The organism is Blastococcus sp. SYSU DS0669 (assembly GCF_054050895.1).
Map to the genome: position 1 here is coordinate 1 of NZ_JBJHAE010000024.1, position 53,176 is coordinate 53,176.

Here is a 53,176-nt window from a genome sequence, read left to right on the forward strand (position 1 = left end):
GCGGTTGCCATCGACCTCCCAGCCCCGGCCCCCGGCCGGCGGGTCGGCGCGGCCGGGGGGCTCGGGGGGGACCTCCACCCCCGCCCGCCCCACCGCGGCCCCCCGCGGCCGGCCGCGGCGGTCCAGCGGGACGGTGGTCACCGCGCCGGTCGAGTCGATCGCGACGTCGACGGCGCCCGCACCCGGCCAGCGCCGTCCCAGCACCGCCTGCGCGGCCGGCTCCACGGTGATCGGGCAGTCGTCGAGGAGCACGACGTCGTGCGAGCGGTGCCGCCGCAGGCCGGGGGCGCCGGCGCCGTCGACGGCGAATCGCGCGCGGGACCGCCAGCGCAGCGCCCCGCCCGGGAGCTCCTCGACGACCAGGCCCGCGACCACGGGGTCGCCGGCGTCCAGGCCACCGAGCCGCACCAGCTGCTCGCGCACGACCGACGCCTTCAGCCGGTGCTGCTCGGCGGGGTCGACGTGCTGCCAGTCGCACCCGCCGCACTTCCCCGGGCCGCTGTAGGGGCAGGGGCGCTCGACCCGGGCGGGCGCCGCCTCCAGCACCTCGACGGCGTCGGCGCGGCAGAAGCCGGGGTGCCGGTCCTCGGTGACCCGCACGCGCACCCGCTCGCCGGGCAGCGTGTGCCGCACGAACACCACCCGGCCCTCGTGCCGGGCGACGCAGTGCCCCCCGTGCGCCACCGGCCCGACGGCCACCTCGAACTCCCGGCCCACCCACCCGAGACCCTTGTCCGGCGACGTGCCGGAACGTGACGCACTGGAACGGCCCCGGCGCAGGGGCCCGCGCCGAGCCTGCGAGGCGTGGGGGGCGCCGGGGTCCTTACCCATACGGCGTCACGTCCACCTCGTCGTCGGTGAAGCCGCGGCGCAGGTCGCCCGGGGCGGGGCCGCCGCGCCGCCCGTCGTCGTCGTGGCCGACCGAGCTCTCCAGCTGCCACGGCACGGTCGTGATCATCACGCCGGGCTGGAACTGCAGGCGGGCGCGCAGACGCAGCGCGCTCTGGTTGTGGAGCACGTTCTCCCACCAGTGGCCGACGACGTACTGCGGCACGAAGACCACCACCAGCTCGCGCGGGCTGTCCCGCCGGATGCCCTTCACGTAGTCGAGCACCGGGCGGGTGATCTCCCGGTACGGCGACTCCAGGACCGTGAGGGGGACGGGGATGTCGTAGCGCTGCCAGTCCGCCTGCAGCGCACGGGTCTCGCCGTCGTCGACGTTGACCGTGAGCGCGGTCAGCGCGTCCGGGCGGGTGGCGCGGGCGAAGGCCAGCGCCCGGAGCGTCGGCTTGTGCACCTTGGAGACGAGGACGACGGCGTGCACCTTGCTCGGCAGGGTGCGGGCGTCGGTGTCGGGCTCCAGCTGCTCCGACACGTGGCAGTAGTGCCGGTTGATGCCCTTCATCAGCACGACGAGGACCGGCATCGCCAGCAGCACCAGCCAGGCCCCGTGGGTGAACTTGGTGGTCACGATGATCACCAGCACGACGCCGGTGAGGGTGCCGCCGACGGCGTTGATGGCCTGCGAGCGCCGCATCCGGGCCCGCGTCCCCGGGTCGGTGACGCTGCGCAGCTCGCGGTTCCAGTGCCGCACCATGCCCGTCTGCCCCAGCGTGAAGCTCGTGAAGACGCCGACGATGTACAGCTGGATCAGCCGGTTGACGTCGGCGTCGAAGGCGAGGATGAGCAGCCCGGCGAAGCCGGCGAGCAGCAGGATGCCGTTGCTGTAGACGAGCTTGTCGCCCCGGGTGTGCAGCTGCCGCGGCATGAACCGGTCCTGGGCCAGCACGTTGCCCAGCAGCGGGAACCCGTTGAACGCCGTGTTGGCCGCCAGGATCAGGACCAGCGCCGTGGCGGCCTGGACGTAGAAGAAGCCGAACGAGGTGTCGCCGCCGAAGGTGGCCGCGGCCAGCTGGGCGATGACGGTGCGCTGGGGGTCGGTCTCGCAGTCCCCGGGGAACCCGACCAGGTCGCAGGTGTGCTCGACGTACTTCACGTCGGCGAGCAGGGCGAGGGCGGTGACGCCGGCGAACATCGTGGCCGCGATGCCGCCCATCAGGGCGAGGGTGGTCGCCGCGTTGCGGCCCTTGGGCGGGCGGAAGGCCGGGACGCCGTTGGCGATCGCCTCGACGCCGGTGAGCGCGGTGCAGCCGGAGGCGAAGGCGCGCAGCGCGAAGAAGATCAGCGCCAGGCCGGTGACCTCCTCGTAGCCGGGCTCGGGCAGCACGGTCCACGCGGCGCTCTCCGCGACCAGGCCGCCCCCGGTGACGAAGTACTTCAGCAGGCCGGTGACGACCATGATCATGATGCCGGTGATGAAGAGGTAGGTCGGCGCCGCGAAGGTCCGGCCCGATTCGCGGACGCCGCGCAGGTTGACCGCCGCCAGCAGCGCCACGAGTGCCAGGGCGATGGGAACGCGGTACTCGTTCAGCTCGGGGAACGCGGAGATGATGTTGTCGGTCCCGGCCGACACCGACACGGCGACGGTGAGGACGTAGTCGACGAGCAGCGCGCTGGCCACCGTCACGCCGGCCCACTGCCCGTGGTTCTTGACCGCCACCTCGTAGTCGCCGCCACCCGACGGGTACGCGCGCACGACCTGCCGGTAGGAGAGCACCACCGTGGTGAGCAGCACCACGACGCCGATCGCGATCCAGGGGGCGAAGAACAGGAACGCCGTCCCCGCCAGGGTCAGGACGATGAGGATCTCCTGCGTGGCGTAGGCCACCGAGGAGAGCGGGTCGCTGGCGAAGATCGGCAGCGCCAGCCGCTTGGGGAGCAACGACTCCCCCGCCCGGTCGCTGCGTACGGGGCGGCCGAGGACGAGGCGTTTCGGGAGTTGTCCGAGATCGGACAGGTTCGGCACGGCGCGATGGTACGGACGCGCGGGGCCGCCGCGGGCGTGACTCGGGCCACCTGGCCCCGAGGGGGGATACCGGCGTCCTGCCCGCTGCCGGGGGCCCGGCGGGTGTAGCTTCGCGGCCGGTGATGCGCGGGCGGTCGGCGCCGGCGCCACCGGGAAACTCCGGGGAGTGACGCGTGCACGTGGTCGTGATGGGCTGCGGCCGTGTCGGCTCCGCCATCGCCCGGCGCCTGGAGCAGATCGGGCACAGCGTGGCCGTGATCGACCAGGACCCCGAGGCCTTCCGCCGGCTCGGCCCGGAGTTCGCCGGCCGTCAGATCACCGGGCTCGGCTTCGACCGCCAGACCCTGCTGGACGCCGGCATCGACTCCGCCGGCGCCTTCGCCGCGGTGAGCAGCGGCGACAACTCCAACATCATCTCGGCCCGGGTGGCGCGGGAGACCTTCGGCGTCCAGCACGTCGTCGCGCGGATCTACGACTCCAAGCGGGCCGAGGTCTACGAGCGCATGGGCATCCCGAGCGTCGCCACCGTGCCGTGGACGGTGAACCGGCTGCTCCGCGAGCTGCTGTCGGTCAAGGTGAGCGAGCTGTGGCGGGAGCCGACCGGGCAGGTGCTGCTGGTGCGGGTGACCGTCACCGACCGCTGGGTGGGCCGCAAGCTGGCCGCCCTCGAGGCGGCGACCGGCGCCCGGGCGGCCTGGCTCACCCGGTTCGGCGAGGCCCAGCTGCCGACGCCGACCACGGTCCTGCAGGACGGCGACCAGCTGGTCGTCGCGGTCACCGACGAGCTGACCGCGCGGGTGCACGAGGTCGTCGAGCGCGGCCCCCAGGAAGGCGGGCACTGATGCGGGTCGCGATCGTGGGAGCCGGCGCGGTCGGCCGCTCCATCGCCACGGAGCTGCTGGAGAACGGCCACGCCGTCATGCTCATCGAGAAGGACGGCCGCAAGGTCCGCACCCGCTCGGTGCCGGGCGCGGAGTGGGTGCAGGCCGACGCCTGCGAGGTCTCCTCCCTGGAGGAGGCACAGCTGGCCACCTGCGACGTCGTCGTCGCCGCCACGGGCGACGACAAGGCCAACCTGGTCGTCTCGCTGCTCGCCAAGACCGAGTTCGCGGTCGGCCGCGTGGTCGCCCGGGTCAAGGACCCGCGCAACGAGTGGCTCTACACCGAGGCGTGGGGCGTCGACGTCGCGGTCTCCACCCCCCGGGTGCTGGCCGCGCTGGTCGAGGAGGCGGTGACCGTGGGCGACGTCGTCCGCCTCATGAGCTTCCGCAAGGGCGCGGCCAACCTGGTCGAGATCACCCTCGGCGACGACACCGCCTGGGTCGGGCGCCCGCTGCGCGAGGTGCCGCTCCCCCGCGAGACGGTGCTCACGACCATCCTCCGCGGCGACCGGGTGATCACCCCGTCGCCCGACGAGCCGCTGGAGTCCGGCGACGAGCTGCTGTTCGTGTCGCACGGCGACACCGAGGAGGAGCTGCAGTACGTCTTCGCCCCGGAGGGCCCCGGCAGCATCCACGCCTGAACGAAGACCCCTTGCCCCCCACCGCTCGCAGGCTCGCGGCGGGCCCCTGCAAGGGGGGCCATGCACTCAGGCCTCGGGTGGAGCCGGGGGGGTGCGGTGCCGGTGCAGCCGCGCGACGACCCACAGCGTGATCACGAGGACGACGGCGGTCAGCGGCAGGCCGAGCACGACCGACGCGGTGCCGAGCAGCTCCACCTCGTCGGCCCGGTAGAGCACCCACTGCACGCCGGCGCGCAGGAAGAACGAGGCGGCCCAGAGCGCGGTGAGCCAGGAGTAGGCGCGCAACAGCCGGGGGTCGCGGCGCCAGTGCAGCTGCGGCGCGTCCCGCAGGTCGGGGGTCACCGGCGTGGTGGCCTCGGGCTCCGTCCCGCGCGAGCGCCGGTTCCAGGGCAGCGAGTGGCCCGCCATCGAGCCGAGGTGGCTCGGCGCCAGGAACTCGGCGACGACCCCGACGAGGGGCCAGCGGAACGGGATGGACCCCAGGAGGACCACGCCGACGACGAGGCTCCGCACGATCCCGAGCACGAAGAAGTCGCGGGCCTCGCCGGTGTTGGCCGCGATGGCCACCGCGATGCCCACCCCGATCAGCCCGCTGAACGCCTGCTGCACGCTCTGCCGCCGGGCCAGGCGGAGGACGAAGACCCCGACCGCCGCGATCACCGCCGCCCAGATGCCGGTGCGCAGCCCCGCGATGCCGTTGGCCACGATGAACGACACGGTGGGCAGCGAGGCGTCGAGCATGCCGCGCCAGCCGCCCAGCTGGGCCAGCAGCTGCTCCCGGTCGAAGGCCGACGCCGGGGCGTCGGACTCAGGACCGTGCTCGCCGTCGTCCGTCCGGCCCGCTGCGGTCACGCTCGTCCCCTTCGTCCGCTGCCCGTCCCCCGCGTGGCGGCTGCCCGCCGTCGCGCGGCGGTCAGCCGGCGCTCAGCTCGTACCAGGGGTTGTAGATGACCTGCCGGCCGTCGAAGGCGGCGAACCGCCCGCGCGCGGTGAGCGTCCGGCCGGGCTCGATGCCCGCGATGCGCCGGCGGCCCAGCCAGACGAGGGTCACCGAACCGGAACCGTCGAACAGCTCGGCCTCGAGCGTCGGCACCGTCTCGCGCGGGGTGTAGACGACCGACTTGAGCCGGCCGGTGACCGTGACCACCGCACCCTTGCGGCAGGCGCTGACCGGTTCGCAGCCTGCGCTGGCCGATCCCGCCCGCAGCTCCTGGGCGTCGATGGTGTGGTCGTCGGCGGTGAGTCGCTGCACCGCGCGCGACCACCAGCCCGCCGGTCGGGTCTCCGTCACGGCACCAGCGTAGGCCGCCGGTGTGCCCACGTGGACGCGCACGGGTGTTCCCTGCATCGCGTCGTCAGGCGGGGCCGCCGGCCGGCGCCCGGCCCGGGGCCGCCCCCGGCGGCGGCTGCTGCGCCGCCAGCTGCGCCGCGGCCTGCGGCGGCAGGGCGAGCGGGAGCGGCTCGCGCACCGGCATGGGCTCGCTGCCCCGGACGACGACGATGCCGCGGAAGGCCGCCTCCAGCGCGGCCGCCTCCGCCTCGCCGCCCGCGGCCGCGGAGCCGCTCAGCAGACCGCGCAGGAACCAGCGCGGGCCGTCGACGCCGAGGAAGCGGGCCGGCCGCCGGGACGCCGCCGGGGCCGGCTGCCCGGGCTGCGCCGGTGCGACCGCCACGACGGTGCCGACGAGCTCGATGCCGAAGGGGCCCTCCTGCTCGCGCAGGGACGCGCCCTGGCCCGAGGCGGTGCGGGCCAGCTCGGCCCGGACCTCGTCCCAGATGCCGGCCGCGCGCGGGGCGGCGAACGCCGCGACCTGGAGCAGCGAGCTGCCGTGGCGCAGCGTCGCGCCGATCACCTTCTGCTGCGGGCTGAGCTCCACCCGCAGGTCCATCCCGGGCAGCGCGGGCAGCCGGAGGGCGCCCAGGTCGATCCGCGCCAGGCCGTCCTCGGGTGCGTCGGCCTCGTCCCAGGGGCCCGTCGTCTCGTCGACCTCCCGGATCCGCTGCTGCGGCTCCGGGGGCACGCCGCGCTCGCGCAGGCTGCGGTCGATGCGGTTGCGCCGCCGTCCGAACGGCATGTCAGTTCCCCTCGAGTGCTGGTGTGTCGGAGGACCCGGTCGCCGCGGGCCCGTACCCGCCGGTGGAGCCGTGGCCGCCCTCGCCGCGAGAGCTGGCGGGGAGCTCGGGCACCGGCACGAACCGCGCGCGGGCCACCGGCTGCACCACCAGCTGCGCGATGCGGTCGCCGCGGGAGAGCCGCAGCGGCGTCACCGGGTCCAGGTTGATGAGGTTGACCATGATCTCCCCGCGGTAGCCCGCGTCGATGGTCCCGGGTGCGTTCACCATGCTGAGCCCGAGCCGGTGGGCCAGCCCCGAGCGGGGGTGCACGAAACCGGCGTAGCCCTCGGGGATCGCCACCGCCACACCGGTACCCACGAGCCTGCGCTCGAACGGGGCCAGCTCCACGTCCTCGGCCGCGGTGAGGTCCGCCCCGGCGTCACCGGCCAGGGCGTAGGCCGGGACCGCGCCGTCGGGGGCGGTGAGCCGGACGGCCACGTCCAGCTCGGAGGGTTCGGGCACTCGCCGACCCTATAAGGACCCCCCTGCCCCCCACCGCTCGCAGGCTCGCGCCGGGCCCCTGCAGGGAGGCCGGCGACCCGCACCCCGGAGGCCGGGTCGGCTCACGCGGTCGGACCCTCCCGCAGGTCGGAGAGGATGCGGCGGGCGAGGGTCTCGGTCGCCCGGCGGTTACCCCGGCCCGAGAGGGCGGCGCCGACCAGGAAGGGGGCGGCCGCGGGGAGCGCACCGGCCAGCCGGCGGGTCATGCGCCGCCGCAGGGCGCGCAGGCCCGCGGCCCCGAGAACCGTGCCGAGCCCGGCGGGGCCGCCGTCCCGCACGGCGCGCTGCAGCGACCACCCGGCGAGGTAGGCCTGCGCCCGCTCGGCGGCGTCCCCCGGGGCGCGCCGGCCGTGCAGCTCGTGCAGCTCGCCGATCAGGACGACCTCGACGGCGGCGACCAGGACCGTCTCGGCCCCCAGCTCCAGCGGGACCGCCAGCAGGGAGGGCGGCGCGAACCAGTGGGCGGCCGAGAGGCCGCCCGTGGCCGCCCCGATGCCCGACGTGGCGCGGGCGGCCCGCTGGACGAGCGCCTCGGCGATCTCGTCGTCCGACAGCCCGGGGTGGGCGGCGCGCAGGCGGTCCCCGTCACGGATCGGCAGCCGGGGCGCGGCCGCCGCCAGGAGGTCGCCCAGCAGCGCGCCCGGGGCGCGGCCGTCCCCAGCGGCGGCCCGGGTCTCGGCCGGGCCGGGAGGCGGCGCGGGGGTCCCGCTGCCGAACGCGCCGGCCACGGCTCCCGCGACGGCGCCGACGACGTCGCGCAGGCCGCCGCCGGCGGGCCGGTCCGCGCCGCTGCCGGTCAGCCCGGCGACGGCGTCGGCGAGAGCCCGCCCGGCGCGCGCGAGGGGGCTCTCCTCGGGCGTCGCGGGGGTGGCCTGCGGCGCGACCGGGCGCGGCGGCGGCACGTCACGCGGCGCCCCGGTGCGCGGCCCCTCGGTCATCGGTCCCCCTGGTGACGGGATGGAACGGCCCCCGTGCAGGGCCCCGCCGCGAGCCTGCGAGCGGTGGGGGGCACGGGGGTCCTTCGTCAGGCGCAGTCGCGGCAGAACAGCTGGTCGCCGCGAGTGGACGCGAGCCGGCTGCGGTGCTGCACCAGGAAGCAGCGCGAGCAGGTGAACTCGTCCTCCTGCTTGGGCAGCACGCGGACGGTCAGCTCCTCGTTGGACAGGTCCGCGCCGGGGAGCTCGAGGTTCTCGTTGAAGTCCGTCTCGTCGACGTCGACCGACGAGGACTGGGCCTCGGCCCGCCGCGCCTTCAGTTCCTCGAGCGAGTCCTCGCCGAGCTCGTCGGTCTCGTTGCGGCGCGGGGCGTCGTAGTCGGTGGCCATGGGTGTGCCCCTCCTCCGGGGTTCCGCGGGCGTCGTGCCCGCTCGTCTGACGAGGCGCGGGGTGCGCGCCGTCGTCCTGGCCGTTCGCCGGTGGGCGACCGGTGGGTCGGTGTGGGAGCGGCCCGCACGGGGCGCCCGTCCACTGCGTCGGCCTCCCCTCGCGGAGAGGCCGGCAGCCCCCCAACGCCGTTCGGCCCCGATTTGTGCCCGCCTCAGCGGAGGTGACACATCGGACCGGGGAAGGGTCGGGCGGGCGGCGGAGCGCCAGAGGTTACCCTGCGCCGGTGTCGACTCCCCCGGGTGCTGATCCAGCCGTCGTCGGGCCCTACCTGGCCGCTGCTCTCGGGGACGATCGATGGCGATCGGTCACCGTCGAGCTGATCGCCGCGGGCATGTCCAACCTCACCTACGTGGTGACCCCCGAGGGCGGGTCGGCCGAGGACGCGGTGATCCTGCGCCGGCCGCCGACGGGCGCCGTGCTGGCCACCGCGCACGACATGGCCCGCGAGCACCGGGTGATCAGCGCGCTGGGCGGCACCGCCGTCCCCGTGCCCAGGACGCTGCACCTGTGCACCGACACCGGCGTCCTCGGTGCGCCCTTCTACGTGATGGAGCGCGTGGTCGGGGTGCACGTGGTCCGCGAGTTCCCGCCGGGCTACGCCGACCAGCCGGAGCAGCGCCGGGCGGTCGGTGAGCGGCTGGTCGACGTGCTGGCTGACCTGCACTCGGTCGACCACGACGCCGTCGGCCTCTCGGACTTCGGCCGGCCGGAGGGCTTCGCCGCCCGCCAGGTGCGGCGCTGGACCAAGCAGTGGGACGCCACCCGTGACCGGGACCGGCCCGGGCTGGACGCGCTGGCGGCCCGCCTGGCCGAGACGGTGCCCACCACCCAGGGCTCGGGCATCGTGCACGGCGACTACCGGCTCGACAACTGCCTGCTCGACCCGGCCGAGCCGGGCCGCATCAAGGCGGTGCTGGACTGGGAGATGTCGACGGTCGGCGACCCGCTCACCGACCTCGGGATGATGCTCGTCTACTGGCCCGAGGCCGGCGAGCAGCGGCCGTCGTCGCAGAGCCCGGTCACCACCCTGCCCGGCTTCCCGACGCGGCAGCAGGTGGCCGAGCGCTACGCCGGCCGGACGGGCACCGACCTGTCCGAGCTCAACTGGTACGTGGCCTTCGGCTTCTTCAAGTTCGCCGCGATCATCGCCGGCATCGTGGCCCGCTCGGCCGCGGGCGCGATGGCGGGCAAGGACACCACGGGCTACGCGGAGCGGATCGACCCCTGCGTCGAGCTGGGACGCGCCGCTCTGGACGACGGTGCGATCTAGGACGCCCCGCCGCCCCTAAGCTCGCACCGACCGCCGTCCGCACCAGTCGCGGGCGTCGTCCGTCCCGTTCCGGCCGGCCGGCGTCACGCCTGCCGGGTCCCCGCCGAGGAGCTCTCCCGTGACCGAGCGCACCGCCCAGCCCCCGGTGCGCCCGCGCAGTGGCCGTCGCCCGCTCCCCCCGCTGATCTTCCTGCTCGTCCTGGCCCTGGCCGCCGGCGCGGTCTGGTGGTCGGTGGCCCAGCAGGAGCGGGAGCAGCGGGCCGCGGACGCCCGGGCCTGCGCCACCGCCGAGGCGGCGCCCCCGTCCCTCGACCCGGCCACCGTGTCGGTGCGCGTCTTGAACGCCACGAGCCAGGGCGGCCTCGCGCAGACGGTGGCCGACGAGCTCGCCGGCCGGGGCTTCACCGTCAACGAGGTGGCCAACGACCCGACGGACCGGGAGGTCACCGGCGTCGGCGAGGTGCGGTACGGGGCTCCCGGCGCGGACGCCGCGCGGTTCCTGACCGTCTTCGTGCCCGGGTCCACGACCTACCGCGACGTCCGGGCCGACGCCGTCGTCGACCTGGTGCTGGGCCCCGACTTCGCCGGCCTCGCCCCGCCCGAGGAGGTCGAGGCCGCGCTGACCGCCCCGGACAGCGCACCCGCCGACTGCTGAGGCCCTCGCCCTCCGCTCAGCGGTGCAGCTCGGAGACCAGCGCGAGGAAGGGCTCGGCCACCGAGGGCGCCACCGCGACGACCATCGGCTCCCCGACCGGCGCAGCGCCCAGCCCGGTCACGACCGCGCCGGCCTCGGCGGCCACCAGCGCCCCGGCCGCGTGGTCCCAGGGGTTCAGGTCGAGCTCGAAGTAGGCGTCCACCCGGCCGGCGGCGACCGCGCAGAGGTCCAGCGCCGCGCTGCCGAACCGCCGGATGTCGCGCACCCGCGTCACGAGCTCCGCGACGACCGCACCCTGCGCCCGGCGCTGCTCCACCCGGTAGCCGAAGCCGGTCGCGACCATCGTCTGCTCCAGCGACACCGGTGTGCCGACCGCCAGCCGGCGGACCGGCCGGCCGGGCACCTCCAGCCACGCGCCGCCGCCGGCCGACGCCGTGAACAGCTCCCCGGTGGCGACGTTGAGCACCGCGCCCGCGCGCACGACCCCGTCGACCTCGGCGGCGACCGAGACGGCGTAGGCCGGGATGTCGTAGAGGAAGTTCACGGTCCCGTCGATCGGGTCGACGATCCAGCGGACCCCGCTGCTGCCCTCGCGCGCGGCCCCCTCCTCTCCCAGCACCCCGTCGTCCGGGCGGGCCTCCAGCAACCGCCGGACCAGCAGCTCCTCGCTGGCGGCGTCCACCGCGGTGACGACGTCGACGGAGCTGGACTTGGTGGTCACCTGCTCCCCCGCGGACTCCCGGCCGCGGGCCACCAGGACGGCGGCCTCGCGCGCGACCGCGACCGCCAGTGCCAGCAGCCCGGCCGGTGCCGGTGGGTCCGTGAGGGCTGCGCGCGGGGTGCTCATGGGTCGATCCTGCCGCAGCGGCCCCCCTCGCAGCAGGGCCCCATGCGAGTCGCGGGGGGCGAGGGGGGCCTTCTACTAGCCTGTCCGCGTGCAGGGCTTCGGGGTGGACATCGGTGGCAGCGGCATCAAGGGGTGCCTGGTCGACCTGGAGGCGGGTCGGCTGATCGGGGATCGGCTCCGGGTCGAGACCCCGCAGCCCTCCTTGCCCGAGCCCGTCTTCGACGTCGTCACGCGGATCGTCGGCTCGTTCGACTGGTCCGGGCGCGTGGGCGTGACCTTCCCCGGCGTGCTCAAGTCAGGGGTCGCCCACACGGCGGCCAACGTCGACAAGGGCTGGCTGGGCACCGACCTGGCCGCGGGGGTGGCGCAGCGCATCCCCGGCCCGGTGGAGACGCTGAACGACGCCGACGCCGCCGGCCTGGCCGAGATGCGCTACGGCGCCGGCCGCGACCGCCGCGGGGTGGTGCTCATGCTCACGTTCGGCACGGGCATCGGCAGCGCGCTGTTCGTCGACGGCCGGCTGGTGCCCAACACCGAGTTCGGCCACATCCAGGTCGACGGCGAGGACGGCGAGCGCCGCGCCTCGGCGGCCGCCCGGGAGCGGGAGGAGCTCAGCTACCCCGAGTGGGCGCTGCGCGTCGACCGCTACCTCGACGTCCTCGAGGCCAGCGTGTGGCCGGACCTGATCATCGTGGGCGGCGGCGTCAGCAAGAAGGCGCACAAGTGGGTACCGCTGCTCTCCACGCGCACCCCGGTCGTCCCCGCCGAGCTGCAGAACGACGCCGGCATCGTCGGCGCCGCCCTGGCCGCCGTCGAGCGCGCCGAGGCCTGACCGCGCAGGGCGCCGACCGGGCGCTCCGCGTCACCCCACCGGGTCGCTCCGCCCGCCCCCTCGGAGCGAGGGCCCCGGGTGCGAGGCGCTGGTTTCACCCGGCGACGTCGTTACAATGGTGGAGCCCCAGCCCGTCGCTTCCCAGCCGGGAGGGATCCCCCGACCCGATCGCGGCCAAACGCCGCGCCGGTCCCGTGGGTCCTCCTCCCCCGCGGAGCGCCGGCCGGAGCCGCTGCCCGCGGACCACACGGTCCCCCGGGGAACGCACCCAGCACGGGAAGGAACCTGAGTGCCCGCCGATCAGCCAGCACCGGAAGCAGCCGCAGCGAGCACCCCGCGCGCCAGGACGGCCGCAACCGGTACCCGTGCCAGGAAGGCGGCCGCTGACCCGGCCGCCGCACGGAAGAAGGCACCGGCCAAGGCCGCCGGCGCCAAGGGCCGCGCGAAGCCGGCGATCACCCCGTCGCCGGGCACCGGCGAGGGCGCCGTGCTCACCGCGGTGGCCACCGAGGAGGGCGCGGTCGCGGTCGTCGACGCCGGCTCCGAGGGGCTGAAGCTCGACGAGACGGTCGTCACCGGCAAGGACGGCGTCGAGGTCGTCGCCGAGGAGGAGGCCGCCGAGGGCGGCACCGACTTCGAGTGGGACGAGGAGGAGGAGTCCGAGGCGCTGCGGCAGGCCCGCAAGGACGCCGAGCTCACCGCCTCCGCCGACTCCGTCCGCGCCTACCTCAAGCAGATCGGCAAGGTCGCCCTGCTCAACGCCGAGGAGGAGGTCGACCTCGCCAAGCGCATCGAGGCCGGCCTCTACGGCTCCGAGCGGCTCCGCCAGGCCGAGGAGGAGGGCCAGAAGCTCTCCCCGCAGATGCGCCGCGACCTCAACTGGATCGTCCGCGACGGCGAGCGCGCCAAGAACCACCTGCTGGAGGCCAACCTCCGCCTCGTGGTCTCCCTGGCCAAGCGCTACACCGGCCGCGGCATGGCGTTCCTGGACCTGATCCAGGAGGGCAACCTCGGTCTGATCCGCGCGGTCGAGAAGTTCGACTACACCAAGGGCTACAAGTTCTCCACGTACGCCACCTGGTGGATCCGCCAGGCCATCACCCGCGCCATGGCCGACCAGGCCCGCACCATCCGCATCCCGGTGCACATGGTCGAGGTCATCAACAAGCTCGGCCGCATCCAGCGCGAGCTGCTCCAGGACCTGGGCCGCGAGCCCACCCCGGAGGAGCTGGCCAAGGAGATGGACATCACCCCGGACAAGGTGCTGGAGATCCAGCAGTACGCCCGGGAGCCGATCAGCCTCGACCAGACCATCGGTGACGAGGGCGACAGCCAGCTCGGTGACTTCATCGAGGACTCCGAGGCCGTGGTGGCGGTCGACGCGGTGAGCTTCACCCTCATGCAGGACCAGCTGACCAGCGTGCTGCAGACGCTCTCGGAGCGGGAGGCCGGTGTCGTCCGGCTGCGCTTCGGCCTCACCGACGGCCAGCCGCGCACGCTGGACGAGATCGGCCAGGTCTACGGGGTGACCCGTGAGCGGATCCGGCAGATCGAGTCCAAGACGATGTCGAAGCTGCGCCACCCGAGCCGCTCCCAGGTGCTGCGCGACTACCTGGACTGAGCCGGCACCGGACGCGAGTGGCCCAGAACCTCCCTGGTTCTGGGCCACTCGCGTTCAGCCGTCCCGCCGTCACCCGGGAGTGGTCACGGGGAGATCACGACCGTGTACGCCGACAGCTGTCGGGTAGACGGCGTAGCGTGGGCCCGGTCAGAACAGCAGCGGACCCACGGTCGGACCGGTCGACCACCGGCCCGGCAGATGATCACCAGCACGAGCACCACCAGTTCAGTTCCACCCCAGTGACGTCCCCTGCTGAACCCGCTCCACCCACGCCCGGTGTGTTACGGACTCATCTCTTTCGGCGAGTCCGGGATGAACCGGGTCGGAACGGGAATCCGAGGGGCCATCCTGGCGCTGTGCAGGAGGCCGATCCGCAGCCGCGGGTCCGTGCGGTAGAGAGCGAGTGATGACCCAGATGACCCAGACGCTGACGACGACCCCCGCCGCCGACGACCTGGTCGTGCCCTTCCACTGCGACCGCTGCGGCGCACTTGCCAAGGTCCGTGTCGTGCTCGCCAACGGCAGCGACCTCGTGTTCTGCGGACACCACGCCCGCGAGTACGAGGGCAAGCTGCGTGACATCGCCGTCGACATCATCGACACTGAGGGCGAGCAGCGCGTAACTGCGTGAGGGAGGCGCTATCGTCGCGCCCGCGATGACCGCCTCACCCGACGACGCCGCCGCGTCCGACGTCCCGCCTCGTGCGGGCGTCGGGCCGGCGGCTCCGTCGTCTCCGGGGACCCCCGGTCGGCGGCGACCGGAGGAAACCCCCATGTCCCAGCACCACCCTGCACCCGACGAGACGGTGCGCATGCGTCCCGACGTCGGGGACGGGCCCCCGCCCCCGGCGACCGGCCAGACGCCGGCGTACGAGGCAGCCCCGGACGACACCCGTCCGGTCGGCAGGGACTGGCAGCGCGGGGCTCCCGCCGCGCCCCCGGCCACCGCGGAGGAAGCAGCGGCCGGGCAGGACACCGTGACCGAACAGGACCCGGCGACCGCGCAGGACCCGTCCGCCGGGGGTCAGCCGGCCGCCGAGTCGGCCCCGGCGGAGGAGCCCGAGAGCACCCGCCGGCCGGATCGGGACGCCGGCGACCCCACGGCCCAGGACGGCGCGGGCACCGCCGTCGCCACCCCGGTCACGGACGCCGACGCCACGGCCACCGCCCCCGTGGACGCCGCGACCCTCGACACCCTGCGGGCGGCACCTGGAGGCGGGGCGGACGGCCCTCCGCCCGGCGACGACCACGCGCACGGCCCCCGGGGCCCCTGGTGGCGCCGCCCGGCGGCGCTCGTCCCCGCCGGCGTCCTGGCCGCCCTGGCCGTCCTCTACGGCGTCGACCTGGTGGCGTCCTCCGGCGAGGTGCCGCGGAACACGGTGGTGGCCGGGGTGGACGTCGGCGGCCTGTCGCCCGCGTCGGCCGCCCAGCGGCTGGAGGAGCGGCTCGCCCCCCGGGTCGTCGCCGACCACACGGTCACCGCCGCCGACGTCACGGGCACCCTCTCCCCCGCCACGGCCGGCATCACCCTCGACGTCCCGAGCACCGTGGACGCCGCCGAGGAGCAGCCGCTCAACCCGTGGACGCGCCTGGTCACCCTGTTCTCCGACCGCGAGGTCGAGCCGGTCATCACCGGTGAGGAGACCGCCCTGCTGGCCCAGATCGACGGCATCGCCTCTCAGGTCGACCGCGCCCCGCAGGACGCCACCATCGCCATCGAGGGCACCACCCCCTCGGTCGTCGAGCCGGTGGACGGCCGCACGCTGGACCGCGAGGGCTCGGCCGAGGCGATCACCGAGGCGCTGGCCTCCGGTGGCGATCCGAGCACGCCGATCGAGCTCCCCGTGGAGGTGACGCCGGTGAGCGTGGACGCCGCGGAGGCCCAGCGCGTCCTCGACGAGACGGTCACCCCCGCCCTGTCGGCGCCGGTCCAGGTCGTGAGCCAGGACGGCGCCACCTCCGCGGAGGTGCCGGTGGAGGCGATCGCCGGCTCCCTCACCTTCACGCCCGAGGACGACGGCGAGCTCGCCGTCGGGCTGGACCCCGAGGCGCTGCAGGCGGCCCTCGGTGACGAGCTGTCGGTCTTCGGCACGCCCGCGCAGGACGCCACCTTCGAGGTCTCCGGTGACGCGGTGAACGTCGTCCCGTCGGTGGACGGGACCGGCATCGCGCCGGCCCGGCTGGCCGAGCAGCTGCTGCCGGTGCTGACCGAGGAGGCGCCCCGGACCGTCACCGCCGAGCTGGGCCCGGTGCCGGCGGAGTTCACCACCCAGGAGGCCGAGGCCCTCGGCGTGCGCGAGAAGATCTCCAGCTTCACCACCAACATCGGCAACCCGGCCAGCGGTACGAACATCCGGGTGGTCGCGGAGGAGGTCGACGGCGCGATCATCATGCCCGGCGAGACCTTCAGCCTGAACGGCTTCACCGGGCCGCGCGGCGTGGCGCAGGGCTACGTCGAGGCCGGTGTGATCAACAACGGCGAGTTCACCACCGCCGTGGGCGGCGGCATCAGCCAGTTCGCCACGACGATGTTCAACGCCGTCTTCTTCGCCGGCCTCGAGGACGTCTTCCACAAGCCGCACAGCTTCTACATCAGCCGCTACCCGGCCGGCCGCGAAGCGACGGTCTACTACGACTCGATCGACCTGAAGTGGCGCAACGACGGCGACACCGCCGTGTACGTCGACACCGCGTGGACGCCGGGGACGATCACCGTCACCTTCTACGGGACCAAGCGCTACGAGATCCAGTCGATCAGCAGCGAGCGCTACAACTTCCGCGAGCCGGTCGTGCAGAACAAGCCCGACAGCCCCACCTGCGAGCCGCAGTCCGGGTCCACCGGTTTCGACATCACGGTCACCCGCGTCTTCCGCGACCTCGATACCGGCGCCGAGATCAAGCGGGAGGACTTCCGCACCCGCTACGCCGCCGAGCCGGTGATCAACTGCGTGCCCGCGGAGGCACCGGCACCCGGCCCCGAGGGCACCGTCCCGGGCGGCGCACCGGCGCCGGGCGGCCGGCGCCCGTCGCGCCCGCGGGCGGCCTGACGTCCCGTTCCGATCCGACCCGGTGGGGTGCCGAGCCCGGCGCCCCACCGGTCGGGGCACGCCCGGGCGTGCACACTGGTCAGGTGAGCGCCGTCCTCCCCAGCGGCTCGCCCGCCGGGGTCGGCGCGGACGAGGCCGCCGAGCACGCCGCCCCGCAGGGTGCCACGCGGCTCGACCTGCCCCGGCCCTCCCGGGTGCGCCGGTGGCCGGGCCCGCTGCGGGTGCCCCTGCAGGTGCTCGGCCGCACGCTGGCCAAGGCCTGGCAGGACCGCATCATCGGGCTGTCCGCGGAGGCGGCGTTCTGGCAGATCCTGTCCGTCCCGCCGCTGCTCATCGGGCTGCTGGGCTCGCTCGGTTACCTGGGCTCGCTGATCGGCGGCGGCGCCGTCGCCCAGATCGAGGCCCAACTGCTCGACGCGTCGGCGCAGGTGCTCACCGCCGACGTCGTCGACGACCTGGTGCGCCCGACGCTCGCCGACATCCTCGGCTCCGGCCGGCTGGAGCTGGTCAGCGTCGGTTTCCTGCTCTCGCTGTGGGCGGGGTCGTCGGCGACGGCGACCTTCATGAACACGATCGTGATCGCCTACGACCAGCGGGACGTGCGCGGCCCCATCCACACCCGGCTGATGGCGCTCTGGCTCTTCGTCGTGGGGCTGCTGCTGGCGGTGCTGACCTTGCCGCTGCTGGTGCTGGGCCGCGGCAGGCTGGTCGGACTCGTGCCGGAGAACTGGCGGGACACCACCGACATGCTGATCAACGCGGTCTACTGGCCGATGGTGGTCATCGGCATGCTGCTGGCGCTCACCAGCTTCTTCCACGTCGTCCTGCCGCACCGGCTGCCCTGGCGGCGGCAGCTCCCCGGCGCGGTGCTCAGCCTCGGCTTCTTCCTCGTCGCCGCCCTGCTGCTGCGCGCCTACGTCAGCGACATCCTGACCGTGGCGCTGCCCTACGGAGCGCTGGCCGCACCGATCGGCGCGCTGCTGTTCTGCTTCTTCTTCGGGATGGCGGTGCTGCTCGGCGCCGAGCTCAACGCCACGATCCAGGCGCGGTGGCCCGCGCCGCTGCGCCGCCACGAGCGTCGCCGGCAGGAACGGCGGCAGGCCAAGCTGGACGAGGAGGCGCGCCGACTCGGCCTGCGATGACGCGATGACATCGCGGTCCTCCGGACCGCACCGCGACCAGGTGCCGTGCCCCTGGTGCGTGGAGCCCTCCGCGTGTTCCGGTCGGGAGGCCCTCCGGGCCCCCGCGACCGGTCCACCCGCTACGCGGGCGGGGTCTCGTGGCCCCTTACTCCTTGCGGAGCTGCTCGTAGACCTCCTTGCAGGCCGGGCACACCGGGCTGCCGGGCTTGGGGCTCTTCGTCACCGGGAAGACCTCGCCGCACAACGCCTCGACGAGGGTGCCCATGACGGCGCTCTCGGCGATCTTGTTCTTCTTGACGTAGTGGAAGACCTCGTTGGCGTTGCCGGTGTCGGAGTCGCGGACGTCCGGCCGCTCGAGGATGTCGCTGCTGCTCATGCGGGCTCCCTGCTCGACGGTGCGGTCGTGCGGCGGCCGCGCGGCCGGGGTCGCCGCGGTGCTCGGCGCACCCGGGAACCATGATGACAGGGTGCCGCTGCCGACCACCGCTCCCCGCCCGGTCCTCTCCCCCGAGGTCGCCGACGCCCTCGCCGCCGGCCGGCCGGTCGTCGCGCTGGAGAGCACGCTCCTCGCCCACGGCCTCCCCCGGCCGGACAACCGGGAGGCCGCCGACGACGTCGAGGCGGCGGTCCGGGCCGGCGGCGCGGTTCCGGCCACCATCGCCGTCCTCGACGGCACCCCGCACGTCGGGCTGACCCCCGACCAGGTCGACCGGGTCTGCGCGGACCCCGACCTGGCCAAGCTGGGCGTCCGCGACCTGCCGGTGGCCGCGGCGCTCGGGATGAGCGGCGCCACGACGGTCTCCAGCACCGCCCTGCTGGCCGAGGCGGCCGGGGTGGCCGTGTTCGCGACCGGCGGCCTGGGCGGCGTGCACCGGCAGTCGGTCGAGACCTTCGACGAGTCCGCCGACCTGACGGCGCTGTCCCGCACCTCGGTCGTGGTGGTCTGCGCCGGCGTGAAGTCGATCCTCGACGTCCCGGCCACCCTCGAACGGCTGGAGTCGCTCTCGGTCACCGTGGTCGGCTACGGAACCACCACCTTCCCCGGCTTCTACGTCGCGGACTCGGGCTCGACCGTCGACTGGTCGGTCGCCGACCCCGAGCAGGCCGCCGCGGTGTTCGCGGCCCGCCGCGGGCTGGCGCCGGGGGCCGTGGTGGTGGCCAACCCCCTGCCGGTCGACCAACAGCTGGACCGGCAGCTGCACGACCGCGTCATCGCCGACGCGCTCTCCGCGGCAGATGCGGCGGGCGTGCGCGGCAAGGACGTCACGCCGTTCGTCCTGGACCACCTGCACCGGGCCAGCGAGGGCGCGACGCTGGAGGTGAACGTCCGGCTGGTGCTGCGCAACGCGGAGCTGGCCGGCCGGATCGCCGCGGCGCTGGCCGCCCGCACCGCCTGAGCGCGACCGTGCAGCCCCGGGTCGTCGTGGTCGGCGACGTGGCCACCGACGTCGTCGCCGTCCTCGCCGGGGAGCCGGCGCCGGGGTCGGACCGGCCCGCGCGGATCGTCAGCCGTGGCGGTGGCGCGGGCGCCAACGTGGCGGCGCACCTGGCCCGCCTCGGGACGCCGGTGCTGCTGGCCGGCTGCATCGGGGACGACGCAGCCGGCGCCGGCCTGTCCGCCGAGCTGACGGCGGGCGGCGTGGAGCTGCGGCTGCGCACCGTGCCCGGCGGGGCGACCGGGACGATCGTCAGCCTGGTGGAGCCCGACGGGCAGCGCAGCATGCTGGCCGACCGCGGCGCCAACCTCGCGCTGCGCCCTGCCGACGTCCCGGCTCCCCCGCCGGGCGGCCACCTCCACCTGTCGGGCTACACCCTGCTGGACCCCGGTCCCCGGGACGCCGGGCTGGCCGCGCTGCGCACGGCGGCGGCTGCCGGGTGCAGCGTCTCGGTGGACCCGGCCTCGACCGGCCCGCTGCGCGCCTACGGCGTGGACCGGTGGCTCGCGGACACCGCCGTCGCGACGCTCGTGCTCCCCAACGCGGAGGAGGCGCGGCTGCTCACCGGCTGCGCGGACGTCACCGCGGCGGCGCGGGCGCTGGCCGCCCGGCACGCGATCGCCGTCGTCACGCTCGGCGCCGACGGCGCCCTGTGGGCGGCGGGCGACGAGCTCGTGCACCGGCCCGCCCATCCCACGGACGTCGTCGACACCACCGGCGCCGGCGACGCGTTCGCCGCCGGGCTGCTCGCCGCGTGGCTGGATGGGCGGCGGCCCACCCCCGGCGAGGCGCTCGATGCCGGGCTGGCCCGCGCGGCCGAGGTGGTGCGCCGCGCCGGCGCACGCTGACCCCGGCCGTCGGCACGGTGCTGCCGTTCCTCGCCGCGGGCTTCGCCGTCAGCCTGCTCTCCGCCCGCAGCCTGAACTCCCTGGCCCTGGGCGACGAGCTCGCCGCCGGCCTCGGTGAGCGGGTGGGCCGATCGGCTTCGTCGCCCCCGCTGGCCGACCTCGACCCGGCCCGCGGCACGACCCGTCGTCATGGTGCTGCACGGCCTGAACATGGCCGCGTGCTACGCCGACCACCTCATCGCCCTGGCCGACGGGCGCCTGCACGCCGCCGGCGACCCCCCGACGTGCTGACCGAGGTGTGCGTGCGCGCCGTCTTCGGGCTGGAGAGCCGGGTCGTGGTGGACCCGACGTCGGGCCGGCCGCTGAGGCTCCCGATCGGCCGCCACCACGTTCAGGCGCCGGCCGGGACGCTCAGCCCTCGATGATCCGCCCGGAGCGGGCGGGGTTCTCCAGGACGCGGTCGGGGCGCACGTCGACGCCCTGGAGGCGGGTCCGCGGCTTCGGCGGCCGGTCGTTGGCCATGACGACGGCGATCCACGGCAGCACGGTGCCCAGGATCGCCAGGATGACCATCAACCACACGATCTTGTAGAAGACGGCGGCCAGGATGAGCGCGACGCCACGGATGGCCATCGTGATCGCGTACCGCCGCTTCCGGCGGGCCTGCTGCTCGGCCAGGCTCGGGGCCGCCTCGGTGATGAGCACCGGCTCCGGCTTGCGTGTACGCGGGAACTGCTGGCTCGAGGCCACGGGCACCCTTCCCCTCGCTGGCCGGTGTCCGCGGGGGATCGCCCCTGCGGCTCTCCGGACCGCCCCCATGGTGCCACTGGGACGGGCCCGGTGCAGGCGACCCGGTCAGCCCTGCGCGGCCGCCTTGGCCGCCTGCTTCTGCTCCTGCTTGAACGCCCGCACCTCGGCCAGCGACTCGGGGCCGGTCATGTCGGCGACCGAGCGCCGGGAGCCGTCGGTCCCGTAGTCGCCGGCGGCTTCCCGCCAACCCGGCGGCGTCACGCCGTACTGCTTGCCGAGGAGGGCCAGGAAGATCTTCGACTTCTGGGCGCCGAAGCCGGGCAGACCGTTGAGCCGCTTCAGCAGGGTGGCGCCGTCGCAGCCGTCCGCCCAGAGCCCCTCGACCCGGCCGTCGTAGCGCTCGACCAGCGCGCGGCACACCTCCTGGGCCCGGCCCGCCATCGAGCCGGGGTACCGGTGCAGCGCCGGAGGGCCCTGGAACACCCGGACGAGCTCCTCGGGGTCCATCGCCGCCAGATGCTCGGCCGAGAGCGCCTCCACGCCGAGGCGGTCGGCCAGCAGCCGCGGAGCACCGAAGGCGCGCTCCATCGGGAACTGCTGGTCCAGCAGCATCCCGATCAGGAGCGCGAGCGGGTCGCGGCCGAGCAGTTCGTCGGCGGCGTCGTCCTGGGCGATGCGGAGCTGCGGCACCCGAGCAGTGTGCCCCAGCGGCTGGGCGTCGACGCGCGGCGCGCGACCGCGAGCGTTCGGTCCGGATTCGCCCTGGGACAGCGGTCACGTGCTGTATCCGCGGCGTCGCTCAGGCGGTCTCCACCCGAGTGGCGTAGCCCATGTAGGACATTGCCCGGCTTCTCGTCTGCCCGAAGTCCAGGCGGCGGCTGAGTTCTCCGAATGACATCCGTCCTCGCCGTGCCCGGACGAACCCGAGGAGGGCACCGACCGGGTTCCTCGTCCGTGGTCCGAGCCCCACCGCCTCGTGCAGCTGCAGCCCGTGGCGGGCCATCGTGGACTCGAGCTCCGCTGGCCGGATGAACATGCTCCAGTCGTGCACGGGCGTGTCGAAGACACGAGTCGCGCGCCACTCCTGCATGACCTTGATGGCCAGCAGCTTGCTGACGGCAGTGCGGTTCACCGTGTCGAAGAAGTACGTCCCCCCGGGCCTCAGCGCCCGCGCGGTCTCACGGATCACCTGGTCCAGGTCGGTGACGTGCTCCAGGACGTCGCAGCAGTAGGCCAGGTCGAACTCCGCGTCCTCCACCGGGAGGTCCTCCCCCGAGCCGACGCGGTAGTCGATCTCCAGTCCCGAGGCCTCAGCGTGGCGACGGGCGGTCTCCAGCGACGGCGCGGATGGGTCGACGCCGACCACTCGGCAGCCGAGCCGCGCGAACTCTTCCGCGAGGAAGCCGCCGCCGCAGCCGATGTCCAGCACACGCAGGCCCGCGGGGTCACATCCGAGCCGGTTGAGCACGGCGACGAAGTAGCTCAAGCGCCCCGGGGTGACGCTGCCGTGCAGCATGTTGAGCGGGTCGTCCTCGTCCCACCAGCTGGCCGCATGCCGGTCGTAGACGTCGTTGTCGATCACCATCCACCCCCTGGAGGAGGCCGAATCGGCGCATGCGTGACGAGTCCCCTCGCACGGACCACAGTGTCCACCGGTCTGCCCACGTCGACCAGGCATGCCGTCCCCAGCGCGGGAGTGCAGCGCCCTGACCGCACGCGGCACCCGGTCCCCGAGCCAATGGACAGGACTCTGTGCGAGCACGGGGTGGTCCACGTGGTTCACGAGAGGCACCGGGACACCCCGGTGACGGACGTAGCGCCGCTCACGTGTTGACGCCGGTCGATCAGCTCGCACCTCGGCGCCTCGACCCCGCCGCGCACGGCCGGTTCCGGCCGTCGTACTGCTCGCGCTGCCGCTGACCACACTGGCGCTCGGCATAGCGGCCGGCCGGTCGCTGCAGACCTCCGACCTGCTGGGCGTCCTGGGCGGCGGGATCGCCCGAGGTTCAGCCGGTGACGTGTGGCTCGAACTGTCCAGGCACTGAGTCACGCCTGGCAACGCTGCGGACTCCTCTTCGAGATCGCCGAGATCACCAGGCAGGAGATGGAGCGGCTCGTCCTTCCATGATCCGTCACCCGTCCGACGCCTGCCCCGGGTGCGAGGGTTCGACTGCTTCGTTGACGCATGTGCTGGTCCAGCAGCATCCCGATCAGCAGCGCGAGCGGGTCGCGGCTGAGCAGCTCGTCAGCGGCGTCGTCCTCCGGCGATGCGAAGGGTCGGCACGCTCGCCGATCCTGCCGCACTCGCCCGAACGGTGGCAGCCCCGCTGTCACCACGCGGCTCGGCACCTGCGAGCTCCTCTCGGGCAGCGCCCCCGGGATGTGCGGGTGCGTTCACCCCTCACGTCGCCGGCACACGGCAGACGGAGCCTGATCCCCTGCGCGGGCGCCGCCGCCTTCGTCGCCCCGGCGCCTACCCCGACACGTCCTGGGCCTCAGGATCTCCGGCGGAGACGAGGATCCGCTCCGCGATCGCGGCCTCCAGGCTCTCGGTCACCAGGTAGCCGACGCCGGCGACGAACGGCGCCAGCGCCCAGACTGCGAGGTGGGAGAACCAGACGCCGACCAGCGTCGCGGCGCCCATCCCCACCAGCACGGACAGCATGTTCATGCTCGTACCCAGCGCCAGCGTCTGGGTGGGGTGCTGCGGCATCGGGCGCCGGAATCCCCTCGAGAGGATGCCCTCGAGCAGCGTGAAGGACAGGACCGCACCGGCCGCGTACAGGTAGATGTGCGGGAGGTCCGGCGAGCCCTGGGTCACCTGGCACACCCCGAAGGTGACGGTGACCAGGATCGAGAAGCCGAACGTGGTGCTCTCCCGCCCCACCGTGCTCCGCAGGCCCCGGACGACGGTGCCACGCGCGTTGCCGGTGTCCTCGTCCGCCGCCATGACGTCCTCCTCGACCTCGCGGCACCGGCGCTCCGGCGCTCGGCAACGGTGCTCGATGGCCCCCTGTACCCGGGCCCGGCCGGTGATGCCCACCGCCGGGAGAAAACCCGGTCGAGGTCCGCGGAGGGGCCCGGATCAGCGGCCGACGTCGGGCGGGCTGACGCCGGTCTCGATGACCCGCCGGGCGATCTCCACGAGCTTGGTGTTGCTCCCCTGGGAGGTCGCCACGAGCACCTCGAACGCCCGGTCGGCGGTGATCTTGTGTCGTTCCATCAGCACGCCCTGGGCCTGGCCGATGAGGTTGCGGGTGACGAGCGCCGCCTCGAGGTTCCGCCGGTCGGACGCCCGCGCGTGGGCGATGGCGGAGTGGCCGGCGAAGCTGACGGCCAGGGCGATCGCGGAGTCGTCGAAGGCGTCGGGCTGCCGGCCGTAGACGTTGAACGAGCCCCAGGCGCTCCGGCGGCTCCGCAGCTGCACCGACAGCGTGCTGCGCACCCCGAGGTCGGCGGCGGCCGCCGGCCCCCAGCGCGGCCAGCGCGGATCCTCGGCGACGTCCTGGCTGTGCACCACCTCGGCGCCCGCCGCCGCATCCAGGCAGGGGCCCTCGCCCAGCTGGTACTGCAGCGAGTCACCGGCGCGGGCGAGGTCTCCCGATGCGGCAGCGGTGGAGACGTCCCGGCGCTCCAGCACCGTGATGCTGGCGCTGGTCGCTCCGTCGATGTTCGCGACGGCGAGCTCCACGGCGCGGGCGAGGACGTCGTCGGGGTCCGACCGGGCCAGCATCTCGTGCGCCAGCCGGTCGACCAGCCCCAGCAGCACCGGTCCCGGTGGAACTCCCTGGCCGGTCACGCGGAGCCTCCCCCTCACCACCGGGACAGGCCTCGCTGTCGACAACCGGATCGCGGACGACCCGATTCCGGCACGCTGGGGACCACCCGTGCCCCGAGCGCCTCACCGAGGAAGCGCTCTCCGGGGCACGCACCGCATCGCCCATGTCGAAGGGACCAGCTCACCCGCAGGTCGAGGTGGCCCGCTCCCGCCGAGGCTCCGTCTCGACAGCACGCCACCGGACGCCGCTTACCGCGCCGGCGAGTGGGTACCGCGAGGCCGACGGAGCTCTAACAGCACGGGTCCGGTCGCTCGACGGGGTGCACCACAGCTCTCCCGGGGACGAGGACCTCTCGCATGTCGGTCCTCCGGCATCCCGGGAGAGGTAGATGACAGAGAATTTCTGGGCGCACCAGCCACCGCCGGCGCCCGACGCGGGGGCGCCTCCCATCTGGCGGGGCGAGCCGGCGACGGCGGCCGAGGTCAGCGCCGGCCGCGCCCAGCTGCGCACCGCGGTGGCCGATGCGGCCGCCGTGACCGATCCCGGCGACGACGACCTCGACCGGTTGATGCTGGTCTTCGAGGAGCTGGTCTCGAACGGGCTGCGGCACGGTGCTCCGCCGGTACGGGTGACGGTCACCGGCACGTCGGGCGGCTGGCTCCTCCAGGTGAGCGACGCCGCGGTCGACCGGCCACCCACCCCGCCCGTCGACCGGGACCCCGCCGCCGGCGGCATGGGCCTGAATCTGGTCGCCGCGCTCTGCCCGGCCCACGGCTGGGACGTGCACTCGGGCCGCAAGGTGGTGTGGGGCTGCCTGGAGCCGACGCCGCCCCTCGGCCGGTACGGCCGCTGACGGCGGTGCCGCGAGCCCCTGCGGCACCGCCGTCCCCGCGTCGGGGGTCAGTCCCGGTCGCGCCACCCGCGTCCGCCTGGACGTGGGTCGTCGTCGGCCACCCGCTCGGTGATCCGCTCCTCCAGCTCCGCGAGGCGCTCGTCGGCCTCCTCCTGGGTGAGGTCGCCGTCCTCTACGGCCTGGGCTAGGCGCTCCTGCCCGGCCGTCACCAGCGCGTCGACGACGGTGTCGACGGCGACGCCCTGCTGCCCGGCGACGTCGGCCATCGAGGTGCCGTCCGCGGCCAGCGCCTCCCGGAGCTCGTCCTCGGTGAGGCCGAGGGCCGTCGCCGCCGTCGCCAGGTCCAGCCGGCCACCGCCCCGGTCGGAACCTCTGCCCAGCCCGCTGCCGGCCAGCGTCGCGGCCACCTCGTCGGCCTGCGCCCCGGTGAGGGAGCCGTCGTCCACCAGGCCCGCGAGGGCGTCGCGGATGCGGTCCTGCCTGGTGGTCGCGGAGTCCTCGTCGGCCAGGGCCGGGACCGCGGCCGCCAGCCCCCCGCCCAGGGCGAGCGCCCCGGCCGTCGTCGCGATGATCAGATTCTTCCGCACGTTCTCCTCCTCCGTCCGGACCGGTCCCCGTGACCGGTCCGGCAGCAGGGTCGACGCGCCACCTGTGGCGGAGCTGTGCGCCGGCCCGGCAGCCGCCTGTGACCTGACCGTCCTCGCACGGCGCCCCGGCCACCGGGGACGATGCCCCGGTGCGCGCAGTGGTGAGCCGGGTCGGTGCAGCGGCTGTAACGGTGGACGACGTCCTCGTCGGCGAGATCGGGCGGGGACTGCTGTCACTGGTCGGAGTGGGCCGCGACGACGACGCCGCCAGGGCCCGGGCGATGGCCCGCAAGATCCACGAGCTGCGCATCTTCCCCGGCCCCGATGGCGCCGTCTCCGCCTCCGACCTGGGCCTGCCGGTGCTCGTCGTGAGCCAGTTCACGCTCTACGCGGACACCCGCAAGGGCCGCCGGCCCTCGTGGCAGGACGCCGCCCCGGGGGAGCTCGCCGAGCCGCTCGTCGAGGAGGTCGTCGCCGAGCTGCGCCGCCGGGGCGCCACCGTGGCCACGGGGGTCTTCGGCGCGAGCATGCGCGTCTCGTCGGTGAACGAGGGGCCGATGACCCTGCTGCTGGAGGTCTGACGCGCCGCCTTCGTCATGGGAATGACATGTCTGGGACTCCACGGGGGCGGGTACCGGCAGGTGACCGAAGACACTCCCTGTCGGTTTGCTGTGAACGACCGGATCGCGGAACACCGGACCCCTCAGTGGCCGTTGTGCAGGGCGTACCACACCGGACAGAGAAGAGCGGGACCGGCCGGTGACCCCGGACCGTGGCCCCCGCTCCACGCCTGGAGAGCACCGCCGCCCATCGCCGCCCGGCGGGTGCATCCGAAACCAAGGCAAGGACGAAGACCCATCGTGACGCTGCTGCAGTCCTCCCCCACCGACACCCTGGACGTGCGCGCCCCCCGGCGGGAGCCCGACACCAGCGGCCTGGTCTCCACCGACCTCGTGCGCGTCTACCTCAACACCATCGGCAAGACCGCTCTGCTCACCGCGGAGCAGGAGGTGGAGCTGGCCAAGCGGATCGAGGCCGGGCTCTACGCCGAGCGGCTGCTCGCCGAGCAGGAGGGCCTCACGCCCGCCCGCAAGCGCGACTACAAGATCCTGGCCACCGACGGCAAGGCCGCCAAGGCCCACCTGCTCGAGGCGAACCTGCGGCTCGTCGTCTCGGTGGCCAAGCGCTACACCGGCCACGGCATGACGTTCCTGGACCTCATCCAGGAGGGCAACGTCGGCCTGATCCGCGCCGTCGAGAAGTTCGACTACACCAAGGGTTTCAAGTTCTCGACGTACGCGACGTGGTGGATCCGCCAGGCGATCACCCGCGCGATGGCCGACTCCGGGCGCACCATCCGGCTGCCCGTCCACCTGGCCGAGCAGGTCAACAAGGTGGTCCGCACCCGCCGGCGCATGCACCAGGAGCTCGAGCGGGAGCCCACCGCCGAGGAGCTGGGCCTGGAGCTCGACCTGCCCGAGGAGCGCATCACCGAGCTGCTCGAGTACAGCCGCGACCTGGTCAGCCTCGACCAGACCGTCGGCGCCGACGAGGAGTCCCGTCTCGGTGACTTCATCGAGGACGCCGACGCGGCCGTGGCCGAGGACGCCGTGGCCTTCCAGATGATGAAGGGCGACGTGCGCAACGTCCTCTCCACGCTGGAGGACCGCGAGCGCGACGTCGTCGTCCTGCGCTTCGGCCTGGACGGCGGGCAGCCCCGCACCCTGGAGCAGATCGGCAAGCAGTTCGGTCTCTCCCGCGAGCGGGTCCGGCAGATCGAGCGCGAGACGATGGCCAAGCTGCGCGACCCGCAGCGCGCCGACGCCCTGCGCGACTACCTCGCCTGATCCGCACGACCACCTGATCGGCGCGACCGGCCGATCGCCCCGAGGGCCCGTCACCACCCGGTGGCGGGCCCTCGTCGCGTCGGTGGCCCGCCACGATCAGGGAACCTGATCATGGAGCGTCCTCCCTCACGGCCGGCGGTGAGGGAGGACGCTGCGCGGTGAGGGAGGACGACGGAGCCCCCTGCCTACCGCATCCGGAGGCGGTACCACTGCGGCGAGGTGCGGTTCAACGGCCAGCCCAGCCCTGCGGTGTCCGCCGGCTCGACCGACAGCAGGTCCCACCCGACGAACGCGGCCTCGACCTCGGCCGGGGACACGCCCCCGACGGAGGAGCGCACCCGGGTGGGGCCGAAGGCGAGGACCAGCAGCGTTGCGCCGGCGTTCGCCAGCGCCGACACGCCCGCGCCCTCGGCCTGCCGACCGGCGGCTCCCAGACCCTGGAAGCAGCCGACGTCGAGGAAGAGGTCGAACGTCCCCGTGTCGTCGGCCCCGGGCAGGTCCGTCACGTCGCCCACCACGAAGCGGGCACCGGGGACGGCGTGACGCCGGGCCGCCTGGACCGCGCGCGGCACGGCGTCGATGCCCACCGCGTCCCAGCCCCGGCGCGCGAGCTCGTTCGTGTACAGGCCCCGCCCGCAGCCCAGGTCCAGCGCCCGTCCGGGCGGGGTGGGGCGGTCGGCCTCCTCCCGGGCCAGCAGGGCCCCGGTGCTCGCGGCGGCCGCGGTGGCGTACCGCTCCCACGGGGTGAAGCCCACGCGGTAGGCGAAGGCGTACCTGGTCATCGCCGACCTCCGGTCGCACGTCGGACCCGTCGCAGGAAGTGCAGCAGCCGCGCTCCCCGCTGACCACCACCCCGCGCGCCGTCTCGACGCGCGGCCTCCGACGTCAGACGGGTGAGCGCATGCGGCGGGGACCCGGGTCGACGCGGGCGGTCGGTGGGCCCACCACCCCGGTGCCGCCGGCGACCACCAGCGAGCGGCCGCCGTGCCACGGGTTCGCCGGCCCGACGATCACCGGCTCCAGCCTGAGCCGCAGCACCTCCGGCAGGTCGTCGGCCAGCCGGGCCACCCGCAGCAGCAGGTCCTCCAGCGCGGCGAGGTCGACCGGCTCGGAGCCCCGGTACCCGTCCAGCAACGGGAAGGCCCGCGGCGAGCGCACCAGCTCGGCGGCGTCCAGGTCGGTCAGCGGCAGGGTGCGGTAGGCGCGGTCGCCGAGCAGATCGGTGGCCACCCCCCCGAGCCCGAAGCTGACCAGCGCGCCGAACGACGGGTCGTCGACGATCTCGACCACGGTGGCCACGCCGGGAGCGGCCATCTCCTGCACGATCACCGGATCGCCGGACGGGATGGCGGCGAACGCACTGCGCACCGCCTCGGCGTCGGGGAGGTCCAGCCGCACGCCACCGAGGTCGGACCGGTGCCGCAGCCACGGCGCGGTCGACTTGAGCACGACCGGGTACCCGACCTCCTCCGCCGCCGCGACCGCGGCCTCCGCGTCGGTGACCGTGCGGGTGCCCAGCAGCGGGATGCCGTAGGCGGCCAGCAGCCCGATCAACTCGTCGTCGGTCAGCTCCCGCCCGGCCGGCGCCCCCTCCAGCGCGCCGTGGACGATCCGTTCTGCGGCGGCCTCGTCGACGTCGGGGAGTTCCGGCACCTCGCCGACCGGCCGGCGCCGCCAGCGGGCGTACTCGCAGACCTTGGCCAGCGCGATGACGGCCCGCTCCGGGGTGCTGTACGACGGGACCGATCCGCGCGCGGGCATGCCGTGCTCGTCGAGGACGGCGAGCTCCGCGGGGATCCCCTCCGTCGACAGGAAGCTCGCCACGATCGGCTTGCCCGCGCGCACCGACACCTCGCGCAACGCCGGCCCGAACTCCTGCGAGCCCGCCATCAGCGGCGGCAGGAACACCGCGACGACTGCGTCGACGCCCTCGTCGTCCACGGCGTCCTGCAGCGCCGCCCGGAACGCCTCCGCGCTGCCGGCGACGCCGATGTCCACCGGCGCGGCGTGCGCCAGCTCCATCCCCTCCTCGAGGACGGCGTCGGCGACCAGGACCCCGATCGCGGTGGAGTTCCCCACGATCGCGACCCGGCTCCCCGCCGGCAGGGGCTGGTGGGCCAGCAGCATCCCGACGTCGAACAGCTGCGCGACGGTCTCGACCCGGATGACGCCGGCCGAGGCGAACAGCGCGGCCACCGACTGCTCGGGCACGGCCACCGAGGTGCCGGCCAGGCCGGGGGCGACCCCCACGTGCCGACCGCTCTTCACCGCGACCACCGGCTTCGTGCGCCCGACGGTGCGGGCCAGCCGGGCGAACTTGCGGGGGTTGCCGAAGCTCTCGAGGTGCAGCAGCACGACCTCGGTGCCCGGGTCGGTGGCCCAGTACTGCAGCAGGTCGTTGCCGCTCACGTCGGCCCGGTTACCGGCGGAGACGAACGTCGACAGGCCGATCCCGCGGCTGCGGGCCCGCTCGAGCAGCGCCACGCCCAGGGCGCCGGACTGGGCGAAGAACCCGACGCGGCCGCGGCCGGGGACCATCGGGGCGAGGCTGGCGTTGAGCCGCACCTCGGGGTCGGTGTTGACGACGCCCAGGCAGTTCGGCCCGACGACCCGCATGCCCGACGCCCGGGCGGACGCCACCAGCTCCCGCTCGGCGGCGCGCCCCTGGGGCCCGGACTCGCCGAACCCCCCGGAGATGACGACCAGCCCGCGGACCCGCTTGCGACGGCAGGCCTCCACGACACCGGCGACCTCGTCCGCGGGCACCGCGAGGACCGCCAGGTCCAGGTCGTCGGGGATGGACTCGATGTCGGCGTAGGCGGGGACGCCGCGCACGTGCCGGGCCCCCGGGTTCACCGGGTACACCGGCCCGGCGAAGCCGTAGTCCAGCAGGTGGCGGAGCACGGCGTTGCCGATCTTCCCGTCGTCGTTGCTGGCGCCGACGACGGCGACCGACGACGGCGTCAGCAGCCGGGCGATCGACCGGGACTCGCTGCGCTGCTCGCGCTCGTAGGCGACGGCGAGCGCGTCCTCGGTCTGCTCGATGGGGAAGGTGAGGTGGACGACGCCGTCCTCGTACGAGCGCTCCGCCTTGTAACCGGCGTCGCGGAAGACCCGCACCATCTTGCTGTTCTGGGCCAGCACCTCGGCGACGAAGCGCTTGATCCCGCGCTCGCGGGCGGCGGCGGCGAGGTGCTCGAGCAGCACCGAGCCCAGCCCCCGCCCCTGGTGGGCGTCCTCGACGAGGAAGGCCACCTCGGCGTCGTCGGTGCCGGGGTAGCGGTCGTAGCGGCCGACGGCGACGATCTGGTCGCCCAGCAGCACGACGAAGGCGACCCGGGAGTCGTGGTCCACGTGGGTGAAGCGGTGGAGGTCGCGCTCGGAGAGCCGCTTCATCGGTCCGAAGAACCGGTAGTAGCGGGTCTGGTCGCTGCTGCGCTCCATGAGGCCGTTGAGGCCGTCGGCGTCCTCGGGGCAGATCGGCCGCAGGTGCACCGTGCCGCCGTCGGCCGCGACGATGTCGGCCTCCCAGCCCGGCGGCGGCGCGGGAGGGGCGGATTCTTCGGTCGTCACAGCAGCCTCCGGCCGCCCAGCAGGGTCCCGCCACGAGCTTGCGGGCGGTGGGGGGCTGGGTGGTCCTTAATCACGGGGATCGTCCGGGTCCAGGCCGAAGTAGGGGAAGCTCGCGCGACGGGTGCGCATGATCGCGCGGTCGACCCGGGACTCGGTGAAGGGGTCCCAGCGGGAGAAGCCGGTGTACCCGCCCTCGGTCATGTGTGTCGGTGGCCGGGCGCGCAGGCCGCGGCGGAGCACGTCCTCCCGCCAGGACTCCGGGATCTCGGTGGCCGGATCCAGCTTCGCGCCCCCGGCCTCGGCGATCAGGTGGGTCCACGCCCGGGGCACGCAGCGCACCAGGCCGTACCCGCCCCCGCCGAGGGCGACCCAGCGACCGTCGCAGATCTCGTGGGCCAGTTCGTGCATGGCCTTGTAGCTGGCCCGCTGCCCGTCGACGGTCAGGGCGAGATCGGCCAGCGGGTCCTCGTGGTGCGCGTCGCAGCCGCACTGGGTCACGATGATCTGCGGCTGGAAGGCCCGCAGCACGCTGGGGACGACGGCGGTGAACGCCCGGAGCCAGGACGAGTCGTCGGTGCCGTTGGGCAGGGCCAGGTTCACCGCGCTGCCCAGGGCCTTGTCGGGGTCGCCGGTCTCCTCCGGGAAGCCGGTCCCCGGGAACAGCGTGAGCGGCGTCTGGTGGATGCTCACCGTGAGCACGCGGGGGTCGTCGTAGAAGGCGGCCTGGACGCCGTCGCCGTGGTGGACGTCGAGGTCGACGTAGGCGATCCGCTCGTACCCCTGGCCCAGCAGCCAGGCGATGGCGACGGCAGCGTCGTTGAAGACGCAGAAGCCCGAGGCGTTGCCGCGCATCGCGTGGTGCAGCCCGCCGGAGATGTTCACCGCGTGCTGCGCGGCGCCGGTGTGCACCTGGCGGGCGGCGAGCACGCTGCCCCCGGTGATCAGGGCGGCGGCCTCGTACATCTCCGGGAAGATCGGGTTGTCCGCCGTCCCCAGGCCGTGGCCGACGCCGGGGTCGGCCGGCGCCCGGCGCACCGCCTCCAGGTACACCGGGTCGTGGACCAGGGTGAGCAGGTCCTCGCCGGCGGGTTCGGGCTTGAGCACCTGCAACCGGTCGGAGGCGAGCAGACCCAGCCCGTCGGCCAGGCGCATCGTGAGGTCGAGCCGGACGGGGTGCAGCGGGTGGTCGCCACCCATCGTGTATCCGAGCAGCGCGTCGTCCCAGACGACGGCGACCGAGTCGCTCATGGCACCTCCCCTGCGGCGCGCCCGGACGGGCGCGGGCGGCTCCGCCCGGACGCTACCGGGTCCGGTGCCGGCCGGTCGGTCGCCGAGTCCGCCCGCCGGGAGCCCGGCGCCGGGCGCCCGGCCCCGTAGACTGGCCGCCGACACGGAGGAGAGCTGTGAACGACCTCATCGACACCACCGAGATGTACCTCCGGACGATCTTCGAGCTGGAGGAAGAGGGCATCGTCCCGCTCCGGGCCCGCATCGCCGAGCGCCTGCACCAGAGCGGCCCCACGGTCAGCCAGACGGTCGCCCGCATGGAGCGCGACGGCCTGCTCACCGTCGAGGGCGACCGGCACCTGCAGCTCTCCGAGGAGGGTCGTCAGCTCGCGACCGCCGTCATGCGGAAGCACCGGCTCGCCGAGTGCCTGCTCGTCGACGTCATCGGCCTGGACTACGCCGACGTCCACGAGGAGGCCTGCCGCTGGGAGCACGTGATGAGCGAGGCGGTCGAGCGCCGCCTGCTGTCGCTGCTGGGCAACCCCACGGTGTCGCCCTTCGGCAACCCGATCCCCGGGCTCGAGGCGCTGCGCGGCGACGAGCCGCTGGGCGGCGAGACCTCCGCGGTCCTGGACTCGCTCACGCTGCTCTCGGGCACCGCCACCGCCGAGGGGCGCCCGGTGGTGATCCGACGGATCAGCGAGCAGTTGCAGGAGAACGCCGACCTGCTGCGCGCGCTGGCCGAGCACGGGGTGCGCCCGGGGGTCACGATGACCGCGCAGCTCGTCGAGGGCTCGGTCAGCCTCGACGGGTACGTGCTGCCGATGGGCGTGGCCCAGCACATGTTCGTCAGCGCCACCGACGAGGAGCTCACCCCGCTCGAAGCCGCTCCGCTGCTCTGAGGGGGGCCGGTCGTGGTGAGCCGGCGGGACGACGGCACAGAGGTGCTGCGCGTCCCGGCCGGTGACCCGCCCGAGGCCGGAGACGGGCTGCAGCCGGTGGCGGCCGAGCTCGCCGCGCTGGGCCCCGAGGAGCTCCCGCAGGCCTGGGACCTGCGCTGACGCCCGGCGGGGTGCCCACCGGCTCACTACGGTGGTGCGGACCCCCCCGCCGCGCGAGAGAAGGCCCCGGTGAGCACGCCCGCACCCCCACCCGACGCCCCCGCCACCGACGAGGCCACCGACCCGGCGCCCACGCCCTTCCACCGCCTTGCCGACTTCGTCGCCCTGCCGCGGATCGGTGGTCTCGCGCTCTCCCCGGACGGGACGCGCCTGGCGGTGCCGCTGCAGACGCTGGACCGCGAGGGCAAGAAGTGGCAGACGGCGCTGTGGGAGCTCGACCCGCAGGGGGTGCGCCCCGCCCGGCGGCTCACCCGGAGCGCGCCCGGTGAGTCGGCCCCGGCGTGGGCGCCGGACGGCTCGCTGCTGTTCACCTCCGCCCGGCCCGATCCCGGGGCCGACCCCGCGGCCGAGCCGAAGCCGGCGCTGTGGCGGCTCCCCGCGGACGGCGGCGAGGCGCGGCCGGTGCTCGCACGACCGGGCGGCATCGGCTCGTTCGCCGTCGCCGTCGACAGCGGCGACGTCGTCGTCGTCTCCGCGACCATGCCCGGTGGCTCGGCGCCGGACGCCGACGAGGAGCGGCGCAAGGCCCGGGCGGACGCCGGGGTCTCGGCGATCCTGCACGAGGCCTACCCGGTGCGGTACTGGGACCACGACCTCGGGCCCGCGGCGCCGCACCTCTTCTGGGCCGGGCAGCTGCCGGCCGAGGAGGAGCCGGCCGGTGGCGAACCGGTGGAGCTGCGCGACCTCACCCCGGACGCTCCGCCGCCGAACGGCTCCGGCGAGGAGATCGCCCTCTCCCCCGACGGCACCCTCCTGGCGCGCGCCGAGGAGGTGCCCGACGGACCCGCCGGGCGGCGCACCCGGCTGGTGCTGGCCGAGACCGGCTCCGGGGCGACGCGCGTGCTGGTCGACGACCCGCTGGCCGACGTCTACGGGGCCACCTTCTCGCCCGACGGCAACCGGCTCGTCTGCGTGCGGGAGGCGATGTCCTCCTACGCCGAACCACCGGACTACACCCTGCTGCTGGTCGACGTCGCCGACGGCACCGCCCGCGACCTCACCCCCGGCTTCGACCGCTGGCCCAGCGCCCCGCAGTTCTCCGCCGACGGCGGCGCCGTCTACTTCCTCGCCGACGAGGACGGCCGCCACGCGGTCTTCCGCGTGCCCCTCCACGGCGGTGAACCGCTGAGGCTGACCGGCGACGGCGCCTACAGCGACCTGCAGGTCGCCCGCGACGGGAGCGCGCTCTACGCCCTGCGCTCGGCGTACGACTCGCCGCCCGTGCCGGTGCGGCTGGACCCCGCGGCCCCGCTGCAGGAGCCCGAGCCGCTGCCCACCCCGGGGTCGGTCGACCGGCTGCCCGGGACGCTGCACGAGGTGCGCGCCACCGCCGCCGACGGGGCACGGGTGCAGTCGTGGCTGGTGCTTCCCGAGGGGGCCTCGGCCGACTCCCCCGCGCCGCTGGTGCTCTGGATCCACGGCGGGCCGCTGATGAGCTGGAACTCCTGGTCGTGGCGCTGGTGCCCGTGGGTGCTGGCGGCCCAGGGATACGCGGTGCTGCTGCCCAACCCCGCGCTCTCCCAGGGCTTCGGCCAGGAGTTCGTGCGCCGCGGTTGGGGTGAGTGGGGCGACGCTCCCTACACCGACCTGATGGCCGCCGTGGACGCGGCCGAGCAGCGGCCCGACGTCGACGGCACGCGCACGGCGGCGATGGGTGGCTCGTTCGGCGGCTACATGGCGAACTGGGTGGCCACGCAGACCGACCGGTTCCGGGCGATCGTCACCCACGCCAGCCTGTGGAACCTGGAGCAGTTCACCGGCACGACCGACGCGGCGTACTACTGGGAGAAGGAGTGGGGCGACCCGTTCACCGAGCCCCGGCGGTACGAGCAGAACTCGCCGCACCGCTACGTCGACCAGATCCGCACCCCGATGCTGGTCATCCACGGCGACAAGGACTACCGGGTGCCGATCGGCGAGGCGCTGGCGCTCTGGTACGGCCTGCAGAAGCGCGGCGTGCCGTCCAAGTTCCTCTACTTCCCCGACGAGAACCACTGGGTGCTGACACCGGGGAACAGCCGGATCTGGTACGAGACCGTGCTGGCCTTCCTCGCCGAGCACGTGCTCGGCGAGCCGTGGCGGCGGCCGGAGCTGCTCTGACCCCGGGTCGGCGGTCACGCCGGCCGTCCGCCGGAGGGTGGCTCGGCGGCCTGCTCGAGCAGGTCGCGCAGCCCCGCCGGCGGCAGGCACGCGTCCAGCGCCTGCCGCAGCAGCCGTGCCAGCGTGTGGTCCGGGTCGCTGTCCAGTGCCCGGTCGAGGGCGATCCCGGCCATCGCGCCGTCGCCGCGCAACCAGGCGCTGACCGCCAGCAGGGTGGCCGGCGCCGCGTCCAGCGGCGCCGGCACCCGCCGGGCGCACACCGTCCAGAGCACCTCCGCGGCCGCCGCGTCGGCCCCGAGCGCCAGCTGCAGGGCGCGGTCGCGCACCCGCACGTCCCGCAGCGCCCAGCCCAGCGCCGCGAGGTCGTCGTCGTCCAGCGGGCCCTCGCCGGACGGGCCGGGCCGGCAGCGCGCGACCGCCTGCCGCACCGCCGCCCACCACTCCTCGGTCAGCGCCGGCCGCCCCACCTCCCGGAGCCGGGCGGCGCGACCGGACGCGGCTCGGACGCAGGCCTCCCGCATGCCCGCGGCCGAGCCGGGCGGAGCGTCGAGCCGCTCGGCCAGGGCGGCGCGGTCGGGGGCGACCACCTGCCCCGTGCACACCGCCGCGGCTGCCAGCGCGCTGACGCCACCGGGCAGCGGGGTCCCCGCCGACGGCGCGCAACAGGGGTGCGGGCAGTCGTAGGACCACCAGCGCCCGCGCCGGACCAGCAGCACGTCGCGCGCGGCGACGCCCGCCGCGGCCAGGGCCTGCACGAGCTCGTGCACCAGCGGCCGGTGCGGCAGGACGACCAGCTCCTCCCCCGCCGGAGCCGGGTCGTCGGGCGCCTCGGAGACCACGAGGAGCAGCGCGGCCGCGGGCCGGTCGCGCCGCAGGCTGCCGACCAGCAGGCGCGCCGCCCGCGCGCCCTCCGCGGGCGAGGGCAGGTCGCCCCGGACGATGAGCCCGACCCGGCCACCCGAAGGCCCGCCCAGCCCGACGAGCACCACCGACTCGGCCGGGTGGAAGCCCAGCAGGTGCGGCAGCGCGGCGGCCACCTCACCGGGGTCGGAGAGCCGGATCTCCAGCCGGTCGGCGGGCTGCTGCGCGGTGGGGACGTCCATGGGCATCGACCCTGGGGCGCCCGGGCGCCGGCGGGCAGCACCCGGCGGAATCTGTGGACGGCGGCCGGCGCTGTGGATGCGGCGGACGGCGGGTTTCAGCCCAGCGCGTCGGCCTGGACCTCGTAGGCCTGCTCGAGCAGCTCCACGAAGGCCGCCGGATCGCCCGCCGGGGCACCGCCGAGACCGGTGTCCACCGAGAGCAGGACCAGCGCCCGGTCGTCGTCCTCCACCGCCGCGACCAGCGTCGGCACCGTCACGCGGGTCCCGTCCGGAGCGGCGATCGTGGTCGTGTAGCGCAGCAGCGCCGAGCCGTCGCCCAGCTCGGCCACCGGCAGCTCCTCGAAGGTGATCGTCGCCTCCCCCAGCTGCGGGGAGGTGAGCCGCGCCTCGGGGCACCGCTCGGCGGCGCCGGCCAGCTGCTCGACGGCGTCGCCGACCGGGCCACCGCGCACCAGCATCTGCACCGTCGTCGTCGACCCGGTCGTGGCGCTCTGCGCGGCGACGTCGTCGAAGGCGTCCAGGGCCGGCTGGGTGCCGTCGACGGCGGCCCGGCAGCTCTCCGGGGTGATGGTCACGTCGGCCCCGCTGCCGACGATGCCCGATCCCACGCGCAACTGCTCCGGCGAGAGGGCGAGCACGGTCGCGCCGGGCCCGAATGCGTCCGCGGGCAGCAGCCCCGACGCGAGGTCGGGTGCCCTCGTCGCCTGCGCGGAGGAGGCCGCCGCCGCGGACGACGCCGAGGAGGCGGCCGCGGCGGTGCGGTCCGAGGCGTCCCCGCCGCAGCCGGCCAGCAGCAGGGCCGCGGCCGGGCCGGCCACGAGGACGCCGGGCACGCGGTGCGCGGAGGTCATGCCACCGACGCTAGTCGCCGGGCCGCCGCGCCGGTGGTCAGATCCGGTGCTGGATCGCCGTCCGCGCCGCCAGGATCGGGCGCACGTGCTCGGCGATGACCGCCAGGTGCACGGGGTCCTGCGCGTAGCGGTGGAAGGCCTCGACATCGGGGAACTCGGCGATCAGCACGCTGTCGGCGTTGCCGTCGACCAGGTCGGCGTCGTCGGCGACGACCAGCGACGTCATCCCGCCGACCGTGCGCCGCAGGTCGCGCAGCGCTTCGACCGTGCGCGCCCGCCGCTCGGCGTCGGCGTCCGGGGACCAGGTGAAGAGGACGACGTGACGGATCATGCGGGAACTGTGCCAGTCGCGCCCTCCTCCGGCCGGGTGGCACCCCTACCGGCTGGTAGCCGGGCGCGGGGGCGCGGTCGTTAGAGTCCGACCCCATGGGACGGTCGTTGCGCATCGCACTGCTGTCCTACCGCAGCAAGCCGCACAGCGGCGGCCAGGGGATCTACGTCCGGGCGCTCTCCCGCGAGCTGCGCGAGCTCGGTCACCGCGTCGAGGTGCTCAGCGGCCAGCCCTACCCGGAGCTCGACGCGGGCGTGCCCCTCACCCGCGTGCCGAGCCTGGACCTCTACCGGGAGCCCGACCCCTTCCGCACCCCGCGCCCCTCGGAGATCCGCGACTGGGTGGACGTCGCCGAGTGGGCCACGATGTGCACCGCCGGATTCCCCGAGCCGATGACCTTCACCCTGCGCGCGGCGCGGCACCTCCTGCCCCGGGCCGGCGAGTTCGACGTCGTGCACGACAACCAGTCGCTGGGCTACGGCCTGCTCCGGCTGGTGCGGGCCGGCGTCCCCACCGTCGCGACCGTGCACCACCCGATCGCCATCGACCGCGACCTGGAGCTGGCCGCGGCGCCCACCCTGCGCCGCGCGCTGACCCTGCGCCGCTGGTACGCCTTCACCCGGATGCAGGCGCGGGTGGTCCGGCAGCTGGACGCCGTCACCACCGTGTCGGAGAACTCCCGCCGCGACATCGCAGCCCACATGGGCCTCGCGCCGGACCGGATGACCGTCATCCCGGTGGGCATCGACCCCGACCGGTTCACCCCACCGCCGGCCGGCCGGCCCCGCGAGACCGACTCCATCCTCGCGATCACCAGCGCCGACGTCCCGCTGAAGGGGCTCGTGCACCTGCTGGAGGCGCTGGCCAAGCTGCGCACCGAGCGGCCGGTGGTGCTCACCGTCGTCGGCAGCACCCGCCCCGGCGGCCCCGCCGAGGCGGCCCTGGACCGGCTGGGCCTGCGCGACGCGGTCCGCTTCACCGGCCCGGTGCCCGAGGAGGAGCTCGTCGGGCTCATCCAGCGGGCCACCCTGGTGGCGATCCCGTCGCTCTACGAGGGGTTCTCCCTGCCGGCCGTGGAGGCCATGGCGTGCGCGACCCCGCTCGTGACCACCGACGCCGGCGCGCTGCCCGAGGTCGTCGGCACCAAGGCGGGGCTGCGGGTCCAGGCCGGCGACGTCGGCGAGCTCACCGCCGCCCTGCAGCTGGTCCTCGACTCCCCCTCGCTCGCCGAGCAGCTGGGGCGCGCCGGCCGCCGCCGGGTCCTGGACACCTACACCTGGCGGGCCACGGCGGAGCGCACCGCCGACTGGTACGCCGAGACGCTGGACCGGAAGGGCGACCCGTGCTGACCGTCGACTACGAGCGGCTCGACCTGCGCCCGGGGATGACCGTCCTCGACCTGGGCTGCGGCGAGGGCCGGCACGCCTTCGAGGCCTACCGGCGCGGCGCCCGCGTGGTCGCCGTCGACTGGGGGCAGCAGGAGGTCGAGACGACGAAGCGGTGGCTGGGCGCGATCGCCGAGGCGGGCGAGGCCCCGGGAGGTGCGCGCTTCGAGGTGGTGCGGGGTGACCTGCTGCACCTGCCCTTCCCCGACGCCAGCGTCGACCGGGTCATGGCCTCGGAGGTGCTCGAGCACATCCCCGACGACGCCACGGCGATGGCCGAGATCGTCCGCGTGCTCAAGCCGGGCGGCCGGGTCGCGGTGACCGTGCCGCGCTACGGCCCCGAGCGGGTCTGCTGGGCGCTGTCGGACGCCTACCACGCCAACGAGGGCGGGCACATCCGCATCTACCGCGGCGACGTGCTGCGGGCGCGGCTGACCGCCGCCGGCCTGGTGCCCGGGGCGAGCCACCACGCGCACGCCCTGCACGCCCCGTACTGGTGGCTCAAGTGCGCCGTCGGCGTCGACAACGACTCCGCTGTCGTGCGGGCCTACCACCGGCTGCTGGTCTGGGACCTCACGAGGCGCCCGTGGATCACGCGGACGGCCGAGCGCCTGCTGGACCCCCTCGTGGGCAAGAGCTTCGTCGTCTACGCCGACAAGCCCGCCGGGGTCACGCCCGCCGCCGCCGGGCTGGAGCGGGAGCGGTCCGCTGCCGCCCGCTGACCGGCGCCGCGTGGTGCTCCCGGAGCTGCCGGGGGTCCTCGGGGCCGACCAGGTGCGCCGGACCGTGGCCTGGATCGCCGGTGAGCAGCACCGCGACGGCGCGCTCCCCTGGTTCGCCGGCGGGCAGCTCGACCCGTGGGACTCCGTCGAGGCGGCGATGGCCCTGGACCTCGGCGGCGAGCACCTCCGCGCCGCGGCGGCGTACCGCTGGCTGGCCGGCCGGCAGCGGCGCGACGGGAGCTGGGCGGCCGAGTACCGCGGGGGCGTGGAGACCGCGCCGGCCGCGGAGAGCAACCACGCCGGGTACCTGGCGGTCGGCCTCTGGCACTCCTGGCTGACCAGCGGCGACGAGGAGCTGGTCACCGACCTGTGGCCGGCGGTGCGCGCCGGGCTGGACCTCGTCACCCGGATGCAGCTGCCCGGTGGCGCCATCTCCTGGGCGCTGCGGCCCGACGGCACCCCCGACGACCTGGCGCTGCTCACCGGCAGCGCCAGCCTGTTCCAGGCGCTGCGCTGCGGGCTGGCGCTGGCCGAGCTCACCGGTGAGGCGCAGCCGGACTGGGAGCTGGCCGTCGCCGACCTGGGGACGGCGCTGCGCGGCCGGCCGGAGGCCTTCGCCGACCGCTCCCGCTACTCGATGGACTGGTACTACCCGGTGCTCGCCGGCGCGGTCACCGGTGAGGCCGCCCGCGAGCGGCTGGCCGCCGACTGGGACCGCTTCGTCGTCCCCGGGCTCGGCATCCGCTGCGTGGCCGACCGGCCGTGGGTGACCGGGGCGGAGACGTGCGAGCTGGCGCTGGCCCTCGTCGTCGCCGGGCAGCGCGACGCCGCTCTGGAGCAGGTCGCGGCCATGCAGCACCTGCGCGGCCCCGACGGCGCCTACTGGACCGGCTTCGTCTACCCGGACGACGCGCGGTGGCCCGTCGAGCGCACCACCTGGACGGCGGCCGCCGTCCTGCTGGCCGCCGACGCGCTGTCCGGCGCCTCCCCCGCCAGCGTCCTGTTCGCCGTGCCGGAGGCGCTGCCGGCCGCGGGCCTGGTCGATGCCACCACCCCGGTTGATTGGCTGGCGGGAGGTGCGGGCACGGTGTCCCCGTGAGCGCGCCCCCCGGCACCGGCCGATCCCCGCACCCCTCCGCCGACGTCACCGTGGTGGTCGCCAGCCGCAACCGCCGCGAGGACCTGCTGGCGACCCTGCCGCGCCACGAGGCCCCGGTGGTGCTGGTCGACAACGCCTCCACCGACGGCACGGTCGAGGCGGTGCGGCAGGCGCACCCCGAGGTGGCCCTGCTGCCGCTGGAGCGCAACGAGGGCGCCCACGGCCGCACACTGGGCGCCGCACGCGCCCGCACCCCCTTCCTCGCCTTCGCCGACGACGACTCGTGGTGGGCGCCGGGCGACCTCGCCCGCGCCGTGGCGATCATGCGGGCCCACCCCCGGCTGGCCCTGCTCAACGCCCGCGTCCTCGTCGGGCCCGAGGAGCGGCTCGACCCGGTCTGCGAGGAGATGGCCGCGAGCCCGCTCGGCACCGCCCGCGACCTGCCGGGCCCCTCGCTGCTGGGCTTCGTGGCCTGCGCCGCCCTCGTGCGCACCGAGGCCTTCGAGGCCGTCGGCGGCTTCGACCCGGTGGTCCGGTTCCCCGGCGAGGAGGAGCGGCTCGCCCTGGACCTGGCCGCCGCCGGGTGGGGCCTGGCCTACGTCGACGAGGTGACCGTGCACCACCACCCGTCCCCCCGGCGCGACGCGCCCGGCATCCGGCAGGCGGGGATCTGGCGCAGCCGGCTGCTCACCGCGGCGATGCGCCTCCCGGCACTCGACGTCGCACGCACGGCGGGGCGGGCCGCGCGCGCCGGCCGCCCGGGCGTCGAGGGGCTGCTGCGCGCGCTGCCCGACGCCCCGGCCGCGCTGCGCCGGCGGGAGACGGTGCCGCCCTCGGTGCGGGCGGGCCTGCGGGTGCTGGCCGGTGAGCGCCCGTGAGCACGGCCGGCACCACCTCTCCGGCGCCGGCCGGCGACCGCACCACCGGCCCGGACCCGCGCGTCGCCGTCGTCGTCATCACCCACCAGCGGCGCGACGAGCTGCTGCTGGCGCTGCGGCGGCTGGTGGCCCTCCCCGAGCAGCCGCACGTCGTGGTGGTGGACAACGGCTCCACCGATGGCACCGCCGACGCCGTGCGCGAGCGGTTCCCGCAGGTGGAGCTGATCGCCAGCCCCGAGAACCTGGGTGCGGTGGGCCGCAACCTCGGCGTCGCCCGGCTCGGCACCCCCTACGTCGCCTTCTGCGACGACGACACCTGGTGGGAGCCGGGCTCGCTGCGCGCCGCGGCCGACGTCCTGGACGCCCATCCGCGGCTGGCGATCGTCACCGCCCGCATCGTGGTGGAGCCCGGGGGCACCGAGGACCCGATCGTCGCCGAGCTGCGCGACTCGCCCGTGCGGGGCGCCGACTGGCTGCCCGGGCCCGCCCTGGGCTCGTTCCTGGCCGGCGCATCCGTGCTGCGCCGGGAGGCCTTCACCGAGGTCGGCGGCTTCTCCGAGCGGCTCTGGCTGGGCGGCGAGGAGGAGCTGATGGCCGGCGACCTGGCCGCGCGCGGCTGGGAGCTGTGCTACCTCGAGCAGCTCACCCTCCACCACCAGGCGAGCACCGCCCGGGACCCGCACAAGAGGCGGGCCGACGGCATCCGCAACACGCTGTGGACCACCTGGCTGCGGCGGCCGGTCCGCCCCGCGCTGCGTCGCACCCTGCACCTGCTGCGGACCGTGCCGCGGGACCGGGTGACCGCCCGCGGCCTGCTCCAGGCGGCCCGCGGCCTGCCGTGGGTGCTGCGCGAGCGGCGGGTGCTGCCGCCGCACGCGGAGGCCCGCTTCGCCGCTCTGGAGGAGGCGCAGCGGAACTCGACCGCCCGCCGCTACGTCAGCTGAACCGGAGGATGTGGGCTGACGCGGGGGCTCCGTGCCGGGAACACCCCCTCAGCGCACACGCTCGGGTCAGCGGGCGCAGCGGATGCAGGTGCGGGCGGTGGGTCGGGCGGCGAGCCGCTCCGGCGCGATCGGCCGGCCGCAGGTCTCGCAGCGGCCGTAGGTGCCGTTCTCCACGGCGACCACCGCGGCGTCGGCGTCGGCCAGCCGGCGGCGCGCCTGCTCCAGCAGCGCGGCCACCTGCTGCCGCTCGAAGGCGATGGTGGCGCCCTCGGGATCGTGCTCGTCGTCGGCGTTGGACGCCTGCGACGCCGCGACGATCGCGTCGAACTCGCGGGTCAGCGCCTCGATCTGCGCCAGCGCCTCCACCCGGGCGCGGGAGAGGTGGTCGGGTGGGAGCACCGGCCCATCCTGCACCCCCGTGCCGGCAGGACGACGTCTCGGCACGGGCTCAGGCGGTGCGGCGCAGCAGCCGCAGCGACCCCGTGCCCGGCAGCTCCTCGAACTCCCCGCTCTCCAGCACCCGGCGGTACACGCCGTAGGGCGCCTGGCCGCCGTCGGCCGGGTCGGGGAAGACGTCGTGGATGGCGAGGGTGCCGCCGACGGCCAGCTTGGCCACCCAGGCGTCCTGGTCGCGGCGCGCGGACTCCTCGGTGTGGCTGCCGTCGAGGAACAGCAGTGCCAGGGGCGTGCTCCACAGCGGGGCGAGGGTCTCCGACCGGGTGACGACGGCGACGACGACGTCCTCGGCGCCGGCGTCGGCGATGGTCCGGCGGAACCGCGGCAGGGTGTCGATCCGCCCGACCGCGGGGTCGACCAGCGACGGGTCGTGGTACTCCCAGCCCGGCTGGTGCTCCTCGGAGCCGCGGTGGTGGTCGACGGTGACCACCTGGCGGCCGGTCTCCCGCGCCGCGGCGGCGAGGTAGAGCGCCGACTTCCCCATCCAGCTGCCGACCTCCAGCAGCGGGCCCGGGACCGCGACGGTGCGCGCGGCCTCGTGCAGGGCGCAGCCCTCGTCGTCGGGCATGAAGCCGGGGGCGGCCCGGGCGGCGGCGAGCAGTTGGAGGACCCCGTCCCGCTCGGCCCCCTGCAGGGGCCCGCCGCGGGCGTGCGAGCGGTGGGGGGCAGGGGGTCCTTCCTGGGCCCGGTCGATCGTCACCGGGCGAATCTAGTCCGCAACGCGGTGACGCTGCGCTCGGTGGCCGCTCCCGCCTGGGTGTCCGCGGCCTTGGCGAAGAAGGCTCCGGCCGCCGTCGTCACCGGGACGGCGAGCACCAGCGCGATAGCCCCGACCAGCGTCCGGATGACCTCCTCGGCCAGCGCCGAGGAGGTGAGCACGACGTTCCAGGGCTGCGCGTAGAGCTCGAACAGGAGCAGCAGCGGCAGGGCCGCCCCGGAGTAGGCGAAGACGATCGTGTAGACGGTGGAGGCGATGTGGTCGCGCCCCACGGTCATCCCGCGGGTGTAGAGCTCGCGCCAGGTCATCGACGGGTCCACCTCGTGCAGCTGCCAGATCGCCGAGGCCTGGGTGATGGTGACGTCGTTGAGCACGCCCAGCCCGGCGACCACCATGCCGGCCAGCACGAGGCCGGAGAAGGCGAGCGTCGGGTCGTAGGTCTGCAGCTGCACCGTCTCCTCGCTGGTCAGCCCGGTGAGCCGCGCGGTCTGCACCGCGAGCGCCCCCATGACCGCGACCAGGGCCAGCCCGAAGAGGGTGCCGACCAGCGCCGTCGTCGTCCGCGCGGAGAACCCGTGCGCGAGGTAGAGGACGACGAACATGATGGCCGCCGAGCCGACGAGGGTGACCAGCACAGGGGAGCCCTCCCCGAGCAGCCCGGGCAGCACGAACTGCAGGAGCACGAAGAAGGCGAACGCCAGCCCGACCAACGAGGCCAGGCCGCGCAGCCGGGCGACCAGGCCCACGACGACCGCGAAGACGATGGCCAGGGTCACCATGGGGAGGTCGCGGGCGAAGTCGAAGAACCCGTAGGTGACGCCGCCCTCGGCTGCCGCGTCCCGGGTCAGGACGAGCGTGTCGCCCTCCTCGACCCCGTTGGCCACCACCACCGCGTCGAGGTCGAGCTCGACGAACTCGCCCTCGCCGTCGCCGTCGAGCACCTCCACGACGGCGGTCGCACAGGTCGCCGGCCGGCCCTCGACGCCGCAGTCGTACTCCTCGAGGGCGGCGACCCGGCCGTCGGGGTAGGTGGTCCCCGGCGGCAGCGCCTGCTCCGCCGCCAGCTGGGCGCGGGTCGGCTCGCCGCTGGGCCACAGGACGAACAGCCCGACGACGGTGGCCAGCCCCACGGGGACGAGGACCAGCAGCATCAGCCACACCGCCCGCCGGCGGCGGGTCAGCGCCTCGGGGCTGGGCGGTGGCGCGTCGGGGTCGGGACCGTGGACGTGGGCGTGCGGATCGCTGGCGGGCACCCGGTCAGGCTAGGAGCCGGGCAGCCGGGAGCCGCGCGGGCGTGCGGATCAGGTGTGTCGGGGATCCCGCGGGGCGGGGCCGCCGCCGCCCGACGGCTCCGCGACCACCCGGCCGTCGGCGGCGACCACGGTGAAGCGGTGCCACAGCCCGGTGAGCTGCAGGGGGCGGGAGACCGAGGGGGGTGGGTCCACCAGGACCGTCTCGATGGCCCGCGGCACCCCGAGCTTCTGCAGCTGCACCAGCACCGCCAGGCCGGCGGAGTTCATGAAGCCGACGTCGCGCAGGTGCAGCTCCACCCGCCGCAGGGAGTGCTCGGTGAGCAGCAGGTCGGTGAGGACCCGGACGAGGGGGCGGCGCGCGGCCTCGGTCAGCTCCCCGCCGACGACCAGCCGCACCGTCTCCCCCTCGACCGTGTGCGAGACGGAGGGCTCGGCGGGCGGCGCGTCATCGGTGGGCGCTTCCTGGCGCGGCAGGTCGTTGGTCGTCTCCTCCACGCCAGCGTCCTGCCCCGTGCAGCGGCGGTTCACGCACCCGCCGCCCGCGCGACGCGACGGAACCCTCGGGAACATTTCGCGGACGAAGACGTTTACCAGAGTGCGCGACCGAGGTAATCTCCAGTTGCCACTAGAGGTTCATCCTCGGGCAGCGAACAACAGCACGACCGTCACAGGAGGTTCCAGCCATGATGCTGACCGCTTACGACCCGTTCGCCGCCACGTCCGCCGCCTTCCGCGCGCTGGACCAGCTCACCGGTCGGGGCGGCACCGCCACCGCCCGGGCCCTCTCGGGCATGCCGATGGACGCCTACCGGGTCGGCGACAACTTCGTCGCCCACTTCGACCTGCCCGGCGTGGACCCCGGGTCGATCGACCTCTCCGTCGAGGGCAACACCCTCACCGTGAGCGCCGAGCGCTCGGTCCCCCAGCTGGAGAACGCCGAGTGGACCGTCGCCGAGCGACCCTTCGGCAGCTACACCCGTCAGCTGGTGCTCGGCCGCAGCCTCGACACCGACCGGCTCGAGGCGAGCTACCACGACGGGGTGCTGACCATCAGCATCCCGGTGGCGGAGAAGGCGAAGGCGCGCCGGATCACCGTGACCCGCGCCGACGCACCCGCCCAGGTCGAGGCCCGCACGATCGAGGGCGAGTCCCAGCAGGAGGCCAAGGCGGTCGAGAGCTGACCGCGGCCGAACCGGCAGCACCGCAGGGGCCGGGCCCGTCCGGGGCCCGGCCCCTGCGCCGTTCCCGACCCGCCCACCGGGCCACCGCCCACGAGGACAGGAGCGCGCCGCGATGGCACCCGAGGAGCAGGACCCGCTGCGCCGGCTGGACGACCCGGAGTACCCGGCGCTCACCATGAGCCAGGCCGCCGAGCTGCTCGGCGTGCAGGCCGCCTTCCTGCGCAGCCTCGACGGCTCCGGCATCCTGTCCCCGCACCGCTCCCCCGGCGGCCACCGGCGCTACTCCCGCCGGCAGCTGGAGCTCGCCGCGCGCATGCGGGGCCTCCTGGACGACGGGCACCCGGTCGCGTCCGCCGAGGTCATCGTCGGCCTGCAGGACGAGCTCGCCGCGGCCCGCGCCGACCTCGCCCGGCTGCAGGAGGAGCCGCAGGACCCGAACCCGGTGGACGACTGAACCCTAGGGGGGTATGGTTCGTCCCGGTGTCGCAGGGTGCGGCGCCGGCAGGAGGGACGACGTGGAGACCACCGACGGTGCCTGCACCGGCCACGACCACGCGCACGGCTACATCCACCGCAAGGACGACTACCTCAAGCGCCTGCGGCGGATCGAGGGGCAGGCCCGCGGTCTGCAGCGCATGGTGGAGGACGAGAAGTACTGCATCGACATCCTCACCCAGGTCTCGGCGATGACCAAGGCGCTGCAGGCGGTCTCGCTCGGGTTGCTCGAGGAGCACCTGAGCCACTGCGTCGTCGACGCCGCGCGCGCCGGCGGCCGCGAGGCCGAGGAGAAGGTCCGCGAGGCCACCGACGCGATCGCCCGCCTCGTCCGCTCCTGACCACCTGAACCGAGAGGAACCCCCATGACCACCACCAGCTACACCGTCACCGGCATGACCTGCGGCCACTGCGTCGGCGCGGTGACCGAGGAGGTCTCGCAGGTGCCCGGCGTGACCGGCGTCGAGGTCGACCTCGCCACCGGCGGGCTCACCGTCAGCAGCGAGCAGCCGGTCGACGACGCCGCCGTCCGCGCCGCGGTCGAGGAGGCCGGATACGAGGTGAGCGGCCGCTGACGCGGCCGGCGCCATGAACGCACCCGCGAGGATCGCCGCCTTCGCCGTCGGCCTGGTCGCCGTCTTCGGCGCGGCGGTCGGCGTGGGCTCCGCGGTCGGCCCCACCGGCACGGTCGAGGCCCCGGCCGGAGCCGGGCACGGGGACGGCGACGGACACGGGGACGGCGGCCACGACGCCGCCGCCCCGGCCGCCGTGGAGGCGCCCGCCGGCCTCCAGGTGAGCGAGGACGGCTACACCCTCGCCCTCGCCGACGGCACCGTCCCGGCCGGCCCCTCCACGGAGGTCGCCTTCCGCGTCCTGGGGCCCGACGGCTCCCCGGTCACGGCCTACGAGACCGACCACGACGTCGACCTGCACCTGGTCGCGGTCCGCCGCGACCTCACCGGCTACCAGCACGTGCACCCCCGGCTCGGCGAGGACGGCGTCTGGCGCGCTCCCCTGGAGCTGGAGCCGGGCAGCTGGCGGCTCTTCGCCGACTTCACCGCCGCGGCCGATGGTGAGAACCGCGTCCTGGGCGCCGACCTCGCCGTTCCCGGCCCCTACGACCCCGCTCCCGTGCCGGCGCCCTCGCAGGTGGCGGAGGTCGACGGCTACACGGTCGTCCTCACCGGCGGGCTCACCCCGGGCGAGGAGTCGGAGCTGACGCTGAGCGTGAGCCGGGACGGCGTCCCGGTCACCGACCTGCAGCCGTATCTCGGCGCCTACGGGCACCTGGTCGCCCTGCGGGACGGGGACCTCGCCTACCTGCACGTCCACCCCGCCGAGCACCAGGGCACCCGGGCCGCTCCCGGGCCGCACGTCCCCTTCACCACCACCGCCCCCTCGGCGGGCACCTACCGGCTGTTCCTGGACTTCCGGCACGGCGACGCCGTGCACACGGCCGCGTTCACGGTGACCGCCGAGCACTCGGAGGAGCACCCCTGATGACCACCGCCCCCGGCAGCGCCACCAGCGACGTCGAGCTGCTCATCGGCGGCATGACCTGCGCGTCCTGCGCGGCCCGCGTCGAGAAGAAGCTCAACAAGATCGAGGGCGTCACCGCCACGGTCAACTACGCCACCGAGAAGGCGAAGGTCAGCTACGCCGACGGCGTGAGCACCGAGGACCTCATCGCCACGGTGGAGAAGACCGGCTACACCGCCCGGCTGCCCCAGCGGCCCCGTGCAGAGGCTCACCCCGAGCCCGCGAGGGGTGAGGAGGACGGGGCCCTTCTACGGGCGTTGCGCACCCGGCTGGTCGTCTCGACGCTGCTCACCGTCCCGGTGGTCGCCATGGCGATGGCGCCGGCACTGCAGTTCCAGTACTGGCAGTGGCTCTCCCTCACCCTGGCCGCACCGGTCGTCGTGTGGGGCGGGCTGCCGTTCCACCGGGCCGCGTGGACCAACCTGCGCCACGGCGCGGCGACCATGGACACCCTGGTCTCCCTCGGCACGCTCGCGGCCTTCGGCTGGTCGCTGTACGCACTGTTCTGGGGCACCGCCGGCGTCCCGGGGATGACGCACCCGTTCGAGCTCACCATCGCCCGCACCGACGGCAGCGCGAACATCTACCTCGAGGCCGCAGCCGGGGTGACGACGTTCATCCTCGCCGGGCGCTGGTTCGAGGCGCGGTCCAAGCGGCGGGCCGGCGCGGCCCTGCGGGCGCTGCTCGAGCTCGGCGCCAAGGAGGTCTCCGTGCTGCGCGGGGGCAGCGAGCAGCGGGTCCCCGTCGCCGAGCTCGCGGCGGGCGACCGCTTCGTCGTCCGCCCGGGCGAGAAGCTCGCGGCCGACGGCGAGGTCACCGAGGGCTCCTCCGCCGTCGACGCCTCGATGCTGACCGGCGAGTCCGTACCGGTCGAGGTCCGCCCCGGCGACACCGTCACCGGGGGCACCGTCAACGCCGGGGGCCGGCTGGTCGTGCGGGCCACCCGGGTGGGCAGCGAGACGCAGCTGGCGCAGATGGCCCGGCTGGTCGAGGAGGCGCAGAACGGCAAGGCCGAGGTGCAGCGCCTGGCCGACCGCATCTCCGGGGTCTTCGTGCCCGTCGTGCTGGCGCTGACCGCGGCCACCCTCGGGTTCTGGGTCGGCACGGGCGCGGGGCTCCCGGCCGCCTTCACGGCCGCGGTGGCGGTGCTGATCATCGCCTGCCCCTGCGCCCTGGGCCTGGCCACCCCGACCGCGCTGATGGTCGGCACCGGCCGCGGCGCCCAGCTCGGCATCCTCATCAAGGGCCCCGAGGTGCTGGAGTCCACCCGCCGGGTCGACACCGTCGTCCTGGACAAGACCGGCACCGTCACCACGGGCCGCATGACGCTGCTGGACGTCGTCCCCGCCCCCGGCGAGGACCCCGACCGCGTGCTGCGGCTGGCCGGCGCGCTCGAGGCCGCCTCGGAGCACCCGATCGCCCGTGCCGTCGCCGCCGGCGCCGCCGAGCGCACCGGCGAGCTCCCCCCGGTGGCCGACTTCACCAACGTCGAGGGCCTCGGTGTCCAGGGCGTCGTCGAGGGCGCGGCGGTGGTCGTCGGCCGCCGGCGGCTGCTGGCCGACTGGTCGCTCCCGCTGCCCGAGGAGCTGGTCCGCGCCACCGACGAGGCGGAGGCGGCCGGGCGCACCGCCGTCGCCGTCGGGTGGGACGGCGCCGCCCGCGGCGTGCTCGTGGTCGCCGACGCGGTGAAGGACACCTCAGCGACGGCGATCGCCCAGCTCCGCGCGCTCGGGCTGACCCCGATCCTGCTCACCGGCGACAACGAGCGGGCCGCACGGGCGGTCGCCGGCGAGGTGGGCATCGACGAGGTCGTCGCCGAGGTGCTGCCGCGGGACAAGGTCGACGTCGTCCGCCGGCTGCAGGCGGAGGGCCGGACCGTCGCGATGGTCGGGGACGGCGTGAACGACGCCCCGGCGCTGGCCCAGGCCGATCTCGGCCTGGCGATGGGCACCGGCACGGACGTCGCGATCCAGGCGAGCGACCTGACCCTGGTGCGGGGCGACCTGCGGGTGGCCGCGGACGCCATCCGGCTGGCCCGGCGGACGCTGGCCACCATCAGGGGCAACCTGTTCTGGGCGTTCGCCTACAACGTCGCCGCCCTGCCGCTGGCCGCCGCCGGGCTGCTCAACCCGATGATCGCCGGCGCCGCCATGGCGTTCAGCTCGGTGTTCGTCGTCTCCAACAGCCTGCGGCTGCGCGGCTTCGCGCCGCTGCCCGAGAACCGGGACGCCACCCTGGCCGTGCCCGGGGGTCACCGCGCCGACGCGCACACCCCGGCCTGACGGGGCCCACCTCCGGTCCCGGCCACCGTCCGGCACAGTTGCCCTCTGCCCACCCCCGCGGGGCAGAGCGCTACCGCTCGAGGACCCACCCACCGCCCCGGAGGCCACCCATGAGGAACGTGCAGCGAGCGACGGTCCGCACCCTGGCGACGGCCGGGCTGGCCGCCGGCCTGGCGCTGGTGCTCCGGCCGCAGGGGGTGGTCGCCGCGATCGACCCGCGGTTCCCCGACGAGCGGCGCTGGGTGGCCCGGGTGCTCGGTGCCCGGCTGGTGGTCCAGCACGGAGCGGTCCTCGTCTCCCCGGGCCCGCGGACGCTGCGGTTCGCGGCGGCCGTGGACGGGCTGCACGCGGCGAGCATGCTGCCGGCGCTCGCCCTCCCCCGCTACCGCCCGGCCGCCCTGGTCAGCGGCGGGGTGGCGGCGCTCTCCGCACTGGCGGCGCAGCGGTCGGCGGGGTCAGCCCCCCGGTAGCAGCAGCACCTTGCCCACGTGCGTGCTGGCCTCCAGCAGCGCGTGGGCCTCCCCGGCCCGGCTCATCGGCAGGCTCCGGTCCACGACGGGCCGGATCACCCCCTTCTCGACGTCGGGCCAGACCTCGGCCCGCACGGCCGCGACGACCTCCGCCTTGCTCCCCGGGCCGGTGGCGGGCCGGCCGCGCAGCGTGGTGGCCCGCACGGTCCCCCGCTTGCGCATGAGGACACCGAAGTCGAGCTCCCCCCTGGTGCCGCCCTGCATGCCGATCGTCACCAGCTGCCCGCCGGTGGCCAGGACGTCGACGTTGCGCCCGAGGTAGGCGGCGCCCATGTTGTCGAGCACGACGTCGGCGCCGTGCCCGCCGGTGGCCCGCCGCACCTCCGCCACGAAGTCCTGCTCCCGGTAGTCGACCAGGATCTCTGCCCCCAGCTGCCGGCAGACGTCCAGCTTCGCCGCGCTGCCGGCGGTGGTCGCCACCCGCGCCCCGGCGCGGGCGGCCAGCTGGATCGCCATCGTCCCGATGCCGCTGGACCCGCCGTGCACGAGGAACACCTGACCGGCGCGCAGCCCCGCGAGCATGAAGACGTTCGACCACACCGTGCAGACCACCTCGGGGAGCGCGGCGGCGGTGGCCAGGTCCATCCCGGCCGGCGGTGGCAGCAGCTGGCTCGCGGGCACGGCCACCCGCTCGGCGTAGCCGCCACCGGAGAGGAGGGCGCAGACCTCGTCGCCGGCCGACCAGCCGGTCACCTGCGGGCCGACCTCGCTGATGACGCCGCTGCACTCCAGCCCGAGGATCTCGCTCGCCCCGGGGGGCGGTGGGTAGTTGCCCTCCCGCTGCATGATGTCGGCGCGGTTGACGGCCGCGGCGACGACGTCGACGACCACCTCGTCCGGGCCGCACACCGGGTCGGGCACCTCTCCCCAGCCCAGTACCTCCGGGCCGCCGGGCCCCGTCATCGTCACCGCACGCATCGACCGCTCCTCACCGAACCTGCACCTGGCCCCGGGACGGGGATGTCATTCCGCGGCGGCGCCGGCGGTGCTGCCCTTTGCCTGCTGGCTGCTGGGCCCGCCGATCCACACGGTCTTGGCGTTCATGAACTCCCGCATGCCCAGCTCGGTGAGCTCCCGGCCGTAGCCGCTCTGCTTGATCCCGCCGAAGGGCAGCTCGGGGTAGCTGGCGGTCATCCCGTTGATGAACGCCATCCCCGAGGCGATGTCACGCACGAACAGCGCCCGCTCCTCGGCGTCCTCGCTCCACAGGTTCGAGCCCAGCCCGTACACGTGGGAGTTCGCCAGCTCGATCGCCTCCTCCAGCGAATCCACCGTGTACAACGCCGCGACCGGCCCAAACACCTCCTCGGCGTGCATCCGCATCTGCGGGGTCACGTCGGCGACCAGCGTCGGCTCGAAGAACCACCCCGGCCGGTCCACCCGCCGGCCACCGACCACCACCCGCGCGCCCTTGCTCCGCGCGTCCTCGACGTACTCCTCCACGTCGGCCAGCCCCGACTCGGTGGCCAACGGCCCCACCTGCGT

57 protein-coding genes are annotated in these 53,176 nt (G+C 75.1%); 29 read left to right on the plus strand and 28 right to left on the minus strand.

The window, feature by feature from the left end:
* Both ACI792_RS18015 and ACI792_RS18020 read right to left on the minus strand, forming a co-directional pair.
* Window positions 1-717 (minus strand): class I SAM-dependent RNA methyltransferase (locus ACI792_RS18015; protein WP_456603809.1); only part of this gene is annotated, 717 nt, incomplete at its 3' end.
* 106 nt (window positions 718-823) lie between these two features.
* Window positions 824-2,866: an APC family permease gene (locus ACI792_RS18020; protein WP_456603810.1), complete on the minus strand. Its 2,043-nt coding sequence runs from the start codon at window positions 2,864-2,866 to the stop codon at window positions 824-826.
* Between the two features lie 173 nt (window positions 2,867-3,039).
* Between ACI792_RS18020 and ACI792_RS18025 the strand changes: the two genes are divergently transcribed.
* Together ACI792_RS18025 and ACI792_RS18030 are read left to right on the plus strand one after the other, a co-directional pair.
* Complete coding sequence (locus ACI792_RS18025) at window positions 3,040-3,708, plus strand: potassium channel family protein (protein ID WP_456580438.1); 669 nt, start codon at window positions 3,040-3,042, stop codon at window positions 3,706-3,708.
* Window positions 3,708-4,388 carry a potassium channel family protein gene (locus ACI792_RS18030; RefSeq protein WP_456603811.1) on the plus strand — a complete coding sequence of 227 codons (681 nt, stop codon included), beginning with the start codon at window positions 3,708-3,710 and terminating at the stop codon, window positions 4,386-4,388. Before ACI792_RS18025 ends, ACI792_RS18030 begins: the two co-directional genes overlap by 1 nt.
* Before the next feature lie 66 nt (window positions 4,389-4,454).
* Here ACI792_RS18030 and ACI792_RS18035 read toward each other — a convergent pair whose 3' ends face one another.
* The 6 genes from ACI792_RS18035 to ACI792_RS18060 form a co-directional block, all read right to left on the minus strand.
* Window positions 4,455-5,240, minus strand: a complete 786-nt coding sequence (locus ACI792_RS18035; RefSeq protein WP_456603812.1) for a DUF3159 domain-containing protein — start codon at window positions 5,238-5,240, stop codon at window positions 4,455-4,457.
* Between the two features lie 61 nt (window positions 5,241-5,301).
* On the minus strand, window positions 5,302-5,679 hold the full coding sequence (locus ACI792_RS18040; protein WP_456580435.1) for an OB-fold nucleic acid binding domain-containing protein: 378 nt from the start codon (window positions 5,677-5,679) through the stop codon (window positions 5,302-5,304).
* Between the two features lie 64 nt (window positions 5,680-5,743).
* Window positions 5,744-6,463 carry a DUF3710 domain-containing protein gene (locus tag ACI792_RS18045; RefSeq protein WP_456603813.1) on the minus strand — a complete coding sequence of 240 codons (720 nt, stop codon included), beginning with the start codon at window positions 6,461-6,463 and terminating at the stop codon, window positions 5,744-5,746.
* 1 nt (window position 6,464) lies between these two features.
* A complete protein-coding gene (gene dut / locus ACI792_RS18050; protein ID WP_456603814.1) occupies window positions 6,465-6,965 on the minus strand; it encodes a dUTP diphosphatase in 501 nt (166 codons plus the stop codon).
* Window positions 6,966-7,066: 101 nt separating this feature from the next.
* Window positions 7,067-7,942 carry a hypothetical protein gene (locus ACI792_RS18055; RefSeq protein ID WP_456603815.1) on the minus strand — a complete coding sequence of 292 codons (876 nt, stop codon included), beginning with the start codon at window positions 7,940-7,942 and terminating at the stop codon, window positions 7,067-7,069.
* An 86-nt stretch (window positions 7,943-8,028) separates the two neighbouring features.
* Window positions 8,029-8,328: a DUF4193 domain-containing protein gene (locus ACI792_RS18060; RefSeq protein ID WP_091930594.1), complete on the minus strand. Its 300-nt coding sequence runs from the start codon at window positions 8,326-8,328 to the stop codon at window positions 8,029-8,031.
* Between the two features lie 284 nt (window positions 8,329-8,612).
* Here ACI792_RS18060 and ACI792_RS18065 point away from each other — a divergent pair, with 284 nt between their 5' ends.
* Window positions 8,613-9,659 carry a phosphotransferase family protein gene (locus tag ACI792_RS18065; RefSeq protein WP_456603816.1) on the plus strand — a complete coding sequence of 349 codons (1,047 nt, stop codon included), beginning with the start codon at window positions 8,613-8,615 and terminating at the stop codon, window positions 9,657-9,659.
* 118 nt (window positions 9,660-9,777) lie between these two features.
* Complete coding sequence (locus ACI792_RS18070; RefSeq protein WP_456580430.1) at window positions 9,778-10,314, plus strand: LytR C-terminal domain-containing protein; 537 nt, start codon at window positions 9,778-9,780, stop codon at window positions 10,312-10,314.
* A gap of 16 nt (window positions 10,315-10,330) precedes the next feature.
* Here ACI792_RS18070 and ACI792_RS18075 read toward each other — a convergent pair whose 3' ends face one another.
* Entirely contained in the window at window positions 10,331-11,161 is an 831-nt protein-coding gene (locus ACI792_RS18075; protein WP_456603817.1) for an inositol monophosphatase family protein, read from the minus strand.
* Window positions 11,162-11,249: 88 nt separating this feature from the next.
* On the opposite strand from ACI792_RS18075, the gene ppgK reads away from it, so the two are divergent.
* From ppgK to ACI792_RS18100, 5 genes are all read left to right on the plus strand, one after another.
* Window positions 11,250-11,993: a polyphosphate--glucose phosphotransferase gene (gene ppgK, locus ACI792_RS18080; protein WP_456603818.1), complete on the plus strand. Its 744-nt coding sequence runs from the start codon at window positions 11,250-11,252 to the stop codon at window positions 11,991-11,993.
* 289 nt (window positions 11,994-12,282) lie between these two features.
* A complete protein-coding gene (locus tag ACI792_RS18085; protein WP_456603819.1) occupies window positions 12,283-13,614 on the plus strand; it encodes an RNA polymerase sigma factor in 1,332 nt (443 codons plus the stop codon).
* Between the two features lie 406 nt (window positions 13,615-14,020).
* Window positions 14,021-14,245: a DUF7455 domain-containing protein gene (locus ACI792_RS18090; protein ID WP_091930645.1), complete on the plus strand. Its 225-nt coding sequence runs from the start codon at window positions 14,021-14,023 to the stop codon at window positions 14,243-14,245.
* A 142-nt stretch (window positions 14,246-14,387) separates the two neighbouring features.
* On the plus strand, window positions 14,388-16,661 hold the full coding sequence (locus ACI792_RS18095) for a VanW family protein (RefSeq protein ID WP_456603820.1): 2,274 nt from the start codon (window positions 14,388-14,390) through the stop codon (window positions 16,659-16,661).
* 83 nt (window positions 16,662-16,744) lie between these two features.
* The gene (locus tag ACI792_RS18100; protein WP_456603821.1) at window positions 16,745-17,803 is read left to right on the plus strand and encodes a YihY/virulence factor BrkB family protein; all 1,059 of its coding nucleotides are present in this window, start codon (window positions 16,745-16,747) and stop codon (window positions 17,801-17,803) included.
* A gap of 145 nt (window positions 17,804-17,948) precedes the next feature.
* Here the strand turns inward: ACI792_RS18100 and ACI792_RS18105 are convergent, their stop codons facing one another.
* Window positions 17,949-18,179, minus strand: a complete 231-nt coding sequence (locus ACI792_RS18105) for a DUF3039 domain-containing protein (RefSeq protein ID WP_456580424.1) — start codon at window positions 18,177-18,179, stop codon at window positions 17,949-17,951.
* 91 nt (window positions 18,180-18,270) lie between these two features.
* Between ACI792_RS18105 and ACI792_RS18110 the strand changes: the two genes are divergently transcribed.
* Window positions 18,271-19,200: a pseudouridine-5'-phosphate glycosidase gene (locus tag ACI792_RS18110; protein WP_456603822.1), complete on the plus strand. Its 930-nt coding sequence runs from the start codon at window positions 18,271-18,273 to the stop codon at window positions 19,198-19,200.
* 8 nt (window positions 19,201-19,208) lie between these two features.
* Window positions 19,209-20,087, plus strand: coding sequence for a carbohydrate kinase family protein (locus ACI792_RS18115; protein WP_456603823.1), 879 nt, complete (start codon window positions 19,209-19,211; stop codon window positions 20,085-20,087).
* 411 nt (window positions 20,088-20,498) lie between these two features.
* On the opposite strand, the gene ACI792_RS18120 is transcribed toward ACI792_RS18115, so the two are convergent.
* The 5 genes from ACI792_RS18120 to ACI792_RS18140 all read right to left on the minus strand — a co-directional run bounded on the left by ACI792_RS18120 (window position 20,499) and on the right by ACI792_RS18140 (window position 24,636).
* Window positions 20,499-20,837 (minus strand): DUF3099 domain-containing protein, encoded by a 339-nt coding sequence (locus ACI792_RS18120; protein ID WP_456580421.1) that lies wholly within the window; start codon window positions 20,835-20,837, stop codon window positions 20,499-20,501.
* Between the two features lie 105 nt (window positions 20,838-20,942).
* Window positions 20,943-21,527, minus strand: coding sequence for an HhH-GPD-type base excision DNA repair protein (locus tag ACI792_RS18125; RefSeq protein WP_456603824.1), 585 nt, complete (start codon window positions 21,525-21,527; stop codon window positions 20,943-20,945).
* Between the two features lie 109 nt (window positions 21,528-21,636).
* On the minus strand, window positions 21,637-22,422 hold the full coding sequence (gene ubiG, locus ACI792_RS18130) for a bifunctional 2-polyprenyl-6-hydroxyphenol methylase/3-demethylubiquinol 3-O-methyltransferase UbiG (RefSeq protein WP_456603825.1): 786 nt from the start codon (window positions 22,420-22,422) through the stop codon (window positions 21,637-21,639).
* Window positions 22,423-23,310: 888 nt separating this feature from the next.
* Complete coding sequence (locus tag ACI792_RS18135; RefSeq protein WP_456603826.1) at window positions 23,311-23,787, minus strand: hypothetical protein; 477 nt, start codon at window positions 23,785-23,787, stop codon at window positions 23,311-23,313.
* Between the two features lie 135 nt (window positions 23,788-23,922).
* Window positions 23,923-24,636, minus strand: a complete 714-nt coding sequence (locus ACI792_RS18140) for a GAF and ANTAR domain-containing protein (protein WP_456603827.1) — start codon at window positions 24,634-24,636, stop codon at window positions 23,923-23,925.
* A gap of 368 nt (window positions 24,637-25,004) precedes the next feature.
* On the opposite strand from ACI792_RS18140, the gene ACI792_RS18145 reads away from it, so the two are divergent.
* The gene (locus ACI792_RS18145) at window positions 25,005-25,469 is read left to right on the plus strand and encodes an ATP-binding protein (RefSeq protein ID WP_456603828.1); all 465 of its coding nucleotides are present in this window, start codon (window positions 25,005-25,007) and stop codon (window positions 25,467-25,469) included.
* A 47-nt stretch (window positions 25,470-25,516) separates the two neighbouring features.
* Here ACI792_RS18145 and ACI792_RS18150 read toward each other — a convergent pair whose 3' ends face one another.
* Window positions 25,517-26,056 (minus strand): hypothetical protein, encoded by a 540-nt coding sequence (locus ACI792_RS18150; protein ID WP_456603829.1) that lies wholly within the window; start codon window positions 26,054-26,056, stop codon window positions 25,517-25,519.
* A 149-nt stretch (window positions 26,057-26,205) separates the two neighbouring features.
* On the opposite strand from ACI792_RS18150, the gene dtd reads away from it, so the two are divergent.
* Both dtd and sigB read left to right on the plus strand, forming a co-directional pair.
* The gene (gene dtd, locus ACI792_RS18155; RefSeq protein WP_456603830.1) at window positions 26,206-26,637 is read left to right on the plus strand and encodes a D-aminoacyl-tRNA deacylase; all 432 of its coding nucleotides are present in this window, start codon (window positions 26,206-26,208) and stop codon (window positions 26,635-26,637) included.
* A gap of 279 nt (window positions 26,638-26,916) precedes the next feature.
* The gene (sigB, locus tag ACI792_RS18160) at window positions 26,917-27,903 is read left to right on the plus strand and encodes an RNA polymerase sigma factor SigB (protein WP_456580410.1); all 987 of its coding nucleotides are present in this window, start codon (window positions 26,917-26,919) and stop codon (window positions 27,901-27,903) included.
* A 185-nt stretch (window positions 27,904-28,088) separates the two neighbouring features.
* Here the strand turns inward: sigB and ACI792_RS18165 are convergent, their stop codons facing one another.
* From ACI792_RS18165 to ACI792_RS18175, 3 genes are all read right to left on the minus strand, one after another.
* Window positions 28,089-28,685, minus strand: coding sequence for a class I SAM-dependent methyltransferase (locus tag ACI792_RS18165; RefSeq protein ID WP_456603831.1), 597 nt, complete (start codon window positions 28,683-28,685; stop codon window positions 28,089-28,091).
* A 103-nt stretch (window positions 28,686-28,788) separates the two neighbouring features.
* Entirely contained in the window at window positions 28,789-31,476 is a 2,688-nt protein-coding gene (locus ACI792_RS18170; RefSeq protein WP_456603832.1) for a bifunctional acetate--CoA ligase family protein/GNAT family N-acetyltransferase, read from the minus strand.
* A gap of 66 nt (window positions 31,477-31,542) precedes the next feature.
* Entirely contained in the window at window positions 31,543-32,724 is a 1,182-nt protein-coding gene (locus tag ACI792_RS18175) for an acetoin utilization protein AcuC (protein ID WP_456603833.1), read from the minus strand.
* Between the two features lie 155 nt (window positions 32,725-32,879).
* On the opposite strand from ACI792_RS18175, the gene ACI792_RS18180 reads away from it, so the two are divergent.
* The 3 genes from ACI792_RS18180 to ACI792_RS18190 all read left to right on the plus strand — a co-directional run bounded on the left by ACI792_RS18180 (window position 32,880) and on the right by ACI792_RS18190 (window position 35,924).
* Window positions 32,880-33,605: a metal-dependent transcriptional regulator gene (locus tag ACI792_RS18180; RefSeq protein ID WP_456580406.1), complete on the plus strand. Its 726-nt coding sequence runs from the start codon at window positions 32,880-32,882 to the stop codon at window positions 33,603-33,605.
* A gap of 12 nt (window positions 33,606-33,617) precedes the next feature.
* Window positions 33,618-33,764: a hypothetical protein gene (locus ACI792_RS18185; protein WP_456603834.1), complete on the plus strand. Its 147-nt coding sequence runs from the start codon at window positions 33,618-33,620 to the stop codon at window positions 33,762-33,764.
* A 69-nt stretch (window positions 33,765-33,833) separates the two neighbouring features.
* On the plus strand, window positions 33,834-35,924 hold the full coding sequence (locus ACI792_RS18190; protein ID WP_456603835.1) for a S9 family peptidase: 2,091 nt from the start codon (window positions 33,834-33,836) through the stop codon (window positions 35,922-35,924).
* Window positions 35,925-35,938: 14 nt separating this feature from the next.
* Here the strand turns inward: ACI792_RS18190 and ACI792_RS18195 are convergent, their stop codons facing one another.
* The 3 genes from ACI792_RS18195 to ACI792_RS18205 form a co-directional block, all read right to left on the minus strand.
* Window positions 35,939-37,027, minus strand: coding sequence for a DUF4192 domain-containing protein (locus tag ACI792_RS18195; RefSeq protein ID WP_456603836.1), 1,089 nt, complete (start codon window positions 37,025-37,027; stop codon window positions 35,939-35,941).
* A gap of 95 nt (window positions 37,028-37,122) precedes the next feature.
* Entirely contained in the window at window positions 37,123-37,878 is a 756-nt protein-coding gene (locus tag ACI792_RS18200; protein ID WP_456603837.1) for a hypothetical protein, read from the minus strand.
* Window positions 37,879-37,915: 37 nt separating this feature from the next.
* Window positions 37,916-38,209 (minus strand): Dabb family protein, encoded by a 294-nt coding sequence (locus tag ACI792_RS18205; protein WP_456603838.1) that lies wholly within the window; start codon window positions 38,207-38,209, stop codon window positions 37,916-37,918.
* A gap of 95 nt (window positions 38,210-38,304) precedes the next feature.
* On the opposite strand from ACI792_RS18205, the gene ACI792_RS18210 reads away from it, so the two are divergent.
* From ACI792_RS18210 to ACI792_RS18230, 5 genes are read left to right on the plus strand one after another with little or no spacing between them, the layout of a single operon-like run.
* Window positions 38,305-39,558, plus strand: a complete 1,254-nt coding sequence (locus tag ACI792_RS18210) for a glycosyltransferase family 4 protein (RefSeq protein ID WP_456603839.1) — start codon at window positions 38,305-38,307, stop codon at window positions 39,556-39,558.
* Window positions 39,552-40,316: a class I SAM-dependent methyltransferase gene (locus ACI792_RS18215; RefSeq protein WP_456603840.1), complete on the plus strand. Its 765-nt coding sequence runs from the start codon at window positions 39,552-39,554 to the stop codon at window positions 40,314-40,316. Before ACI792_RS18210 ends, ACI792_RS18215 begins: the two co-directional genes overlap by 7 nt.
* A gap of 10 nt (window positions 40,317-40,326) precedes the next feature.
* Complete coding sequence (locus tag ACI792_RS18220; RefSeq protein WP_456603841.1) at window positions 40,327-41,415, plus strand: prenyltransferase; 1,089 nt, start codon at window positions 40,327-40,329, stop codon at window positions 41,413-41,415.
* The gene (locus ACI792_RS18225) at window positions 41,412-42,293 is read left to right on the plus strand and encodes a glycosyltransferase family 2 protein (protein ID WP_456603842.1); all 882 of its coding nucleotides are present in this window, start codon (window positions 41,412-41,414) and stop codon (window positions 42,291-42,293) included. Before ACI792_RS18220 ends, ACI792_RS18225 begins: the two co-directional genes overlap by 4 nt.
* Window positions 42,290-43,237: a glycosyltransferase family 2 protein gene (locus ACI792_RS18230; protein WP_456603843.1), complete on the plus strand. Its 948-nt coding sequence runs from the start codon at window positions 42,290-42,292 to the stop codon at window positions 43,235-43,237. The genes ACI792_RS18225 and ACI792_RS18230 overlap by 4 nt, the downstream gene beginning before the upstream one ends.
* A 66-nt stretch (window positions 43,238-43,303) precedes the next feature.
* On the opposite strand, the gene ACI792_RS18235 is transcribed toward ACI792_RS18230, so the two are convergent.
* From ACI792_RS18235 to ACI792_RS18250, 4 genes are read right to left on the minus strand one after another with little or no spacing between them, the layout of a single operon-like run.
* Window positions 43,304-43,636, minus strand: a complete 333-nt coding sequence (locus tag ACI792_RS18235; RefSeq protein ID WP_456581539.1) for a TraR/DksA family transcriptional regulator — start codon at window positions 43,634-43,636, stop codon at window positions 43,304-43,306.
* A gap of 49 nt (window positions 43,637-43,685) precedes the next feature.
* Window positions 43,686-44,393 (minus strand): class I SAM-dependent methyltransferase, encoded by a 708-nt coding sequence (locus ACI792_RS18240; protein ID WP_456603844.1) that lies wholly within the window; start codon window positions 44,391-44,393, stop codon window positions 43,686-43,688.
* Window positions 44,390-45,664, minus strand: a complete 1,275-nt coding sequence (locus tag ACI792_RS18245; protein ID WP_456603845.1) for a YibE/F family protein — start codon at window positions 45,662-45,664, stop codon at window positions 44,390-44,392. The genes ACI792_RS18240 and ACI792_RS18245 overlap by 4 nt, the downstream gene beginning before the upstream one ends.
* A 48-nt stretch (window positions 45,665-45,712) precedes the next feature.
* Window positions 45,713-46,159 carry an STAS domain-containing protein gene (locus tag ACI792_RS18250; RefSeq protein ID WP_456581542.1) on the minus strand — a complete coding sequence of 149 codons (447 nt, stop codon included), beginning with the start codon at window positions 46,157-46,159 and terminating at the stop codon, window positions 45,713-45,715.
* A 188-nt stretch (window positions 46,160-46,347) separates the two neighbouring features.
* On the opposite strand from ACI792_RS18250, the gene ACI792_RS18255 reads away from it, so the two are divergent.
* The 7 genes from ACI792_RS18255 (at window position 46,348) to ACI792_RS18285 (ending at window position 51,631) form a co-directional block, all read left to right on the plus strand.
* On the plus strand, window positions 46,348-46,845 hold the full coding sequence (locus tag ACI792_RS18255) for an Hsp20/alpha crystallin family protein (protein ID WP_456581543.1): 498 nt from the start codon (window positions 46,348-46,350) through the stop codon (window positions 46,843-46,845).
* 112 nt (window positions 46,846-46,957) lie between these two features.
* Entirely contained in the window at window positions 46,958-47,299 is a 342-nt protein-coding gene (locus tag ACI792_RS18260; protein WP_456603846.1) for a helix-turn-helix domain-containing protein, read from the plus strand.
* 61 nt (window positions 47,300-47,360) lie between these two features.
* Entirely contained in the window at window positions 47,361-47,681 is a 321-nt protein-coding gene (locus tag ACI792_RS18265) for a metal-sensitive transcriptional regulator (protein WP_456581545.1), read from the plus strand.
* A gap of 24 nt (window positions 47,682-47,705) precedes the next feature.
* Window positions 47,706-47,915, plus strand: coding sequence for a heavy-metal-associated domain-containing protein (locus ACI792_RS18270; RefSeq protein ID WP_456581546.1), 210 nt, complete (start codon window positions 47,706-47,708; stop codon window positions 47,913-47,915).
* 13 nt (window positions 47,916-47,928) lie between these two features.
* Complete coding sequence (locus tag ACI792_RS18275; protein ID WP_456603847.1) at window positions 47,929-48,840, plus strand: hypothetical protein; 912 nt, start codon at window positions 47,929-47,931, stop codon at window positions 48,838-48,840.
* Window positions 48,840-51,161, plus strand: coding sequence for a heavy metal translocating P-type ATPase (locus tag ACI792_RS18280; RefSeq protein WP_456603848.1), 2,322 nt, complete (start codon window positions 48,840-48,842; stop codon window positions 51,159-51,161). The genes ACI792_RS18275 and ACI792_RS18280 overlap by 1 nt, the downstream gene beginning before the upstream one ends.
* Before the next feature lie 110 nt (window positions 51,162-51,271).
* The gene (locus ACI792_RS18285) at window positions 51,272-51,631 is read left to right on the plus strand and encodes a hypothetical protein (RefSeq protein WP_456603849.1); all 360 of its coding nucleotides are present in this window, start codon (window positions 51,272-51,274) and stop codon (window positions 51,629-51,631) included.
* Here the strand turns inward: ACI792_RS18285 and ACI792_RS18290 are convergent.
* Window positions 51,617-52,609 carry an NAD(P)H-quinone oxidoreductase gene (locus ACI792_RS18290; protein WP_456603850.1) on the minus strand — a complete coding sequence of 331 codons (993 nt, stop codon included), beginning with the start codon at window positions 52,607-52,609 and terminating at the stop codon, window positions 51,617-51,619. The two genes, ACI792_RS18285 and ACI792_RS18290, sit on opposite strands and share 15 nt — an antisense overlap.
* 45 nt (window positions 52,610-52,654) lie before the next feature.
* Window positions 52,655-53,176 (minus strand): aldehyde dehydrogenase family protein (locus ACI792_RS18295; RefSeq protein WP_456603851.1); only part of this gene is annotated, 522 nt, incomplete at its 5' end.

Excerpts from the sequence above, each read along its gene's own strand:
- ACI792_RS18030 (WP_456603811.1), top strand. The coding sequence starts at position 3,708 with ATGCGGGTCGCGATCGTGGGAGCCGGCGCGGTCGGCCGCTCCATCGCC.
- ACI792_RS18285 (WP_456603849.1), top strand. The coding sequence starts at position 51,272 with ATGAGGAACGTGCAGCGAGCGACGGTCCGCACCCTGGCGACGGCCGGG.
- ACI792_RS18095 (WP_456603820.1), top strand. The coding sequence starts at position 14,388 with ATGTCCCAGCACCACCCTGCACCCGACGAGACGGTGCGCATGCGTCCC.
- ACI792_RS18275 (WP_456603847.1), top strand. The coding sequence starts at position 47,929 with ATGAACGCACCCGCGAGGATCGCCGCCTTCGCCGTCGGCCTGGTCGCC.
- ACI792_RS18055 (WP_456603815.1), bottom strand. The coding sequence starts at position 7,942 with ATGACCGAGGGGCCGCGCACCGGGGCGCCGCGTGACGTGCCGCCGCCG.
- ubiG (WP_456603825.1), bottom strand. The coding sequence starts at position 22,422 with ATGGTGATCGACAACGACGTCTACGACCGGCATGCGGCCAGCTGGTGG.
- ACI792_RS18175 (WP_456603833.1), bottom strand. The coding sequence starts at position 32,724 with ATGAGCGACTCGGTCGCCGTCGTCTGGGACGACGCGCTGCTCGGATAC.
- ACI792_RS18280 (WP_456603848.1), top strand. The coding sequence starts at position 48,840 with ATGACCACCGCCCCCGGCAGCGCCACCAGCGACGTCGAGCTGCTCATC.
- ACI792_RS18270 (WP_456581546.1), top strand. The coding sequence starts at position 47,706 with ATGACCACCACCAGCTACACCGTCACCGGCATGACCTGCGGCCACTGC.
- ACI792_RS18195 (WP_456603836.1), bottom strand. The coding sequence starts at position 37,027 with ATGGACGTCCCCACCGCGCAGCAGCCCGCCGACCGGCTGGAGATCCGG.
- ACI792_RS18260 (WP_456603846.1), top strand. The coding sequence starts at position 46,958 with ATGGCACCCGAGGAGCAGGACCCGCTGCGCCGGCTGGACGACCCGGAG.
- ACI792_RS18135 (WP_456603826.1), bottom strand. The coding sequence starts at position 23,787 with ATGGCGGCGGACGAGGACACCGGCAACGCGCGTGGCACCGTCGTCCGG.
- ACI792_RS18255 (WP_456581543.1), top strand. The coding sequence starts at position 46,348 with ATGATGCTGACCGCTTACGACCCGTTCGCCGCCACGTCCGCCGCCTTC.
- ACI792_RS18210 (WP_456603839.1), top strand. The coding sequence starts at position 38,305 with ATGGGACGGTCGTTGCGCATCGCACTGCTGTCCTACCGCAGCAAGCCG.
- ACI792_RS18165 (WP_456603831.1), bottom strand. The coding sequence starts at position 28,685 with ATGACCAGGTACGCCTTCGCCTACCGCGTGGGCTTCACCCCGTGGGAG.
- ACI792_RS18145 (WP_456603828.1), top strand. The coding sequence starts at position 25,005 with ATGACAGAGAATTTCTGGGCGCACCAGCCACCGCCGGCGCCCGACGCG.
- ACI792_RS18200 (WP_456603837.1), bottom strand. The coding sequence starts at position 37,878 with ATGACCTCCGCGCACCGCGTGCCCGGCGTCCTCGTGGCCGGCCCGGCC.
- ACI792_RS18290 (WP_456603850.1), bottom strand. The coding sequence starts at position 52,609 with ATGCGTGCGGTGACGATGACGGGGCCCGGCGGCCCGGAGGTACTGGGC.
- ACI792_RS18205 (WP_456603838.1), bottom strand. The coding sequence starts at position 38,209 with ATGATCCGTCACGTCGTCCTCTTCACCTGGTCCCCGGACGCCGACGCC.
- ACI792_RS18105 (WP_456580424.1), bottom strand. The coding sequence starts at position 18,179 with ATGAGCAGCAGCGACATCCTCGAGCGGCCGGACGTCCGCGACTCCGAC.
- ACI792_RS18075 (WP_456603817.1), bottom strand. The coding sequence starts at position 11,161 with ATGAGCACCCCGCGCGCAGCCCTCACGGACCCACCGGCACCGGCCGGG.
- ACI792_RS18060 (WP_091930594.1), bottom strand. The coding sequence starts at position 8,328 with ATGGCCACCGACTACGACGCCCCGCGCCGCAACGAGACCGACGAGCTC.
- ACI792_RS18090 (WP_091930645.1), top strand. The coding sequence starts at position 14,021 with ATGACCCAGATGACCCAGACGCTGACGACGACCCCCGCCGCCGACGAC.
- ACI792_RS18045 (WP_456603813.1), bottom strand. The coding sequence starts at position 6,463 with ATGCCGTTCGGACGGCGGCGCAACCGCATCGACCGCAGCCTGCGCGAG.